Raw genomic sequence first — 46566 nt, forward strand, 5'->3', positions numbered from 1 at the left:
GGTCCGGCGATCATCGCGCAGGACGACACGACAACAGTCGTTCCTCCCGGCTTTGAGCTTGTGGTCGATCGCTTCGGCAATCTCGTCATCACCAAGTCGGAGTCCTGATCGTGACGATAGACAGACGCAACATCAAGGTCCTCGCCAACTTCTGCGCAGCCGCAGCCGACGCCATGGCGTTCACGCTGATGCGCACCGCCCATTCGGCCTTCGTCAAAGAGACGGAGGACTTCTCTTGCCAGGTGGTGACCCGAGAAGGGCTAGCATTTGCCAATCCGCGCCAATTCGGCGCACCGTGGTATTCCGGCATCGATTATGCACCGCTACTACAGGCATTCGACAGCTATGCCGAGAACGATATCTGCATCACCAACGACCCCTATAGCGGCTTCGTCGCAACACACTCGCCCGACATCCATATCTGGAAGCCGGTCTTCTTCGAAGGCAAGATCGCTTGCTTTGTCGTCGGCCATATCCACAACACGGATGTCGGCGGCGCGGTGCCGGCTTCCCTGTCGCGGTCGCTGTCGGAAATCGAACAGGAAGGATTGCGGATCCCGCCGGTTAAGCTTGTCGAAGCTGGAACGGTAAATCCGGTAATGCTAGCGCTGATCGGCGCCAATGTCCGCATGCCGGAACAGAACCTCGGCGATCTTCACGCGCAGATCGCCTCCGTCAATATCGGCGAACGCAAGATGCACGACATCATACGCCGTTTCGGCTTCGACACTTTCATTGAAGGGGTCGGGCAGATACTCAACCTTGCTGAGGCACAGACCAGGCAAATCATTGCTGGTGTGCCGGACGGTGACTATTTCTTTGCCGACTATGCCGACGAGGACTCCGTCGGCGGCAAACCCTGCCGGATTGCGCTCACCCTCAAGGTGCGCGGCGACGAGGTGATCCTCGACTATACCGGCAGCGATCCGCAGCTCGGCTCCTCGCTGAACATGCCGACCGGTGGCCGCGAACGCCATCCGCTTGTCATGGTCGGGCTCACCTATGTGCTTTATACACTGGACAATAACCTACTTCTGAATGCCGGCACACTGCGCCCGACGAAAGCGGTCTTGCCGGAAGGCACGGTGGTCAACTGCAATCGGCCGGCCGCAGTCGGCATGCGCTCGCTCACATGTGCCATGACCCAGATCGTCACGCTCGGTGCCTTCGCTCAGGCACTTCCCGACTTGATGCCGGCTGCCTCGCCGGGTGGCAATGCCATCATGAACATCAAAACCACCGGCCGAAACGGCAGACCCGTCATGGCCTCCATCGGCCCGGTCGGCGGCGGCGGTGGCGGAACGCCCTTTTGCGACGGCGGCGACGGCGCCGGGGGCGCCACCGGCTTCTTGCGCAATACCCCGATCGAAATCAGCGAGGCCGAGGTTCCCATTCGCTTCCATCGCTATGGGCTCCAGCCAGACACAGGAGGCCCTGGCCGCCATCGCGGCGGACTGTCGGCCATCATGGAGTTCGAGGTTTCGTCTCCCGAGACAGTGGTGACGGCGCGCAACCGAAACCGCTCGATCATGCCGTCCTGGGGGGTAGTGGGAGCAAAGGCCGGCGCAATTTCGCTGTTCGTGCGCAATCCCGACCGTCCGGATGCCCTCTCGCTTGGAAATACGGATGTGGTCCATTGCGGCCCCGGCGACATCATTCGGATCATTGGTCCCGGCGCTGGCGGCTATGGCGATCCCTTTGACCGCCCCTTGGAAGAAGTGCTCGCGGACGTAAGCAAAGGCGCCGTCAGCATTGAGCGGGCGCAGTTCGATTACGGCGTCGTGATCCGCAAAGGTCGGATCGAAGAGAAGGCGACTAACGAACTCCGAACGAGAAACGCCCAAGCTCCGACCGGCATCATCACCTATGGTGCAGAACGCATAGCCTTTGAATCCACGTGGACACGCGAACGCTATGATCTTCTCACTGAGTTCCTGGCAAAGGCTCCGGTGGGCTGGCGCTTTTTCCTCAAACACCGCGCATTCGAGCAAGTCGAGGTCATGCGGGGCGACCTGCGCCCCGTCGCCGAACAAATGGAGGGGCTGTTTGCGCAGATGCGAATCCGCTACGCTTTCTAAAACCCGTGTGACCGGATGAAGATGAATCTGCGCCAATTCGAAGTCTTCCGTGCCATCATGCGCGATGGAACGATAACGGCTGCCGCCAATTCGCTCGGCATCTCGCAGCCGGCGGTCAGCAAGCTCCTCGCCCATCTTGAAGATGAGCTTGGCTACGCCTTGTTTGACCGCATTGCCGGCCGGCTGGTGGCAACGATGGAAGCGCAGCTTATCTATGCCGATGTGGATCGTGCCTTTCGGCAATTCGACAAGCTTTCGGCCCTCACGCGAGACGTCGGCGCAGCCCGTATCGGCTTGCTGAGGATAGGCTCTAGCCTGCCAATCGCCTATTCGCTGCTGCCGGAAGCACTCGCCTTGTTTCAACATCAAAGAAGTGAGGTGAAGATCCATCTTCACACGCTGCCCAAGCGCGAAATCGCCGACGCTCTGCTGCTCGGCGATATCGACGTTGCAATCACACTCAGCCCGATCCTGGCGCCTACCGTCCGCGTCGAAACCCTGTGCGATATCCCGATCGTCGTCGTCTGCACCGCAGACGATTCGTTGCAGGCATTGGAACTCGTCCGGCCGGCGGATCTATCGGGTCGACGATTGATCTCCTACGGCTCGCATGCCGAGATTGGCACCGCGCTCGACAGGGCTTTCGAAGCCGAGGGCGAGAAGCGTGACGTTTCCATCCAGATCGCATCGTCGATCGGTGCCTTGCCTCTCGTACGCCGAGGGCTCGGCGTGGCGCTCGTGGACACCCTGTCCATCTGGCGGGCCGATGATGTTATTGCCCGGCGCTTCCTGCCCGAAGTCACCATGCAGCTTAGCGTTTCAGTCAACCAATCCCGGCCTGAGGCGCGCTTCGCACCGCCGTTTCTCCGCTGCCTGCGCGAAGCGCTGGCATCCGCAAAAGAAATCACTGTCCGCTCCCGCTAAAACGCAAGAATCGTCGGCAACCGTACCGTCAACGACGCATGCTGCTCGCGGGGCCGCGCTAGGCTTCGGTAAATTCCCCTGGGAGAGCTTAGCATGAGCTTGAGTTTCGATCCTGATACGTTGCCATTGCCAATCGGCCATTTCATCGACGGCGAGCTCGTAAGGGCCTCTGGTGAGATCGGCATGAACAGGCCTTCCGACGGCAAGTCCTATGCTGACTGCCCGATCGCCGCTCCGGAAATGGTGGATCGGGCCGTTGAATCTGCCAAGGCCGCATTGAAGGCCAGCAACTGGAGCGGCCTGCGGCCGCGAGAACGCGTCCGAGTGCTGCATGCCTGGGCTGACCTGATCGAGGCTGAGGCGGAAAATTTGGCCCGGATCGAAGCTCTGTCGTCCACCCGCCTGATCAATCAATTGGTGGCAGGTGACATAGCGGTCACGGCTGAGCAGATCCGCTTCTTTGCCGAATTCGCCGACAAGGAAGGCAGCGATGTCGTGCCTACCGATGACAAGACCTTCGGCATGATCCTCAGCGAGCCCTACGGCGTCGTCGGTGCAATCACGCCCTGGAACTTCCCAGTCTCGATGGCCGGCTGGAAACTCGGCCCTGCGCTTGCAGCCGGCAATGCCGTCGTCCTCAAACCGTCCGAAATGACACCGTTTTCGACGGTCTATCTGGCTGAACTTGCCGTAAGGGCGGGATTGCCGGCCGGTCTCTTCAACGTCGTCCTCGGAGATGGGCTCGCCACCGGCACTGCGCTGACCGGTCATCCCGATGTCGCCAAGGTCAGCTTCACCGGCTCGACGCGTGCCGGATCGGCGATCATGGAGAATATCGCCCGCTCGGGCATCAAGCCGGTGACCCTGGAGCTCGGTGGCAAGAGCCCACAGATCGTTTTCAGCGATGCCGACCTCTCGAAGGCAGCCGATGCGATCGTCGGCAGCCTTCTCTTCAATGCCGGCCAGGCTTGCGTCGCCGCGACGCGCGTGATCGTGGAGGCAAGCGTGGCCGAAGAGTTCACCGACGCGCTTGTCGCGCGGATGGCCGATGTCGGGCACGGCCCGACCTGGGATGAAGCGACCCGCTATTCGCCGATCATCTCCGAGCGTCAACGCGACCGGATCGACGCGATCGTCGGCGCTGCGATCGACGCCGGCAGCCGCTGCGTCGCCGGCGGCAAGCCCATCGATAGACAGGGCTACTTCTACGAGCCGACGCTTCTGACCGACCTCGACCCGTCTTCTCCGGCCATCCTTGAGGAAATTTTCGGGCCGGTCTTAACGCTGCAGACCTTCGTAGACGAGGAGGACGCGATGAGGCTTGCCGATCATCCGACCTACGGACTTGCCGCGGGCCTGTTTACATCGGACTTGTCGCGGACCATCCGCCTGAGCAGGCTGATCCAGGCAGGCACGGTCTGGGTCAATCGCTACAGCCGCTCGCGGGATCACATCCTGCCGACCGGTGGCTACAAGCGCTCCGGTATCGGCAAGGACTTGGGGCGAGAGGCCTACCTTGCCAACCGCAAGACGAAGAGCGTGCTCATCAGCCTTTGAGGATTTAAAGCCATGAAGACCTATTCCATTGCCGTGATCCCTGGCGACGGCATCGGCGCGGACGTGACAGACGCTGCCTGGTCAGTCCTACAAGTCGCCGCCAGAACCTGCGGCTTCGCATTGAACGGCACTGAATTCCCCTGGTCATGCGCATTCTACAAGGAAACCGGGCGGATGATGCCTGAAGACGGCATCGAGACGCTGAGAGCGTTCGACGCCATCCTGCTCGGCGCCGTCGGCTGGCCGGCCGAAGTGCCGGATTCGGTCTCCCTGCACGGCCTGTTGCTGCCGATCCGCAAGGCTTTCGTGCAATATGCCAATATCCGGCCACACAGGTTGCTGCCGGGGGTACAGGGACCGCTGCGGGCGGAGAAATTCGACATCCTCTGCATCCGTGAAAACACCGAGGGCGAGTATTCAGGTGCCGGCGGTCGCGTCCATCAGGGTACAGTCGATGAAGTCGCGGTGGAGACATCGATCTTTACCCGCACCGGTGTCGAGCGGATCCTGCGCTTCGGCTTCGAACAGGCGCGCGCCCGGCGCGGCAGGCTCGCCTCGGTCACGAAGTCCAATGCCCAGAAATATTCCATGGTATTCTGGGATGAGATCACGGCTGAGCTCTCTGCCGAATATCCAGATGTCGAGGTTTCGAGCTATCACATCGACGCCATGGCAGCCCGTATGGTGATGGCGCCGGAAAGCCTGGATGTCGTCGTCGCCTCCAACCTGTTCGGCGATATACTGACCGATCTTGGAGCCGCCATTCAGGGTGGGCTCGGATTTGCGGCATCGGCCAATATCAATCCGCAGCGCAGCGCCCCCTCGATGTTCGAGCCGGTTCATGGCTCGGCCCCGGATATTGCCGCACTCGGCATCGCCAATCCGATAGCCGCCATCTGGTCCGGCGCAATGATGCTGGATCATCTAGGCGAAAAGGATGTAGCCGTGCGCATCATCGCGGCCATAGAGGCAGCAACGGCGCGTGGCATCGGCATCTTTCCGGGCAGGGATCGGACAGAAACCATCACCAACGGCATCATCGCCGCACTCTCCTGACTGCAGAGGACATCATGTTGGATTTGAAAGACAAGCAGCTTTTCCGTGACAAGGGATTGATTGACGGGCTCTGGGTCGCGGCAGCGTCAGGCGCGACAGTGGATGTTCACGACCCGGCGAAACAAGCTGTGATCGCCACGGTGCCCGATATGGGCTCCGCTGAGACGCGCAATGCAATCGCGGCGGCCGAGGGCGCGCAACGAAGCTGGAAGCGCAAGACCAATGCAGAGCGTGCCGCCCTTCTCGAGGCCTGGCACGATCTCATGCTTGAAAACATCGACGATCTTGCCCTCATTCTGACAACGGAACAGGGCAAGCCGCTCGACGAAGCTCGTGGTGAAATCCGTTACGGCGCCTCTTTCGTAAAATGGTTCGCCGAGGAGGCGCGCCGAATTAACGGTCACACGATACCGGCTCCCACACCCGATCGCCGTATCATCGTGCTCAAGGAACCGGTTGGTGTCTGCGGCATCATCACACCCTGGAATTTTCCCAATGCGATGATCACCCGCAAGGTCGCGCCGGCCCTTGCCGCCGGTTGCACGGTCGTCATCAAGCCTTCGGAATTCACTCCCTATTCTGCCTTGGCGCTCGGGGTTCTGGCCGAGCGCGCCGGCATCCCGGCCGGCGTCATCAATATCGTCACCGGCATGCCGACCGAGATCGGCAATGAGATCATGCGCAACGAAACCGTGCGCAAGATCTCCTTTACCGGCTCGACCCGAGTGGGTGCGCTGTTGATGCGCGGCGCTGCCGACAGCATCAAGCGGCTCAGCCTCGAGCTCGGCGGCAACGCGCCCTTCATCGTCTTCGACGACGCCGACCTCGACCTTGCCGTCGATGGCGCGCTTGCCTCAAAGTTCCGCAATGGCGGCCAGACCTGCGTCTGCGCCAACCGGCTTCTGGTTCAATCGAGCGTTTACGATGCCTTCGCGGCAAAGCTGAAGGCGAAGGTCGATGCCATGAAGGTCGGCCCGGGCACCGAAGCCGGCGTGTCGATTGGCCCGATGATAAACCAGGCGGCAATCGAGAAGATCGACCGGCATGTCCGCGACGCCTTGGCGAAAGGCGCAACGATCATAACTGCCGCTCGACAGCTACCCGATGGCGGGCAATATACCGCTCCAACCATCTTGACCGGGGCGACGACGGACATGGAGCTTGCCAGCGAAGAGACCTTCGGGCCGGTGGCGCCGCTCTTCCGCTTCGAGACCGAAGAGGAGGCCATCGCGATCGCCAACGGCACGCCCTTTGGATTGGCGTCCTATTTCTATACCGATAATCTGAAGCGCGCCTGGCGCGTAGGCGAAGTTCTGGAATTCGGCATGGTCGGGCTCAATACCGGATCCGTTTCGATGGAAGTCGCACCTTTCGGCGGCATCAAGCAATCGGGCATCGGCCGCGAGGGCGCACAGGCCGGCATCGAGGAATATCTCGAAATGAAGAGCTTTCACATTGGCGGACTTAGCTAGGTCGGCAGCCAAAGCAACAGCGGGCCAATCGGTTCTTGATCGGCCCGCTGTAAAGTTGATAGCTGTCGTTACTGGAACCTGTCCTTCATCTTGTAATAAAGGCCCACGAGCGGCAGGAACCACGGCTTGCCGAAATGGCCGGGCACTGCGGGCCAATCGACGTCCTTCATGGGATTGCGATCTTCGCGGCCAAGCATGGCATCAGCCATGATCATGCCGAGATGCGTCGACAGCTGCGCACCGTGGCCAGAATAGCCCATCGCATACCAGGCTCCATCGTGATAACCAGCGCGCGGATAGCGATCCTTGGTCATGTCGACGAGACCGCCCCAGCAATAATCAACGTCGATGCCAGAGAGCTGGGGGAAGATTTCAGCCAGGCCCGCCGTCAAGATTGCACCGCTCTTGGCATCTGAGCGATGATCGGACGCAGCGGAAAATCGCGCCCGACCGCCAAACAGCAGCCGATTGTCGGGCGACAGGCGGAAGTAGTTGCCGATATTCATCGAGGTGACGCAGGTGCGGTTTCCCGGCATGACTGCAGCCACCTCATCCGCTGTCAGCGGCCGGGTCGCGATCAGGAAGCTGCCGACGGAGATGATCCGCCGACGGAAGTAGCCGAAATTCGGGGTCGTGTAGGCGCCAGTCGCCACCAGTACATTGTCGGCGGTGATCTCGCCACGTGGCGTCATCAACCGATGCCGGCCGTTGTCCTGGATCTTGTTCGTCACCGGCGCCGCTTCATAGATCACTGCCCCATGGCGGACCGCAGCATCCGCAAGACCGACGGCATAGCGGCCCATATGCATCATCGCACTTTTCTTGAAGAGCATCGCTCCATGGAAGGGTGAGCCGATCTCTTGTTTGAGATCGTTTGGCGTAAGCAGCGCCGTATCCGGATCGACCTCGGCATGAACAGCTTCGAAATTGCGGGCGATCGGCCCGAAATGTTGCGGCTTCGATGCCAGCTTCAGCTTTCCGGCCCGGCGAAAATTGCAATCGATCCCTTCCTCGGCAACGAGCGTCTCGATCGTATCGATGGAAGCATCAATCGCCTTATAGAGCGCAATCGCCCTCTCCTTGCCGAGTTCAGCCTTGGCGGCGGGATAGCTGTGGGCGAGACCGTTGTTCAGATGACCACCATTGCGGCCCGAAGCGCCCCAGCCGACGCGCTCAGCTTCAAGAACGACGACGCTCGCACCGGCCTTCGCCAATTGCCGCGCTGCGGACAATCCGGTGAAGCCGCCTCCTATGACACAAGCGTCGTATTGCCCTTCGACCGGACCTTGCCGGCCTCCGGCAAAGGCAGGCGCAGTATCGTGCCAATAAGAGACGAGTTTCATAGAGCGATCCTCCCCTTATAACCCAACGACGCCGGGCAAGCCGGATATGTCTGCTATCTCGACATATCCATAATAGGGATTTGCGGGCTCATGGCCGCGATTGACCCAGACCTTGTTCTTGATGCCGAGATCATGCGCCGACATCAAGTCATAGCGGAATGACGACGAGCAGTGCAGAATATCCTCCGGCCCGCAACCCAGCATGTCGAACATATATTCGAATGCCTTGAAGCGCGGTTTGTAGGCATTAGCTTGCTCTGCCGTGTAGACGGCATGGAAGGGCGCGCCGAGTTTCTCCACATTCGACATGATCTGGCTGTTCATTGCGTTGGAAAGGATCACCAAAGGTATCTCCCTGGCAACCTTCGCAAGCCCGGCCGGCACGTCGGGATGCGGCCCCCAGCCGGGTACACGCTCATAGATCGTCTTGGCGTCTTCTGGGTGAAACTTGACGCCGTTCGCGCGGCAGGTTCGTTCGACGGCGTTATGAACCACATCAGCGTAGGGCTTCCAATCACCGAGAATCTCGTCCAGCCGATAAGCAGCAAAGTTCCTGGTGAACTGCTGCATCTTCGCTTCATCGAGCTCAGAGCCATAGATGTCGCGCGCTGCCTCGGCCATCTCGAAATTGGTGAGCGTGCCGTAGCAGTCAAAGGTGATGTATTTCGGCCGGAAAGGCGCCATGTCCGTTCGTCCTCTATCTAAAGGGCATTTGCGTTCTTTGCTGAAACGATCATAGGCTCAAGTCTTGCGACGGACATGATCGAATTGGCGTCTCCTCAAAGCATATTGTTTCGTATGCACGGCGTCCTTTGGCACAGTGTTGCAGCGGGTTTGCAATGCGATGCTGTTTTTGGACCGTTGGAGGGCGACCGAAAGATTGTCGACAGCATAAGATGCGGCGAATCGCATCCGCTACGGCGAAAGATATCACGATGAACCACGCCTTCAGATGATCTCCCCCGCAAGGATCACCGAGACTTGAGGCAAGGAAAGGATACCTCATGCGAACCGACGACATAAATTTGGTCAGCTTCACATCAGAGCATATAGACGGCGCGGTCGCCCTTTCACGCCAGGCCAACTGGCCCCATCGCGCCGAAGACTGGCATCTGGTCTTGCGGTTGAGCCACGGCGTAGCGGCGGTCGACGAGGCCGGCCGTGTCGTGGGGACCATTTTCATGACCCCCTATGGAGGCGATTGTGCGACGATCAGCATGGTGATCGTGGATGAGGGGATGCGCGGCCGCGGCCTTGGTCGCAAGCTCATGGATGAGGCCATCACGCTTGCAGGCGATCGATCACTGAGGCTCATTGCGACGGCAGAGGGGCTGCCACTTTATTGCAAGCTCGGCTTTGTCGTTGAAGGCGAGATTTTTCAACATCAGGGTCACCTCGTCCACCTTGCTCAGGGCGGGGAAGTCGAGACTGCGACTGCAGGTGATTTTTCCGCAATCAAAGCGCTCGATCGTGCAGCCTTTGGCGCCGACCGCAGCGCTTTGATCGATTTCCTTGCGGACGTCGCACAAGCGGTTGTCATTCGGCGGAACGGCCGCATCGAAGCCTATGGCGCGCTTCGCGCCTTTGGCCGCGGCGATGTGATCGGACCTGTGATCGCACCGAGTGCCGAGGACGCGAAGTCGTTGATAACAGCGCTCGCATTTCGCAGGTCGAGTGATTTCCTGCGTGTCGATACGAACGACGGCTCGGGGCTGGGCGATTGGCTGGCTGAGATCGGCCTCAACCTTGTGGGTGGTGGGATCGCGATGCGGCGGCCGGCCGGCGGAGTGGCGGTCAGCCAAGACGCAAGAATATTTGCATTGGCCAATCAGGCCCTCGGATAATCTGGAGATCACTATGCTCGCCAACTCTCTCATCGAACTCGACCGCGCACATCTCATCCATCCGGTTTCATCCTATCGCGGCCATGAAAAGCTGGGCGTGCGGGTATTGAGATCCGCAAAGGGCGCGACCGTCACCGATGCATCCGGTCACCAGCTCGTCGATGGATTTGCCGGGCTCTGGTGCGTCAATGCCGGCTATGGGCATGAGAGCATCGTCGAGGCGGCCGCCCGCCAGATGCGCGAACTGCCCTATGCGACCGGCTATTTCGATCTCGGCTGCGAAGTCGCCATTCGTCTCGCTGCCGAGCTTGCCGACCGCGCCCCTGGCGATCTCAATCATGTCTTCTTCACGCTCGGTGGATCAGATGCGGTCGACAGCACAGTGCGTTTTGTACGCTACTACTGGCATGCCAAGGGCAAGCCGGAGCGCGACCAGTTCATTTCGATCGAGCAAGGCTATCACGGCTCCTCGACCGTCGGGGCCGGCCTCACTGCGTTGCCCGGATTTCATGCAGGCTTCGGCGTCCCCTTCGATTGGCAGCATAAGATCCCCTCGCCTTACCCATATCGAAACCCAGTTGGTACCGATGCGGATGCGATTATTGCCGCATCCGTCGCCGATCTAAAAGCGAAGATCGAGGCTATTGGCGCGGACCGAGTGGCGGCATTTTATGCCGAGCCGATCCAGGGATCCGGCGGTGTGATCGTGCCGCCGAAAGGCTGGATCAAGGCGATCCGCAATCTCTGCAGCCAATATGACATTCTCTTCATCGCCGACGAAGTGATAACGGGCTTTGGGCGGACGGGACCGCTATTTGCCTGCACGCATGACGAAATCGTGCCGGATTTCATGACTACCGCCAAGGGCCTGACCTCCGGCTATGTGCCTATGGGCGCTGTGTTCATGTCCGATCGCGTCTATGATGTCATCGCCGACGGCGCCGGAAATGCAGCGGTCGGCCATGGCTACACCTATTCTGCCCATCCCGTCAGTGCAGCGGTCGGGCTCGAGGTGCTGAAGCTCTATGAGGGCGGTCTATTGCAAAACGGCATCAAGGCAGGCACGCGTCTGATGGCGGGGTTGGAAAGCCTGCGTGATCACCCACTGGTCGGCGACGTCCGTGGTCGGGGACTGCTGGCCGCAGTGGAACTCGTCGTCGACAAAGCCAAGAAGACACCACTGCCAAGTAACGCCGCACCGGCACGCCGGATTTTCGACCGGGCCTGGGACAACGGCCTTGTCATCCGCGCATTCGCCCAAGGCGTGCTTGGATATGCGCCGCCGCTTTGCTGCACGGACGACGACATCGACGCCATCCTGGAGCGCACTCGCAAGACCCTCGACCAGACCCTGGAGGATCCGGACGTTCGAGAAGCCATGCGTTGATGTGATAATTGCCATTCTCCATCGGCGAAATGTCGGACAGACCCGGAAATTCGAAATTTTGTGCCGCAGCATACCATTGATTCGGCGACTCCGCCGCTCAGGAACTGCCAAACTGCCTCCCAGAACGGCTGAAACCGGCTTTTCCGGGCCTTGGCAGGAAGAATTCCGCCCCTTGGGCCAGAATTTTATGCTGCAAGCGATTTGTCCGCGAGCAGATCATGAAGGAGAGCATGACTTGGCCAGAGACTTTCAAGATTTCAAGTATCTTACCTTCGACGTCGTCGGTACGCTCATCGACTTCGAGGGTGGCATAAAGGCCTGCCTTGCCGAGATTGCGACAGAGAGCGGTATCGCCATCGATGGCGAGGAAGCGCTGAGGCTCTATCGCCAGGCGCGCTACAGCGAAGATGCGGATCTCTTTCCGGACGATCTCGCACGGGTCTATATGGTCATCGCGCCCGCACTTGGCCTGCCGCCGGAAGATCGATACGCACAGCGGCTGCGCGATTCCGTGGCAAGCTGGAAAGCGTTTGACGACAGTGCGGCAGCACTCGCCGAGCTTGCCAAGACTCATCGCCTCGTTGCGATGACCAATGCCCGCCGCTGGGCGCTCGATCATTTCGAAAAGAAACTGGGCTCGCCGTTCTTTGCGACCTTTACCGCCGACGATACCGGCACGGAAAAGCCGGATCCCGCCTTCTTCGAACAGGTATTCGAATTCGTTGCCGGCGAAGGGGCGAGCAAGAACGATATTCTTCATGTTGCTCAAAGCCAGTATCACGATATCGGTATTTCGCGAAAGCTTGGCCTGACCAATTGCTGGATCGAGCGCCGTCATGCCCAGAACGGTTATGGCGGGACGATAGAACCCGACACATTCACTCAACCCGACTACCACTTTAAGTCGATGGCGGCCTTCGCTTGCGCCGTCAGGGAAAGGCCAACCGAAAGACAGTGACCCAACCCGGGAAAGCTCGCGGTCAAGACGGGCATCCCATCAATCAATCAACAGAAAAAGGGGAATGAGATGACTGACAAAATTGCAAACTGGACCGCTGCTGACGATGCGATGGTGGAGAACGCCATCAGGCGCGGCGCAACGCGGCGCGATCTCCTGAAGCTGATGCTGGCAGGAGGCGTGGCGGTATCATCGGCGGGCATTATTCTCGGCCGGGCTTCCCAGGCCGTTGCGGCCACGCCGGTCTCAGGCGGAGCTTTCAAGGCGGCCGGCTGGTCGTCCTCGACGGCTGACACACTGGACCCCGCAAAAGCGTCGCTGTCCACCGACTATGTGCGCTGCTGTTCGCTCTACAATCGCCTGACCTTCATCGACAAGGCCGGCGTGACACAAATGGAGCTTGCCGAGAGCATCGAGAGCAAGGATGCCAAGACCTGGACGGTCAAGCTGCGCAAGGGCGTGACATTCCATGACGGCAAGGCGCTGACAGCCGACGACGTGGTCTTTTCCCTTAAACGCCATCTCGATCCAGGGGTCGGCTCGAAAGTCGCCAAGATTGCAGCACAGATGACCGGCTTCAAGGCTGTCGACAAGTCGACGGTCGAGATCACCCTGGCCGACCCGAATGCCGACCTGCCGACCATTCTGGCCCTACATCACTTCATGATCGTTGCCAACGGCACGACGGACTTCTCGAAGGGCAACGGGACCGGAGCTTTCGTTCTTGAGACCTTCGACCCCGGCAATCGCTCGATCGTAGTGAAGAACAAGAACTACTGGAAGTCTGGCCAACCCTATCTCGACTCCTTCGAGTTCTTTGCGATCAGCGATGACAATGCCCGCGTGAATGCCTTGCTTTCCGGCGACATTCATCTTGCTGCGGCGATCAATCCGCGTGCCATGAAGCTCATCGACGGTCAGTCGGGCTTTGCATTGTCGAAGACGACGAGCGGCAATTATACCAATCTCAACATGCGCCTCGACATGGCTCCGGGGAACAAGAAAGATTTCGTCGACGGGATGAAGTCACTTGTCAATCGCGAGCAGATCGTCAAGTCAGCCTTGCGTGGCCTTGGCGAAGTCGCCAATGATCAGCCCGTTTCTCCGGCCAACATCTATCACAACAACGATCTGAAGCCGAAAACCTTCGACCCCGACAAGGCGAAATTCCACTTCCAGAAGGCGGGCGTGCTCGGGCAGTCTATTCCGGTCATAGCGTCCGACGCAGCGACCTCGTCGATCGACATGGCCATGATCATCCAAGCCGCCGGCGCCGACATCGGCATGAAGCTCGATGTCCAGCGTGTTCCCTCCGATGGCTATTGGGATAATTACTGGCTGAAGGCGCCGATCCATTTCGGTAACATCAATCCGCGCCCGACGCCCGACATTCTGTTTTCGCTGCTTTACGCCTCGAACGCTCCGTGGAACGAGAGCCAGTACAAATCCGAAAAATTCGACAGGATGCTTGTCGAGGCCCGTGGCTTGCTGGATCAAGCCAAGCGCAAGCAAATCTATGGCGAAATGCAGACGATGATTGCCGAAGAGGCAGGTACTATCATCCCTGCCTACATCTCGAATGTGGATGCCATTTCGAGCAAGGTGAACGGATTGGAAGCCAACCCGCTCGGTGGCATGATGGGTTATGCAATGGCGGAGTATCTCTGGCTCCAGGCCTGACGGCTGTGGAACCTCCCCGGGCGGCACAAGCCGCTCGGGGACTTCCGTCCCGCGAACGCCATTCGTTTCGTAGACCGCCGCAGGAGTATTCGTTTGAGATCCGAGGTTTCCATTCTTGTCCTAAACCGGCTCTTCATCGCGATCATCACCTTGCTGATCGTGTCGTTCGCCGTCTTTTTTGCAACGAGTATGCTGCCAGGAGACACCGCCTCCATTCTGCTCGGTCAGGCGGCCACGCCCGAGGCGGTTGCAGGCCTGCGCAAGGCCATGCATCTCGACGAGCCTGCGATTCTGCGGTTCATGGCTTGGCTTTTGGGACTGGTGAAGGGTGACCTTGGAACATCCTATGCCAACAACATGCCCGTTGCGCAGCTGATCGGTGGTCGCCTGGTGGCGACGCTGGAGCTTGCCGCCATCACGACGCTCGTTTCGGTCCCACTTGCACTGCTACTCGGCATTACCTCAGCCATGCTCCGTGGCTCCTACTACGATCGCATTGTCACGATCATTTCGATCGGCGTCATATCGGTGCCCGAGTTCATGGTTGCAACGCTTGCCGTGCTCGTGTTCGCCGTCTATCTGCGCTGGCTGCCTGCACTCTCCTCCATTAATGAAGCGCATACATTCTTCGACCTCCTGAAGATCTATGCCATGCCGGTCATTACGCTCACCTTCGTCATCTCGGCGCAGATGATCCGCATGACCCGAGCGGCCTTGATCGAAACGCTAAAGACGCCCTATGTGGAAATGGCCCTGCTCAAGGGCGCCTCGCGCGGCCGAATGGTGTTTATGCATGCATTGCCCAACGCCCTTGGTCCGATCGTCAATGCGATCGCGCTTTCGCTCTCCTACCTCGTCGGCGGCGTCATCATCGTCGAGACTATCTTCAACTACCCGGGTGTCGCCAAGCTGATGGTCGACGCCGTCGCAACCCGAGACCTGCCACTCATCCAAAGCTGTGCGATGATTTTTTGCCTTGGTTATCTCTTGCTGATCACCGCTGCCGACATCGTTGCTATCCTGTCAAATCCGAGGCTGCGATGACCACGAAAAGCCTGCTTCGCCACGCTCCGTCCATGTTCGGCTACAACGTCAGCCCTGTTGGCGTCTTTGCCTTTGCCATCATCCTCGGCTGGACGATCGTCGCCCTGTTCGCACCCTATATGATCCCCTATTCCGTCGGTGAAATCGTCGATACGGACTATTTCGGCCCCATGAGCCATCAATTGTGGCTCGGCTCGGACTATCTCGGCCGCGACATGCTTTCGCGCGTGATGATGGGTGCCCGCTACACCGTGGGCATTTCGCTTGCAGCTGTCGCACTTTGCTGCTTTTGCGGCGTGACGCTCGGCATGATCGCTGCGGTTATCGGCGGATGGTTTGACATAATCCTGAGCCGGTTTCTCGACGCCCTGAACTCGATCCCGAGCAAGCTTTTTGGCCTCGTGGTCGTTGCTGCCGTCGGATCGTCCATTCCGGTGCTGATCATCACCCTCGCCGTCATCTACACGCCGGGTGCTTACCGCTTTGCCCGCGCGCTCGCCGTCAACATCAATACGATGGATTTCATCACAGTTGCGCGCACCCGCGGTGAGCGGGTCGGCTATATTATCTCCTCTGAAATCCTGCCGAACATTATCCGACCGGTCCTGGCCGACTTTGGGCTGCGCTTCGTGTTTGTTGTGCTCCTGCTATCAGGCCTTTCCTTCCTCGGCCTTGGCCTGCAGCCGCCCTATGCCGACTGGGGCGCTCTGGTTCGCGAAAATATCGGCGGACTGCCCTTCGCAGCACCTGCCGTGATCGCACCCTCCTTTGCCATCGCCAGCCTCACCATCAGCGTCAACCTGCTGATCGACAACCTGCCGCGCAGGATCAGAGACAGGAGCGCGTGACAATGGCCAACCTCGTTGAAATCAAAAATCTGAAGGTCGAAGCCACGACTGACTCCGGCCGCGTGGTGGAAATCATCAAGGACGTCAGTTTCGATATCGCCAAGGGAGAAATCGTCGCGCTGATCGGCGAAAGCGGCTCGGGCAAGACGACGATAGCGTTGACTCTCATGGGGCATGCGCGAGAGGGTTGCCGCATATCCGGCGGCAAGGTCCATGTCGACGGGCAGGACATGGCCGCTCTGTCGGAAAGCGAACGCTCAAAGGTCCGCGGCACCACAGTTGCCTATATTCCGCAAAGCGCGGCTGCGGCCTTTAATCCGGCCTCGAAGATCATGGAGCAGGTCATCGAGGTCACCCGCATTCACAGACTGATGTCGCCGGAGCAAGCACGCCGGCGCGCGATCGAACTTTTCCGGGCGCTGTCGCTGCCGAGCCCGGAAACGATCGGCGAACGATATCCACATCAGGTCTCCGGCGGCCAGCTGCAGCGATTGGCTGCCGCCATGGCCCTGATCGGCGAACCAAAGCTGATTATTTTTGACGAACCGACCACCGCGCTCGACGTGACGACGCAGATCGACGTACTGAAGGCGTTCAAGTCCGTCATCCGCGCTGGCGATATTGCCGGTGTTTACGTTTCGCACGATCTAGCGGTCGTGGCGCAGATCGCCGACCGCATTGCCGTGCTTAAGGGCGGCGAAATCCAGGAATTGGCGTCCACCGAAGCGATCCTTACGCGACCGAGCCATCCCTATACGCGCGAGCTACTGGCGGCCTTCGAACCGAAACAAGCGTTCCGTAGAGGGAGTATCGCAGGGTCGATCGCACCCATGCTGAGGATCGACGGCCTGGTTGCGGGCTATGGTGATATGCAGGCCAATGGCCTGCCGGCAGTCTGTGCAGTTCAATCCGTCAGCCTTGAAGTGGAGAAGGGCAGGAATCTCGGCATCATCGGCGAATCCGGATGCGGAAAGTCGACGCTGGCTCGTGCAATCGCAGGCATTCTGCCCGCCGTATCAGGCACCATCGGCTTCAATGGCAGCGACATGAATCGCGCCGCAAAGTTGCGCTCGCGCGACCAACTGCGTGAGATGCAGATTGTCTTTCAATATGCCGACACGGCGCTCAACCCGGCAAAGTCCGTCGGCGATATTCTCGAGCGGCCGCTGGTCTTCTACCATGGCATGGGCAGCAAGGCTCGAGAGGCCAGGGTCGACGAACTGCTTGACATGGTGCGATTGCCGCGCGCGCTTCGCTATCGCTATCCGTCGGAACTGTCCGGCGGACAGAAGCAGCGCGTGAATTTTGCCCGCGCGCTGGCAGCAGAACCGCGCCTGATCATCTGTGATGAAATCACCTCTGCTCTCGACACCGTTGTCGCAGCGGCAATCATCGAGCTCTTGAAGGAACTGCAGCGTGAGCTGCATTTGTCTTACATCTTCATCAGCCATGATCTCTCGGTCGTCGAGGCAATTTGCGACGAAATCGTCGTGATGTATGGCGGCCGGAAGGTGGAGCAAATCACACGCGAATCCGCCAATGCGCCCCGCCACCCCTATTCGCAACTGCTGTTCCAGTCCGTTCCGAAACTCGATCCGAAATGGCTCGACAGTCTTGTTCAGGACCCGGAACTCAAGCGTGAATACGGCCATGGCTAACCGATGACATGACCTCGGATGCCGATCACATGGGAAACAGGCTGGTCAACGGCATGTGCGCCTTGACGATCGGCGACTTGAGCACGACGAAGCTGAAGTACTTGTCGATCCCAATATCCATATCGGTCAGCCGTTCCATAATGGTCTGATACTCACCGATCCCGGCGGTGACAAATTTGATGAGATAGTCGTAGCCGCCGGAAACGAGATGGCACTCGATCACTTGATCAATTTTCTCGACCACGTTTAGGAAGCGAGCAAAATCGATCTGCCTGTGGTTCTTGAGGGTGATCTCGGTAAAGACGGTTAGTGTTTGACCGAGTTTTGCGAGGTTGATCTGGGCGGAATAGCCTTCGATGTATCCTTCAGCCTGGAGGCGCTTGACGCGCATGAGGCATGGACTAGGAGAAAGAGCCACAAGCTCGGCCAGCTCGACATTGGTGATGCGGCCATTTCTCTGAAGCTCGTAGAGGATTTTGATATCGATCCGATCCAGTTTCATGAGTGAGGTCCGCCGTTGAGAAAGTGCCGGGAAAAGGCGGCACAAAATGCTGTTACCAAGTGGCGTTGAGGGTAGCACATCGCCTGAACATGTCTATGCGGAAGACAAATCTCCATTGAAGCACAATAGTTTATAGACCGTATCGGGTACGGCATAAAATTCGGCGGTCCGGTGATCTCCAGCAACGTTTGGCCGAACAATGGGTTAGGGTTGGGTAGAATTTGGAGGTCACGCATGCCTGCACCGCTTTGTCTCATCGAAAGCTCGCCGATATTGCCGAAGTCAGCCGACACGGTGGTGATCGGCGGCGGTATTGTCGGTGTTTTCGCAGCATATTATCTCGCAAGATCGGGCCTACGCGTTGCCCTTGTCGAGAAAGGCCTGATCGGTGCGGAACAATCCAGCCGCAACTGGGGTTGGTGCCGGCAGCAAAATCGCGATGCCCGAGAACTGCCGATGGCGACGAAGAGCCTCGATCTGTGGGAGAGATTTGCCGGCGATACCGGCGAAAACGCGGGCTTCCGGCGTTGCGGGTTATTCTATCTCAGCAATGACGAACAGGAGATCGCCGGTTGGGCGCGCTGGCACGACTTTGCCCAGACGGTTGATGTCACCACCCATATGCTCGACGGCGCCACCGCAACCGAGCGCGGCCGAGCAACGGGGCGTGTGTGGAAGGGAGGCGTCTTCTCGCCAACCGATGGAATAGCCGATCCGGCCAATGCGGCGCCTGCGGTGGCGCGCGCGATTGTGAAGCTCGGCAGCACCGTTCATCAGAATTGTGCCGCCCGCGGCCTGGAAACAGAGGGCGGGCGCGTCAGCGGTGTGGTCACCGAGAGCGGCGTGATCCGCACCAAGACGGTGATCCTTGCCGGTGGCGCTTGGGCATCATCTTTCTGCCGGCAATTGGGGATCCGCTTTCCCCAGGCTTCCATTCGCTCCTCGATCCTGGCGGTCTCCTCTGGCGCCGAGGGGCTGCCGGATACATTGCACACCAGCGGTGTATCGATTACCCGCCGCGGCGACGGTGGGTATACGCTCGCCATCAGCGGCCGCGGTCGGGTCGACCTGACAGCCCAACAATTGCGGTTCTCGTCGCAATTCATTCCGATGTTCCTCAAGCGACGAAAAAGCCTATCGCCCGGTGGGCTCGAAGGCTTCCGCTCCGGACATGAATCGTTGAAACATTGGCGGCTCGACCGGCCGACGCCAATGGAACATATGCGCATTCTCGATCCGAGGCCGGATCGCGCTACGATCGAACTGACGCACGCAAGGGCAGTTGAACTTCTGCCGGAGCTTCGCAAGACCGAGATCACGGCCGCTTGGGCAGGCTATATCGACAGCACACCGGATGGTGTTCCCGGCATTGGCGAAATCCCGACGCTCCCTGGCTTTATTCTCGCCGCCGGATTTTCCGGTCACGGTTTTGGGATCGGACCCGGGGCCGGCCATTTAATTGCCGATATGGTGACCGGCGCGGAACCCATCGTCGATCCGCTGCCTTATCATCCAAGTCGGTTTGCGTCATCCGTTTGGGGGAAAGTCGCGGATTTCTGATGGGAAAGAAGAGCCCCATTTCCTGAGTCCCTCACTATGCATGCACTGCAAGCTCAGCGCTGTGCAAAGCAAACAGATCCCCCAGCGAAAGCACCAATAGCCGGTTCGGAAATGGGTTTCGAAAGAGGTTGACCCGTTATTCTTCCCAGATACCGGCCTATCGAGGTCAACAATTGGCTCAGTGCGATACGAAGCCGACGATACCCTTGATCTCGGTAAATTCATGCAGGCCAAACTTCCCATACTCCCGACCATTGCCGGATTGCTTGTATCCTCCAAATGGCGCGGCGCCATCCCATGCCGATTGATTAAGACGAACAGTGCCGGCTCGAAGCCTGCAAGCGACCGACCGCGCCTCCAGGGGGTCGCCCTGAATGTAAGCGGCGAGTCCATAGGGCGTATCGTTGGCAATTGCCACCGCCTCGTCCTCGTTTTGATAGCCGATAATCGACAGCACGGGACCGAAGATTTCTTCGCGCGCAACCGTCATCGAATTTGTCACGCGAGCAAAAACGGTTGGGCGCACGTAGTAACCTATGTTGAGATGTGAGGGGCGCCCGATACCGCCGGCGACAAGTTCAGCTCCTTCCGCGATACCTGCCGCGATCAGCGCCTGGATTTTTGCGAATTGGGCCGCGCTTGCCACCGGCCCCAGGTCGGTGTGAGTATCCGAAGGGGGACCGACAACAAGCATGGCCGCTTCTCTCGCGGCTATTGAACTTGCTTCATCCATTCGCTCGGCTGGCACGAGCATTCGCGTCGGCGCATTGCACGACTGCCCGGAATTGCCAAAGCACCGGCGCACGCCTGCGCTGATGGATGCGGCGAAATCGGCGCTCCGTAAGATGATGTTTGGCGACTTGCCGCCGAGTTCCTGATGCACCCGCTTGACCGTCGGTGCAGCTGCCTGCGCGACGGCGATGCCGGCACGCGTTGAGCCCGTGAAGGACACCATGTCAACATCCGGATGGCTGGCGAGTATCGTTCCGACGGTTGGACCGTCACCTTGGACCAGATTGAAGACTCCTGCCGGTACGCCAGCTTCAGCCATGATCTCAGCAAAGACGATTGCGTTGAACGGAGCGATCTCTGAGGGTTTGAGCACCATCGTGCAGCCGGTCGCGAGTGCCGCTGCGACCTTGCACGCGATCTGGTTGATCGGCCAGTTCCAAGGCGTGATCATTGCTACCACGCCAACCGGTTCGTGCACGATGCGAGTCGAGCCTTGCATGTATTCGAAGGCGAATGTTTCGCAGGCCTTGATCGTTTGCTCGAAATGAATAGCGCCGAGGGCAGCTTGTTCAGCCCGGGCCATGGCAAGCGGCGCTCCCATTTCGTGAGATATGACGTCGCCAATCTCGTCGTTACGACGCTTGAGGATTGCCAGAATTCGCTTCAAAAGCGCCAAGCGTTCTTCCTTCGTCGTCTGAGAGAAAGAAACAAAGGCGCTACGCGCAGCTGCGATTGCCTTATGGGCGTCTGCGGCACAGCCCATCGCAATCGCTCCTATCGGCTGCTCGGTGGACGGGTCGATGACCTCGCGAGTGGTTGAGAGCGTAGGGTCGATCCAGTTTCCACCGATATAGAACTTATGCGCATGTTTCACAGCTTTCTCCGTCGGTTGGCCGCGCTGTTTACCGTTTCGGTGATGCTCTCGGCGAGGTTCCCCAATCCTATTGCCCGGACGGTTCTCCAATGCGGGGGCGCTGACGTCGGTTCTGGCCTATCGATCTACCGCAAGATAGCTCATAGGGATCGTCCTCTGATTTCGTCTGCCTGCCGATGGTACGCGGCTCCATTCAGCGCAATCTGCCTATGTTGTACCGTAAGGCAGAACTTCATTGCGAATGTCCACCGTGTTGTGAAGGTCCGAAGTCGTTCAAAGCGAGCAGGCTCAATGACCGTCGGCGCCGTGTCACTACGTGGTCAACGGCAACTCATAGATTCGTTTCAGGGTTCCCATCGGGACGTCAGTCTTCATGTTCAATGCGCTCGGGATATGCGTGAAATGGTCGGCCGTGACAATGCGCGCGACAGCATCATGCTCTCTCGTTGTCAGATAACATTCCATGGCTTCGGAAAACCGCCCTACAGCCTCAGCAAATTGCAGAGTGATTTGTGCATCCTGTGTCTTGAACCAGACGCGAGCAAACACCGTGAGGCCTGCGCCCACAGCGCAACAATATGAACGCCGTCGTTGCAGCCCCGCAGCATTCGGCCTGGCCGTCGGGAATTTAGAGCAAAACGCAGCTTCCCGGCCTAGACGTTCGCCGTCGCGCCGAGATCAGCAGCGACATTTTTGAAGATCTTTGCGGGCTGGCCAAATTGCCGCCCGTCGCCTTGATCAGATGTCGAAAGCGCTCGGCAATATTACGACGTCGCGGATCGTCACATTGCGCGGCCGCGTCAACATGAAGATGACCGCATCCGCGACCTCTTTAGGCTCAATCAACGCTCCCGCCTCCTTTGCCTTTCGCAGGTTCTCTTCGGGCCAGTCTGCAAGGAGGGCACTGACAACAGGTCCAGGGGATACAGAACCAACCCTGATGCCGTTCTTGAGAAGCTGGCGCCGCATCGTCTGTACGAAGCAGTGCATCGCCCATTTGGAAGGGGAATAGACCGGCTCCCAAGGAACCGGGGAATGGCCCGCTACCGAGCTCGTCACGACAATGTCGCCAGTGCCCCGCTCGATCATATGGGGGATTACCGTTCGGACGTTTTTTATCACGACGTTGACATTTAGATTGAGCATTCGATCGATCGCATCGAGATCTGCGTCGACAAGATCCCCACCGATGTAGGTGCCGGCATTTGCGTGGAAGATATCGAGGTGGCCCACCTTTGAGAGCACTCCTTCGAGCAGAGAAGCGCAGCTTGCCGGATCCAGCAAATCGATGACGAGCGGGATCGCGCCTTGTCCAAGACGCTCACGAGCGATGTCCAGCGCCTTCTGATCCCGATCGATCATTACAACTTTCGCGCCTGCTGCGATCAACGCTTCGGTCGACGCCAGGCCAATCCCAGATGCCGCCCCCGTAACGGCAGCGATTTTACCTTCGAGCTCGTGCATGCGGTCTCCTTCCCAGATCCGAACCTATCCAAGGTCGCATACGGGCAGATATTTTACGAGTGTTTCGACGGCTTTCTTCGATATTCCCTGCCAACGGTCAGCTACCCCGCGCCCCGGAATGCCGCGGATTTCGATCGTGTCGGATCACAAAGTCGTATCTTGCGAAAAAGGTGTGAGAGCCTATCTTCCGCTCAATTTCATGCGGAGGAAATTTCATGAAGAAACGTATTTTATTTACCGGCGGAAGCGGCAAGGCGGGACGTCATGCTGTGCCCTGGCTGGTCAACGCCGGCTATGAGGTTCACAACATCGACTTGGTGCCGCTGAACAGCCCTGGCGTCACCAATCTGCAGGCCGATGTCACCGATGCCGGGCAAGTCTATAATGTCCTGACTATGCATCGCGACTTTCCGGATCTCGATCACGGCAAAGGCACGCAGCCTTTCGACGCCGTCGTGCATTTCGCCGCCATACCGCGCATTTTGATCAAACCTGACAACGAGACATTTCGCATCAATACGATGAGTACCTATAATGTCATCGAGGCGGCTGCGAAGCTTGGCGTGAAAAAGATCATTATCGCCTCCAGCGAGACGACTTATGGCGTCTGCTTCGCCGAGGGCCATCGTGATTTTCATCAGTTCCCACTCGAAGAGGACTACGACGTTAATCCGATGGATTCCTATGGCCTGTCGAAGGTCGTGAACGAGAAGACGGCGCGCGCCTTTGCAGAACGCTTCGGCATCGATATCTATGCGCTACGCATCGGCAACGTCATAGAGCCACATGAGTATGAGCGCTTCCCCGAATATTTCGCCAATAGCGAAATCCGCAAGCGGATTGCCTGGAGTTATATCGACGCTCGCGACCTTGGCCAGATCGTCTACCTCTGCATCGAAAAGAGCGGCCTGGGCTTTCAGGTGTTCAATGCTGCGAATGACACCGTGTCAGCCAATACGCCATCGCGCGAGCTTGCCGCCAGGCATTTTCCCAACGTCCCGTTCACGCGCGAGATCGGGGAGTATGAAGGCCTCTTGTCCAACCGCAAGATTCGCGGGGTGCTGGATTTCAAGGAAGAGCACAATTGGCGGCGCTATGTGAACGTCTAATAAGGATGCCTCAATAAGATTGCCGGACGAGGCAGCAAGCGGCTCCTAATAGGTCGCTCCTGGAAGACTCGCTTTCTCTCGTCACCTGAATCCAAAGTTCGGTTCATTGGTTTCTGACAGAAGCGAGGATTTCATCGGCGGATTGAAAGATCAGATCAATCCTTCAGTGAAGGCCGAGGAACTGCTTGAGTTCCGGCGTCTGCGGATTGGCAAAGACTTCGCCGGGTGGGCCGATTTCGTGCACCCGGCCCTGATGCATAAAGACGACACGGGAGCAGACGTCGCGGGCGAATTTCATCTCATGCGTTACCATCAGCAGCGTCATGCCTTCGCTTGCCAGTTCGCGGACAACGGCGAGAACCTCTGCCACCAGTTCCGGGTCAAGGGCCGAGGTGATCTCGTCGCAGAGAAGCGCGATTGGCTGCATGGCGAGCGCTCTTGCGATGGCGACGCGTTGCTGCTGACCGCCGGAGAGCTCATCCGGATAGGCGTCGAACTTGTGCCCAAGGCCGACGCGGTCGAGCATTCGCCGCGCCATGGCCTCGGCTTCGGCCCTGGCTATCTTCTTGACGACCATCTGCGAGAGCATGACGTTGCGTCCCGCGCTCAAATGCGGGAAGAGATTGAATTGCTGGAAGATCATGCCGACCTTCAGCCGGAGCGCCTTCAGGTGCAGGTCGTCAGGCAGGAGTTGCGCGCCTGCGACCGAGATCGAGCCGTCATTTATCGTCTCCAGCCCGTTGATGCAGCGCAGAAGCGTCGACTTTCCCGAGCCGCTCTTGCCGATAATCGCGATCACTTCGCCTGGTTCGACATCGAGGTTGATGCCTTTCAGCACCTCGTTGGTGCCAAAGCTCTTGCGGACTTCAGTGACCTCGATGAGCGACATTGAGCTTCCTTTCCAGAATCTGGCTGCTTTTCGACAGCGGCCAGCACAGGGCAAAATAGATGAGCGCGACGAAGCCATAGACGGTAAATGGCTGGAAGGTCGCATTGGTGATGATGGTGCCGGCCTTCGACAGCTCCACGAAGCCGATGATGGACGTGAGCGCGGTGCCTTTGACGACCTGCACGGAGAAGCCGACCGTCGGCGGCACCGCGATGCGCAGTGCCTGCGGCAGGATGACGTAGCGCATCTGCTGGATATAGCCCATGCCGAGGCTGGCTGAGGCCTCCCACTGGCCCTTGGCGACGGCCTCGACGCAGCCGCGCCAGATTTCGGTGAGGAAGGCGGCCGACCAGAGGGTGAGCGCGACACCGGCGGCCAGCCACGCCGGCACGTCGATGCCGAACAAGCCCAGCCCGAAGAATGCGAGGAAAAGCTGCATCAGCAGCGGCGTGCCCTGAAACAGCTCGACGAAATATCTGACGGCGACGCGGCCGGCCTTGCGTTTGCCGATGCGCAGGAACAGCAGGATGGCGCCGGCGATCGCGCCGCCTGCAAAGGAGACCAGCGACAGAAGTATCGTCCAGCGCGTGGCCAGCAGCAGGCCGCGGAGAACATCCCATGTGGTGAATTGGATCATCGGCGGGCCCTGCGTGGAAAGATCAATGCGCCCACGCCCGCAAGCGTCTGCCGGAGCAGGATCGCGAGCACCAGATAGATCGCCGTGGACACGAAATAGGCTTCGAAGGCACGGAACGAGCGGGACTGGATGAAGTTTGCCGCGAAGGTGAGATCCTCTGCGGCGATCTGCGAGACAACCGAGGAGCCGAGCATGACGATGACGACCTGCGACGACAGCGCCGGCCAGATGCGTTGCAGGGATGGGATGAGGACGACATGGCGGAAGGTCTCGAATGGCGTCATCGCGAGGCTCGCGCCGGCCTCGAACTGGCCGCGCGGCGTTGCCTGTATGCCGGCGCGGATGATCTCGCAGCTATAGGCGCCGAGATTGATGATCATGGCGAGATTGGCCGCCGTCATCTCATTCATCTGGACGCCGATGCCGGGCAGGCCGAAGAAGATGAAGAAGAGCTGGATCAGGAACGGCGTGTTGCGGATCAGCTCGACATAGGTGGCGACAAGGGGCTTGAGCCTGCGCGGGCCGAGCGCACGCACCCAGGCGCAGGCGATGCCGAGGATAATGCCGAGCACGGCGCCGATCAGGGTCAGCTCGAGCGTGACGAGGACGCCCTTGATCAGGACCGGGTAATATTCGGCGAGCCAGCCGAAGTCGAAATGATAGCGCATGGGAAGATGCCTCGCTCGGACAGACTGCGCCGCCAAGCTGGCGGTGCGTCCGTCGTGCGTTGATCAGAAGCCGGCAGGAAGGTCGGCGCCGAGCCACTTCTGCGAGATCTTGTTCAGCGTCCCATCGGCCTTGGCGGCGGCGATGATCTCATCGACCTTCTTCTGCAAGGCCGGCTCGCTCTTGTTGAGGCCGATATAGCAGGGCGAGTTGGTGATGAGGAATTTCATCTCGGGCTTTTTCGGCGGGTTCTTGGCAAGGATCGCCGCGGCGACGACGTTGCCGGTGGCGATCAGCTGCACCTGGCCCGAGAGGAAGGCCGAAATGGTGCCGTTATTATCTTCGTAGCGCTTGATCGTCGCGTCCTGCGGTGCGACCTTCGTCAGAGCGAGGTCCTCGATCGCACCGCGGGTGACGCCGATCGTCTTGCCGGAAAGATCCTCCGGCTTGGCAGCGGCAGCGTCGGCAGGACCGAAGATCCCGTTGAAGAAGGGTGCATAGGCGTCGGAGAAATCGATAACGGCCTGGCGCTCGGCGTTCTTGCCGAGGCTCGAAATCACCAGATCGACCTTGTTCGTCTGCAGGTAGGGAATTCGGTTGGCGCTGGTGACCGGCACAAGCTCCGTCTTCACGCCAAGCTTTTCGCCGATCAGATTGGCCATGTCGATGTCATAGCCCATTGGTGCCATATCCGTACCGACGCTGCCGAAGGGCGGAAAATCCTGCGGAACGGCGACGCGGAGCGTACCGCGCGATGCTATATCGCTCAGGGCATCCGCCCTTACTGCTTGCGGGGCGGAAAGCGATCCCATCGCGAATATCGCGATGCCGAGTGCCATGAGCAATTGTCTGCGCTTCATCAAATGTCCTTCCAATCAGGCTATGTACGCTGAAGGACAAAGCAAGACCTGGGCCAATCGACTGAATGCCGCCGTCAACCGTACTGTGATCCGGACAGATCGCTCATCTCCGGCCGATCGGTGATTGAATATTGCTCAAGAATTGGGCGCGGTGCTGTCACATAAACCAGGTGTCAGTGAATTGTGTCGATTTAGGCCCGGAGCAATGCGCTGAGCCGGATGCTGCGCCGCACGAATTCCTATGTCGTTTCCGGCACGAATAGGTCAGTCATACTGTACTGTTTTGTTGCCCGCGCGAAGTTGCGATGCGGCGTCGGTTAATTGCCTCCAAGCTAGACCAACGCTACGCCCTGTAGATCACAGTCGATGGCACCGGCGCCGGCCATGCTCATTCTAACTTTTATGCCACCCAGATCGGCGGTGGGCACTTTATGGTCTCCCGCACCGCGACATCGAAATCGCGGCTGGACTTCCTGTCGTTGCTACACGGCAATTATCGGGATTACGTTCTCAACGACGCGGCGTGCGATTATTTGGAGGGCCTCAATGCCGACTGAGGTCTTACTGCCACACTGCGCGCATTCGAGCCGCAAGGCTTCTGTAATGAGGTGCCGTTTTGGGAGCATCTCTCCGGCAAGGGTATTGCGCCGTCGCCCCACGCGGCGGAAACCAACTCGCCCGTCTGCCGGTCAACGCTAACGGTGATATCATTGCCGTCGTTGTCCGTTCCGTCGACAATGAACCGGTCTCTCTTGCGGTCGATATTTTCGACCTCCTGCAAGCCCTCATGCCGGGCTATTCGAACAGCCTGGCGCTGGCTGAGCCTATGTCCATGTCCGCAGGAGGTCGTGGTGGCAGATCCCTATTCGGATCCACAAGACGCACGCCGCCAGGTCCTATTTCGATGGCCTGTGAAAACGATGGCGTCGCATATACAGCCATAACAGCTGCCATGGCCACAACAGTAAGGCTTTCAACAAGTCGACCGTCCAAGCGCTATTGACGCCTCCGGTCACATTTTTCGTTGTGACCAGAGGCAAATTGGCCCGATCCCTATGCAGCTTTCAGCATGCGCCGCTCAGTAGCGATAGTAGCGGTGATGAGGGTGGTGGCGATGGTGCTTGTACCAGCCGTAGTGATGGCCGCGCCAGTAATGGCTCCGGTAGCTGCGATGCGATCTCCAGTGGTGATGCCGGTGATGTCGATAGCCATGCCAATGGCGGCGGTGATGATAACGGACCGTCTGAACGGATGACTGGACCTCCGGCTTGGCCATATTCATCATCGGCGCAGCGGATGCAGAACCCGCACCGATCAACAGACCGATACCGAGTAGCGCGGCAAGCAGATTTCTAAAGATTTTCATAGTGAACCTCCGTCATTGTCATCATCCTGAAACCGGACGGCTGAACAGGGGATGAATAATTTTCAGTCGGCCGCGCAACTTGTGGGCAGTTCAATCGCCTCGGTCGCCGACCACCTCGACATAACAGGCGAGGAATTCGAGAGCACCAACACCAAGGCGCCCGTCTATGCCTTTTCGCCAAGAGCCCACGCGGCGGGCATATCGAGATCGGCGGCATCTGGAAAAAGCGGAACCAGAATAGCGGCGACTATTTCACCCTCAGCGTCAACACAGGCCACGCCAGGCTCAACGCCAATCTCGGCCGCGATCCTGGCCAGGACGACGATGACCTGATGGCCATCATCCCCTGGGACTGATCCCAACAAGCGCAGTATCCCGGCCCTCGGCTGAGGTACCGCGGGCAACAGTAGCCTTCGGCTTGACCCTTGGGCCGACCGGAACTTAATGAGAATCCCTAAGAGACATGCAGGAACTGTCTCCGAACGGAAACCGTCATAGTGTGGGAGATGACAACTTGCCGCAAAATCCCATTAATCTCAGATGAATTACTACAGCCGATAAAAACAAAGCAGTTTTGTGAGTTTATCCCGTCGGATATCCTTCAGCACACCGAACCCTCGTCGCCGGATTTTGTTGCATGGCGAAACTCAGCGGCGAGACTAACCTATGTCCAGACACATGTATTTTAGCTCAACATAATCTTCCATGCCGTATTTGGAGCCTTCGCGGCCCTGGCCGGACTGCTTGATCCCGCCGAAGGGGGCGACTTCGGTGGAAATCAAGCCGGTATTGATACCGACCATGCCATATTCGAGCGCTTCAGCTACGCGGAAGACTTTCGACAGATCCCGGGAATAGAAGTAGGATGCAAGGCCAAACTCGGTGTTGTTGGCCATGGAGATAACCTCGTCCTCCGTCTCGAACCTGAAGAGCGGTGCGACGGGACCGAACGTCTCCACGCCCGCTACTTTCATCTCCGTTGTGACCCCGGTCAGGATCGTCGGCTGGAAGAACAGGCCGCCGCGTTCGCTTGGTTTGCCGCCAAGTATCACGGTAGCCCCCTTCGACAAGGCGTCTTCGATGTGCTCCTCAACCTTGACTAGCGCTTTTTGCGAGATCAGCGGCCCGGCTGCGACACCCTCCTCAAATCCATCGCCGATCTTGAGGGCGCGAACCTTCTCGGCAAGCTTTTCGGCGAAGGCATCATAGACGCCGGCCTGAACATAAAGCCGGTTGGCGCAGACGCAGGTTTGGCCATTGTTGCGGTATTTCGAGACCATGGCACCTTCGACGGCAGCATCAAGATCGGCATCATCGAAAACGATAAACGGAGCGTTGCCACCGAGCTCCAGGCCCAGTTTCATGATCTGCTCAGCACCTTGGCGCATGAGGATCTTTCCGACATTGGTCGAGCCGGTAAAGGTCAGCTTGCGTACTTTGTCATTCTCAGTGAACGCCTTGCCGACCGCGGAGGGCTCTGTCGAAGTAATAATGCTGAAGACGCCCGCGGGAATGCCGGCGCGTTCGGCAAGTAGCGCAAACGACAAGGCCGAAAGCGGTGTCTCCGCCGCCGGTTTTGCCACCATCGCACAGCCAGCGGCAATCGCTGGGGCGAACTTACGCGCCAACATGGCGTTTGGGAAATTCCAGGGCGTAATGGCAGCAACGACGCCGACCGGCTGCTTGATGACGATGATGCGTTTGTCGGCCTGATGGCCGGGAATGGTATCGCCGTAGACTCGCTTCGCCTCCTCGCCGAACCATTCGACATAGGATGCACCATAAAGAATTTCGCCCCTCGCTTCGGCAAGCGGCTTGCCCATTTCCGTCGTCAGGATCGTCGCCAGATCGTCGGCATTGGCAATCATCAGCTCGAACAGATTGCGCAGGATGGCGGCGCGCTCCTTGCCAGTCTTCTTCGCCCATTGCTTCTGCGCTCCATGGGCTGCTTCGATGGCGCGATCGACCTCGACCCTGTTCATGTCGGGCAAAACGGCGATCGTCTCCCCGGTCGAAGGGTTAAATACGTCGAAGGTCTTGGCTGCCTCGCTTGCCGCGACCCACTTGCCGCCGATAAGCGCTTTGTCGATGAGCAGCGAAGGGTCCTTCAGCCGACCACGGAGGGATTCAGAAAGGGTCATTGGTAACATCCTCACGGATTCAAAAAGGCGCGATCGACGGAGGCGACCGCCCGGCCGCCTAAGGTTGCCCGTTCAGGCGAAAGCGTGTGCCGAATTGGCTTCGAAGCCGAGCCAGGCTTGATCACCGCGAGCAAGGTGCGAAATCGCTTCATGTCCAAACGGCAACCGAACGGACAAGCTGTCGCCGCTTGCAGTCCGCGTGCTGACCTCGACGTTGTTGCCCAGAAAGGTGATGTCGCTGATCGTAACGACGAGGCCGGCGTCGATCTGAGCCCGCGACAAAGACAGTCTTTCGGGTCGGAGCAACAACGATGCCTTCGTGCCGCCAGCGCCGCCGCTACGCATTGGCACGCCATCGATTATGGCACCGCCCGGAAGCGCCAGACGCGCCTTGCCGTCGCTGCGTCCAACAACCTCAGCATCGATGAAGTTGCTGTCGCCGATGAAGCCGGCGACGAAATGGGTCGCCGGGTTCGCATAAAGCTCTTGGCCGGAGCCGATCTGATCAATCTCGCCGTGACTGAAGACCGCAATGCGATCTGAAAGGCGCAAGGCCTCCTCCTGGTCGTGCGTGACATAGAGAATGGTGACGCCGGTTTCCTGATGAATGCGTCGGATCTCGAATTGGATTTCCTCGCGAAGCTTTTTATCGAGCGCCGACAGCGGCTCGTCCATCAAGAGCACGGGCGGATTGTAGACGAGCGAGCGAGCGAGCGCGACGCGCTGTTGCTGACCACCCGACATCAGAGCGGGCTTTCGATCTTCAAATCCTTCGAGGCGCACCAACCGCAAAGCCGCCTTCACGCGTTCGGCTATCTCGGCTTGCGGGGTACGGCGCACCCGCAATGGAAAGGCAACGTTCTCGCCGACTGTCAGATGCGGGAAAAGCGTGTAACGCTGGAACACCATTCCGATACTACGCTTGTGCGAGGGCGTCGAAAGAAGGCTTTGGCCCCTTAGAAGAATGTCCCCTTCCGTTGGATCTTGAAACCCAGCGAGAATGTAGAGCGTTGTCGACTTTCCCGACCCGGAGGGGCCAAGGAATGTCATGAACTCGCCTTCGGCAATGTCCAACGTCACGTTCTTGACTGCCGTAACTTGGCCATAGACCTTGCGAATGCCGCGGATAGAGAGAAATGCGTCGGTCATGCTTTGTGTCCCTTGCGGAAGATGGCTGCCAGGACCATGAGGACGATGGTGAAGGCGATGAGTATAGTGGAAGCTGCGGCGATCACGGGCGTCAGGTCCTGACGCAAGGTCGACCAGATCTTGACCGGGAGCGTCTGAAGCGTCGGGCTGGCCATGAATATCGCCAGGACCACCTCATCCCAGGAGGCCAGGAAGGAAAAAATGGCGGCGGCAAAGATTCCGTGGCTGATCGCCGGCACGGTGACCCGAAGGCGCGCTTCCCAAGGGCTGGCGCCGCATAGAACCGCAGCATCCTCGATGGACTTGTCGAAACCTTCCAGGGCGTTTCCGATTGAAATAATGGAGAACGGCAGCGCGATCAGTAGATGTGCGATGATGAAGGCGATCGTCGTTCCGGCCAGGCCGAGCTGCAGGAACAAGGCATAAAGCGCAACAGCGAGAACCACCACCGGCAGGATCATCGGCGTCAGGAAGAGAGCCCGCAGTGCCTCACGTCCAAAGAAGGTACTGCGGTTCAGGCCGAATGCGGCCAGGAAACCAATGATGACGGATAGAGCCGTAACGACGGCCGCGATCTCAAGACTTGTCAACGCGGAATAGAGCCAGCGCGGGTCGGCAAATAATTCCTGATACCATTTGAATGTCCAGGACGGTGGCGGAAAGATCAGCCATTGCGACGAACCGAACGAGAGTGCAGCGATGAACGCAATCGGAAGGATCAGGAAAAGACAGACGATAACCGTCAATCCGATCAGAAAAAGCTTGAGCCCGCCGAGCTTTTCGAAATCGAGCAACATGACTTACCTCGCCCGATTGGTGTTGAAAAATTTAAGCTGGATCGCATAAAGTGCCAGCGTTACCAGCAACAAGACGAAGGCGGCGGCTCCGCCCATACCCCAGTCAACAAGTGACTGAACAAACTGGGCGACAAGCTCGGCGAGCATCATGTTGGAGGTTCCGCCTAGCAATGCAGGTGTCACGTAGTAGCCAAGCGACATCACGAAGACCATCAGCGCCCCGGCGGCTACGCCAGGCAAAGACAACGGCAGCAGGACGTGCATGAAACATTGGCGCTTGTTGGCCCCACACAGCGCTGCCGCTCGCAAGATGCCGGGATCGATCGAGCGCAGAACGCCCATAAGCGGCAGGATGACGAAGGGCAGCATGATGTAAGTCATGCCGATAGTCACACCAACGAGATTGTTGACGAGAGCAAGCGGCTTGTCGATCAATCCGAGCCCAATCAGCAGCTTGTTGACGACGCCCGTCCGCTGCAGCAGAACCATCCAGGCGTAGGTTCTCGCCAGGAGGTTGGTCCACATGGACAGGATGATGATTGCCAGCACCAACCGCGACCAGCGTTCCGGCATGATGGCCAGGAGCCATGCGATCGGGTAGCCAATGACGATCGACACGATCGTAACCAAGCCCGCTACCAGGAAGGTATTGAGGAAAACCCGCAGATATGTTGTCGAGCCAAGCAGTGTGGCGTAGTTCTGCAGTCCGAGTTGGGGCTCGAGCAGACTCCGCATCAGGAGCATGCAGACTGGGACGATAAAGAACAACGCGATGATGAGAAGCGCCGGCAGAAGATAACCGAAGCTACCTTGCCGTGGCGATCTGCGTAAAGCGCTGCCGATCGTTGCCGTTAGAGCCATTTGCATCTCCCGAGATTCTGGCGATCTCGACGGCCCGGCGGTGCCGGCCCGTCGACAGATGAGCCATGAGCGACTTACTTCGCCTGCCAGGCATACCAGCGTGTACCGATCTCATCTCGGTGCTGTGCCCAGTAGTTCATGTCCGCGTTGACCTGCGTTGCCGCCTGTTGGTCTGGCAGCGAGTTGCGCAAGGCGGGATCCATCATTTCAGGCGAGCCAAGATTGATCGGCGCATAGCTGGTTTTCGCAGCGAACTTGGCCTGAGCCTCCGCACTTGTCGCGTTGGCAATGAACTTCATCGCCGCCTCCTTGTTCTTCGCACCCTTTGGAACGACGAGCGCGTCTGCAGCCGTGATATTGTTCGTCCAGGATGTTTCGACTTTCACCCCGGTCTGCGCAAGCGCTGTCAAGCGGCCGTTCCAGAAGGATCCAAACGGTGTCTCCGCAGATGCCAGCAACTGCTGCGATTGCGCGCCGCTATCCCACCAGACGATATCCGACTTGATCGTGTCGAGCTTCTTGAAGGCGCGGTCGAGATCGAGCGGATAAAGCTTGTCGGCCGGCACGCCGTCGGCCAGAAGTGCCGCCTCGATCACGCCTGGTGCCGACCATTTGTAGAAGGTGCGCTTACCGGGGAACTTCTTGGCGTCGAACAGATCTGCCCAGCTTTTCGGACATGCATCGACTGCATCCTTGTTGCAGCCGATGACGAAGGAATAGTAGAAGCTGCCGACGGAATAGTCAGTCACGAACCGCGGGTCGAGCTTGCTCTTGTCGATGACTGAAAAGTCCAGCTTCTCCAAGAGGCCCTTGCTACCCGCCTGAACCGCGTAGTCTCCTTCGACGTCGACAACGTCCCAGCCGACTGCTTTCGCCTCAACCATGGCTTTCAGCTTGCCGTAGTCGGTCGGACCGTCCTGCGTTACGTTCACCTTCGCGGCTTTGCTGAAGGTTTCTGCCCAATATTCCTTTTGGGCATCCTGGGTGGTGCCACCCCAGCTGGTAAACACCATGTCCTGCGCCACAGCGGCTCCGGCAAAGCCGAGACCGGCGGTAAGAACTGCAATTGCGAATGTCTTAGTCATGTTCCCTCTTTCTTTTTCTGTTGGATAGTTACTTGCTTCAGATCGGATCTTTTCCGCCGAGCGGCGAAAACGACGCCGGCGACATGATCTTGCTTTCCGCGGTGACGATCAGATCGCGGATTTTTGGCAGGAAAGCCTGCCATTCGGAATCGGCTGCCAGCTGAGCGCGCCGTGTCTGGCGATCATCCAATGTCGCGTAGCCCCAGATGTGGACGATCTCGTTGATCGGACCGATCTCCGAGGAGAAATAGCCGATGAGATGGCCGAGATGCTTTTTCTGGATTGCGATCCCAATTTCCCCGACGACCCGCAGGTATTCGGGAGTGCCGCCGTTCTTCAAACGATATGTCCTGATCTCGTAATACATGAGCTCACCGCATGACGAAGGGATCGGGGAATGGATCGTCCGAGGTTCTAAGCCAGACGGTCTTGGTCCGCGTGAAATCGAGAGCCGCGGCGAGGCCTCCCTCCCGGCCATGGCCGGACGAGCCAAATCCGCCAAATGGAGCGATCGGCGAGACGGCACGGTAGGTGTTTACCCAGACGATGCCGGCGCGGATCCTCCTGATCATCCGGTGGGCTCGCGTAAGGTTCTGGGTAAAAACGCCGGAAGCCAGGCCGTAGGGAGTATCGTTTGCCAGGGCAACCGCCTCCTCCTCATTGGTGAAGGAGACGACCGACAGGACAGGGCCGAACAATTCGGCTTCGAACGACGGCGCCTTGACGCCGTCGCAATCAATGATCGTCGGAAGGTAGTAGAAGCCCTCACCTGCTCGCGCCTTGCCGCCAGTCACGATCCTGGCGCCGGCATTGACCGACGCGGCCACCACGTTCTCGATGTGCGCCCGCTGACGCGCAGTGCAAAGGGGTCCGACCTCGGTGGCCATATCGAGGGGCGTTCCAATCCGGATCGCTTCGGCCTTTGCCTTCAGCACGGCTATGAACTTGTCCTTGATGGAGGCTTCCACCAGCAGGCGGGAACCAGCGACGCAGCTCTGGCCCGTCGCTGCGAAGATGCCAGCGACCTGGGCGTTGGCAGCACTTTCGAGGTCGGCATCGGCAAACACGATGAAGGGAGACTTGCCGCCAAGCTCCAGCGACGTGCTTGCGAGGTTTTCAGCGGAGTTGCGAACGACATGTGCCGCGGTCGCAGGGCCGCCGGTAAACGCGATGTGTGCGATGCCCGGATGACGCGTGAGTGCACTGCCGCAGGACGGTCCAAAACCGGTAATGATGTTGACGACCCCTTTGGGAAACCCCGCCTCATGCACGAGACGTGCGAATTCCAGCATCGGCGCCGGTCCGTCCTCGGATGCTTTGATCACGAGCGTGCAACCGGCGGCAAGCGCAGGTCCGATCTTGACGGCGGAAAGGAAAAGCTGGCTGTTCCATGGCACGATAGCGGCGACGACGCCGACCGGTTCGCGACGGGTCCAGACCTCCATGTCAGCCTTGTCGATCGGCAAGGTCGATCCCTCGATCTTGTCGGCGAGCCCAGCATAATAACGATAGTAGTCGGCGACATAGGCAATCTGTGCCGAGGTCTCACGGATGATCTTGCCGGTATCGAGAGTCTCGAGTTCGGCAAGACGCGCGGCATTCGCCTGGACCAAGTCAGCAAGCTTGAGCAGGAGCTTGCCCCTTACGCTCGCCGTCATGGCCGGCCATGCACCTGTCCAGAGCGCCTGCTCCGCAGCCTTGACCGCGCGATCGACATCGTCCTCCCGCGCCTCCGGCATGGACACCCAGACATGGCCCGTTGCCGGATCGATACTGTCGAAACGCGCCGAGCCGTCATCAAAAACGCCATCGATATACTGCTGGAACCTTTGCATCTTAGTCCTCACTGGAATGCGGGCATGACGTTGGCTATGAAGCGCTCGAGCGATGCCTTCTTGCGCTCAAAGCTCATGCCGGTGTCGATCCAAAAGGAATATTCGTTCCAACCCTGGTTCTCGTAGACCTTGAGACGATCGATCACCGTTGCAGCGTTTCCGATCGGCATGTTCGCGATCATCTTGTCCGGAGACAGGTTCGCATTCGCGACGAGTTCGTCCTCGGTCAATCGCTGAATAAGCCCCTGTTGAATGGGCCGCTCATTCTTGAACCAGGCAAAGAAGTAGTTGTAGTAGATGCTGATTTCTTTGGCCGCCTGCGCGATATCGGCTTCGTCGGAGCCGACATAAGTATGCTGCAGCAGCATGATCTTGGGACGCTTCACATTCGAAGCCTTTTCGCAGGCCGCATTGAAGCGATCCATCAGGCTTGCAATTTCAGTTTCACCGTTCGCCAGCGGCGTGCACTGCACATTGCAGCCATTGGCCACTGCAAATTCATGACTGTTTGGATCTCGCGCAGCCACCCAGATCGGCGGATGCGGCGCCTGAACCGGCTTAGGGGCTGATGTCGTTGCAGGAAACTTCCAGAATTCGCCGTCATGAGTATAGTCGCCCGCCCAGAGCCCCTTGATCGCCGGGATCAGCTCGCGCATCCTCTGTCCCGCGCCCCAGGCGTCAAGCCCCGGCAGCAGCCGCTCATATTCGAAGCCATAGGCTCCACGGGCAATACCGAGATCCAGGCGACCATCGCTTATGATGTCGGTCATGGCGGCTTCACCAGCAAGCTTGATCGGATGCCAGAATGGGGCGATTACAGTGCCGGTGCCCAGTCGAACGTTTTTCGTACGGCGCGCGAGATCGGCAAGGTTGACGAATGGGTTCGGCGCGATCGTGAAATCCATACCATGGTGTTCGCCGGTCCAGATTGCGTGCATCCCGCCCTTGTCGGCGATTTCGCAGAGCTGAATGAATTCTTCGTATAGTTCCTGATGATTTTGGCTGGCGTTCAGCCGCTCCATGTGAACGAAAAGCGAGAATTTCATGCGTCACCTTTTTTGGCCACGGCGTGAACCCGGCCCTTTTCGTGGTTGCCAAAATAAATGCCGAAGTTGCCCAGCATGCTTTCCTGCGCGTAACGCTTCACGGTCTCGCGCACGGCGCTGTCGGATATTTCAGCGAACGGAAGATCGTGGAGCGGAAAAAGCCGGCCGACTTTCGCTGTCCCGGCGCCCAAGCTTGCGCGATAAACGATATGTTGGCAGCCGGTCTTCGTATCCTCGTAGATAGAGTATAGAAGGCCAGTCTGGATTTGCAGGCCGATCTCGTCGGCGAATTGTCGTTCGAGAACGTCCATCCCTTCGCTTTCGGCCCTGTCGACAAAGGGGAGTGTCCAGCCGCTCGACGCTGCCGGGACAAGAAGCATCTCTCCAGCTCGTTCGGCGACTGCGCCGATAGACAGGCTTCCCTCAACATTGGAGAGAAGATCTTTTTCGGTCGCCGCCGGTGTAAAATAGCCGCCGCGGGCGTAACCCAGCCCGGTTTTGCCCGTATTCTCCAGGGCCTCGATACGGCCGACCAATATGACATGGTCGCCAGCATCAATGCGCTCATGCATGGAGCAGTCGAACCATGCGGCAACGTCGGAAAACACGGGTGAGCCGAATGGTCCAGGCGTCCATGCCACGGCTGCAAAGCGATCTTCGACAGGGCGGGCAAACGTATTCGACACATCCTTTTGATCTTCGGACAGGATGTTGACCGCAAAACCGCGGGCAGTGGTCAGTGTCTGGTAGTTTCGCGAGGTCTTGGCCAAACACACGAGCAGCAACGGCGGGTCGAGCGATACGCTCGTGAAACTATTTGCGGTGAAACCTATCGGAGCTCCGGCCTCATTCGTCGTCGTCACGACGGTCACGCCAGTGAGAAATGCGCCGAATGCGTCTCTCAGAGCCCTTGCTTCAAGCATTTCTTCCTCCTCGTTAGGCTGTCCAGGTCAACCAATTAGCCAAGGCCGCGGTCACCTCCTCCGGTGCCGTCAGATTGACCATATGACGGTGACCCTTGATGACCACCGCTCTGCCATTCCGTGCGGCTTTTGCCATGTCCTTAGCCATCTCCGGCGTCGAATTCGGGTCGCCATCACCGGTCAGAAACAGGGCGGGACTGGCGACGGCCGGCCAGCAATCGCAGTAAAGCGTGTCCCCCGTCGCAAAGGCACGATAGGCAGCAGCATACCCTCCAGCATCGACCTGCTGGAGAAGCTCCCGCACCAATCGGTAGGCATCGCTATTCGTCTCATTCGGAGCGAACCATCGGCCCAAAGGCGCTTCCCGATCGAACGCGCCGGTAACTATTTCGTTCGCGCGAGCTTCGACGGCCTGCCGGGCTTCGATTGTCCGCTTGTAGACCCCGTTCAGCAACGCGATCCGGTGAAGCCGCTCGGGCGCCGTTGCAGCCATCCCGGTCGCGATCAGAGCGCCCATGGAGTGGCCGACAACATTGACCACGCCAAGCTCCAGTTCATCGATGACAGCGCCAAACCAGGTCACGAAGTCCGACAGATCCGGCTTGCCCATAAGCGGCGCCGAAGACCCGTGACCTGGAAGATCGACCGCGATGATGCGGTGGCGTATCGACAACTGCTCGATTTGCGGCCTCCAAGCCTCGATCCTCATTCCAACACCGTGGATGAGGACGAGGACTTCGCCCCCGCTGCCGCGGTCGACATAGGCCGAGCCGGACGGTGTCTTAGACCGCTGCAGGGTTTGCGACATCGTGACCCAGCTCCTTGAGATCCTGATAGCGATCACCGATGCGATGGTGCGGGCGACCGCCGATCGAAGCGCCCAGCGCTACGACAATCTCGTCCGCAGCGGGTGCGTCCGGAACTGCGCATTGGATCGTCAGGTAGTGCGAGCGGCGTCCTTCGTCGTTCTTGTCCATGAGCGGGATCATGATCGGAGCATTTGCCGGCCCGCGCGTGTTGCAGAAGGCGAGATAGGATTTGGCGCCGACGGCGGTGCGATAGTGGTTGCCGAAGCGCAGCGTATGGATCAGCGCCGAGGCGTGTTCGATTTCGCCATTGAGGCCGACGATTGCCGATTTTCCGTAGGCTTCGACGGCCTCTCCCGAACCGGCGGTGTCGATGATCATCTTCGTGAGCAGCTCGCCGAGAACGGGGGCGACCGCGTGGATCTCGGGCTTGAGATCTTCCACAAAGCCGCGGCCGGCCCAAGGGTTCTTTATGACGGCGATGGCGGCAATCAGCTTAAGGGGAACGGCGGCTTCCTTCCCCCCTTCGATATGGGTTGCCTCAACCTGCAACAATGTCTTGCGAATAAGTGACGCCATCTGCCTCTCCAGTCCGTTTATCTGCTCATATGTTGGTATACCATAATACAACGCGTCAAGAGCTTGTGCGAAATTTCTTTTCGTTCTAAAAAGCTGTCATGAGCCAGAACGCAAACGACCTCGCCGCGCTTCGCATCGATTCTCCGCCGGCAACCTTGAGAGAAATTGCCCTCGATCGGATGCGACGGGCGATCATCAACGGGTTGTTCGAACCGGGTGCTCGCCTTGTTGAGCGGACCCTTTGTGAACAGCTTGGCGTCTCGCGCTCCGTCATCCGAGAAGTACTGCGGCATCTGGAAGCCGAGGGACTCGTCGAAATGCTGGCCAAACAAGGGCCGATCGTCGCGCGGCTCGAATGGGATGACGCTCGCCAGATCTACGAGATCCGGGCCTCATTGGAATCCACTGCTGTTGCGGACTGCGCGCGAACGGCCGCTGATGGTGTGAAGAGCAGATTGCGGCAGGCGCTGGACGAATTGGATCGCACTTCCCGCCAGCAGTCCCCGCAGGGCATTCTCGATGCGACCACCGAGTTTTACCGGATCATTTTTGAATCAGGCGGCCATAACATTGCCTGGGACATCGTCAGCCGCCTGAACAGTCGAATTTCACGACTGCGCGTGATGACGTTGTCTACGACGAACAGAACGACCACAGGTCCTGCTCAGATCCGGAAAATCTTTGCGGCGATCGAACGGAATGAGCCGGATATTGCGGCTGAAGCGTGTCGAACGCACGTTCAGGCTGCCGCAGCAATTGCAAAAGAGCTGCTGGCAAACGGACGCTGAACGCTATCAAGCCTTGGCATCCGGTCACCGCCAGCGACTTGCCCTTCAATGAGCAGTTCCATTGCCTGGATGCGGATGCGCCTCAAAATAGGTAGCGGCGGCTGTCGCGCATCCTGGACCGACAGACGTTTTTGTGTGAGTTCTGACCGTTGGGCGCAGCACCGATACTCGGTTGATTGGTGGTCGGTGCCGATCCGGCCGCGGAGACGGATTGTGCGTTGGCAATCGCTGGCTGCAGGAACAGGAGAGCGCTAAGGGTGACAGCAAGCGACTGGCGTCCGAGGCGCACAATCCTTGCCACGAGGCCGCCAGCATCCTCCCTGCCCTCAGTTGCAAGCTTCGATCCAACCAATGCGATCTTCCTGCTCATTGTACGCCTTCACTCGCATTTGCGCGGTAAATTAGTCTCGCCGCAGTTGTGAGTAGCCAGCTGAAAGCGACATCACAGCCACAAGACCGGCGTCAATTTCAGCTTCTAGTTGAGGCAAATCTATTCCAAACAAAATATGTCGCTTACGGTACTGGTTCGGCCGATGCGGATGTCGCTCACCGCGGATGACAAACAAACGCTGATCGAACCACCTCAACTGCCTCTTTTGGCCGGCGTCGTCGTCACGCCGCCGTCGAGCTTCTTATAGAGATCACCTAACTGTGACTTCGGTGCCGGGCACTTTCTTGAGCGGGCAAGGTCCGCAAGCACCTGATTGCGATTCCGCAACGCGTCGATCTCGATCTTTTCCGGTGATTTCGGATCCATAAAGAAGAGAGCCGGAAGGAACAGAAGCACACCCGTGGCGCCAAGAATGACATTCTTGCCCTGTGCCTGCGAACGCTCCTTAACAGTTGCAGTGATCTGTCGCTCATTGGCGGCAAATTCGCGCGATATCCCGCTGCACTCAATTCCCCTGTCGCCAACATTGGTCGATGCGATGGGATGCGCTTCACGCCCCCCGCAGCTGGATAGTATGATTGCACAGCTAACAAGCGCGACAGAGGGAAACGATACGAGAGAGACGGTATTGTTAGCCTTTTTTCCAATGGAATGCATAATTCTCTCCTGAATATTCAATCATCACTTTAGGGATGTACCGGGGACTAGAAGCTCTGACTCGCACCGATTAACTTCGGAGCCTAAGACGTCCGAACATCCGCGCGGTTATGTGCCAGAGCCAGTTTGTTGCGGCATATTGAGTTAGCGGCAGCCCGACCTTTCTTTTTCGCAACCGATCCGGTTCATCGTCACGTACACGGGCGGGTAGCTGAATTCGTGCTTCTTCTTGTCCGTAGCAGCGTCGATCAATGCAACAACAACCACACCGGCAAGACCATTGTTGCTTGCGGCTCCCAGTCGCTCTGAAGAGGTCTTGTCAAACGGCTGCACAGTCGCATAGCCAGCCCTGTAACCGGGCGACTGACAGCGAACGGCAACTGGGCGTGAGGCGTAACCATAGTCAGGCACCCGGATTTCGGCCGGTGTCTTCACCGACGCCCGATAGCCCTCGCTTTCCAATGCGCAATCGACACCTTCCATTTCCTCTCTGGTGGAAAATTGTGCGTCTTTCTTGCGAACATCCTCATAGGTCCGCACGGTGACGACACGCTGCCCCTTGAGCGAAGGAATGTCCTGTCCGGCTGCGCGCTGTGGCGCCAGGACATCACCGTATTGCACGCCCTTGGCAGTCGGTAGGGCGTTAACGCTCATCGCGATCGGCTTTGCGGATTGGCATCCAGTCAATGCCAAGGAGACGAGAAGGGAAAGAATACAAACACGAAATTGGGCGTTCATCGGGTGACCTGACGTTCAGAGAGGCGGTTTGGTTGAATGCGTGTGTTCATGAGAAATCATCCGTGACCTTCAATTCATGACCTTCCCCCTGTTCCATGATCACCAACGCAGTGAAGCGCTGACAAAAAGCAGCCCCGAATTCTTTTTCTCGATCGTCCCGCCAAGAACGTCCGAATAGCCGATATCGAAATTCACATTGCCGCCGGCGAGCTTGGCGCCCGCGGTCCAGCCGAGCATGTCACCGCCTTCAATGCGGTAGCGCGCCTGAGATGCGATCCGTCCGTAATCGAGGCCGACATAGGGGCGGAATTCGCCGAAGATCTTGGCAAGTGCGGCATTGTCGGCGAAAGGCTGTGTGCGCCAAACAAGATCGTTGCGGACGAAGAAGCCGTTATTGCCGAAGAGCATAGTCTCGCGCGTCCCGCGCACGGAGGAATAGCCGCCGATCGAGATCTGCTCGGCCCCGAACATATTGTCGGGAGAATATTGCCCGGTGACGACGGAATTGATCTCCAGGCGCTGGTCGGCGAATTCGAACGGCCGCGTCACGGTGATCGTGCCGGTGAACTTGGAAAAACGAGGATCCGCGTCTCCTGCCCCGGCATCGCCAGGAGCAACCGCATCGAAGAGACTGAGCCCCTGGCGGTAGGAAAGGTCGAAAACCCAAAGACCGCCGAGCATGCGGCGTGAATGCGAGATACCGAGATCGCCGACCGTATATTTGCGGCTGCCAACCTCGATCCTGCTGCCGAGCAGAAAGTTGTTGGATTCCTTGTAGGTCAGGCTGCTGTTGAAGGTTGTGATCGAATCCTTGTCGCGGAAAATCACGCGATTGGCGCCGATCCCTGCCTGCTTGGAGTTGCCTGAAGTATCCAGCGGCCCGAAATTCCCGGGAACGGAGCTGGTATATTCGTACCAGGAGCCGTTGAGCGAGAACGTCCAATAGCCGTAGGGAGCGCTGACATTGCCGGAATAGCTGTTGCTCTTGCCTTGGCCATCATCGCGCCACGGGTAGTCCGGGCCGGTATGTTCGTAAGCAAAGTTCCATTGGTCGTTGAGATGCAGGAGATTGTCGTAGCCGACCGAGGCGGAGGATTTGGAATATCCGGTCTGCCATTGGCCAAGATTGCTGTTGCCGACGGAAAGGTGCCAGGGATGATCCGGCTTGCTCTCGATATTGAGGATCGACGTGCCATCCGTCTTCCCGGGCAACATTGCCGTTTTGGCATTGTTGGAGGCGAGACGGTTGATCTGATCGAGACCTTGCTCGATGTCGCGCAGATTGGTGATCTCACCCTTCATGCCGGGAAAGGCGGTGGCAATCATACCAGAGCCTGGCGCCGGCTTGCCGTTGATATAAATGTCCGCAAGCGTGCCTTCGACAGCTACCAGCCGAAGGGCCTTGGTTTTGGCAATGTCCTGCGCCGGCACGTAGACGCGAGAGCTCACATATCCCTTGTCGAGATAGAGATGCGTCAGGTCGCGCAGCAGCGCATTGATCTCGCCGACGCCGACGCAACGGTTCGCATAAGGGGCGGTGATCCTGCCGATAGTGGCCGGCGAAAACTGCTTCACCCCCTCCACCGTGACATGGGCGATCGCAAAGCAGGAGCCGCCATTCTGCGAGGCCGGCGCCTGCTTCTGATCGATCGGAGCTGCTAAAGGTTTCGGCGTTGCGTCGCGCAGCGCATCAAGGCGCTGCTGCTCTGCCTGCTGCACCTGGCGCCGCGCGAAATCATCGCTCGGCGATTGCTGTGCAGCAACCTGAGAGGAAACTAGAGTTGCCGACAGCAACGCGACCGCAAGCGGAGCATTGAGACACGACTTCGAAAAGCCTTGGCCGAACCGTAGACGGATCGGCCCCAAAGCCAAGATCATGGGCTATCCTACCGCCGGTTACCTGGAGGCAGGCTTCTGCAATGCATCCAGGGCGGCTGACAGGCCCTTGAGCGAGAATTTGATGTTGACCTTCTGGCCATTCATCATCTGTACGTGACCGGTGCCGTCTGTCGCCTTGGCTAGGGCTGCAATCATCTTTGCATCCAGCTTTTGCTGCGCCCAGCAGCCCGCCTGATTGCAGTTGCGGTAAGCAAGTTGCACGACCTGCTTGTCGCTGGCATCGATGCTGATGCCGCCGGGCAGATACATGTTGAGCGGCACGAGCGTCGTCAAGATGAGCTCGCTTGCGGGCTGCTTGCTGCCTTTTTGATTTGGGTTCGATGCTGGAACTGGCGTTTTGGCAACCGCCAGGGTGAGGATGTTGACATCCTGATCACCTTGCTTGACCGTCGCGATCTGCGCCACTTCACAGCTCGCTGTTGCCGAGCCGTCCTGAGCTTTTCCATCGATGCAGCGGTAATACCAATCGTCAAATTTCTGAACACGCGCTTGGGGTGCGGGTTGCTGTTCGCTTGCTGCGGGAGTTTTGCTCTCAGCGGCGGTGCCGGAAGTCGTATTCGCAGCCGGTCCCGGCTGCTCTTGCGCCATTGCGGAGAATGCAAGCAACGTCGACGAAAGAAGCGCGACGGATGTCAGAGTCTTGATGGAAAGTGTCTTATTTGCGGGGGACATACAAAACTACCCAAAGTCAAAGCCATTCGCTTGCGCAAGGCGTGCCTTGCTCAAGCGGCATGTCGGTCAAAAATCATGAAGATGCACCTGAAAGCGGTGTAGCCGATCATGGGCCTAATCCACCAATAGCAGGTTTCTAAGAAAATACAGCGGAAAGTGGCGCTTATGAAGGGCTTCGCACGCTCGTTTTTAGATAGCCGTGCGGAATGTGCAACACCCGCGTTTATTGATTAAAATTGTCGCTCTCGATGGAAACTGAACCGCCAACGTCGATTTCCACGGGAGGCTTGGAGGTTGCCCCATAGGCTGTGGCAGACACTTTATAAAGGCTCACGGCGCTTTGCGGGCGCGCCGTGAGTGCTTCTTCTCGTTCTTGCTGGAGCGGCGGCTAAGCGTGGGCGTGTGGATGATGAACGTTCCAGACTCCCCATAGCGATGCAGCCACAACGAGCACACCGAGAACGATATCCGTCCACCTTGCGCTAGCGTTGGCAACAAAACCAAGGAGCCAGGGAGATGCAATCAACCAGACACCGAGCGCCATACTAGCCCATTCCTCCCATTCAGCGAATGCGGAAAGCGCTGCTGACGCCAGCACGATCAGCAAAACGGCAACTATCCATGCGTTCCAGCTTGGCATCATCTCCCCTGTGAACCCGAAGATCCACGGCGAGACAAACAAGCATGCGCCCAAAAGCATACATGCCCAATCCTGGTATCCTTTTCCTTCCCTCATACTGATTGCCATGGCAACCTCCTCACACCAAGAAGCCTGACGGTGGCTTCGTCCGACGTGAATTTCACGTATAAGTATATAAGTAATATCTATAATACCCAATTCAAGATCACTTACAAACCATGCTTCCCTTTGATTTTGGATCGACTCCTCTTCCTTCAATGACCGGACATCATACTCGATGTCCTCGAAAGGGCGGGCCATCAGATAGACGACACTGATCGCGAATCGACTCGGCGGAAATTCGGGCATGAGGTTCATCAGCCTTCCTTCCTTGATGTCATATCCGACAAGAATGTGGGACAGGACGGCAACCGAATTGCTGGCGATGAGGCGCAGCGCGATGCGCACCGTCGCGTCCTCGGCGCCATTGGAAAACGACCATGACCGGCGGTTTCCGGCACGACCGTGTTAGGTGCAATCATGGGCGCTAATATCGTTAGGCGACCCAGGTGCGGCTCTCGTTTGCAGATGGGAGGATGCCTGCGACGGGAAAGGTCGTCGTCCACCCAATTCTGCGACACATCAGACTATACAGTCTGCAACCGCCTCGAGACGCACTTCGAGATCGATCCCCTCTCCGACCAGGTCGGATGGCTCCTCGCGAAGGAGCAAGTCGACGGAAAGTCCCTGATGGCGTTCGTGTGGTATTCCGTCATATGTCTGCGGATCGCAAGACAAAAGAAAAGGCCCCCCGGCGGGGGCCCAGATTGCTGACAAACCCCTGGCCTTGGCTGGGGGTTTATGATTCACTGGGACATGTTGAAGAAACCCGCTCCCGAACAGACGGCTCTCGAGATGGTGACGCTCGACAGTCTGGTGCCCCGGGATCACCTGCTTCGCAAGATCGACGCGGTGATCGACTTCTCGTTCATCCATGATCGCGTCGCCGGCCTGTACTGCGCCGACAACGGGCGGCCGCCGCTGGATCCGACCTTGATGTTCAAGGCGCTGT

At 58.5% G+C, this 46566-nt stretch carries 43 protein-coding genes and 2 pseudogenes (1 of these 45 running past the window's edge); 17 read left to right on the forward strand and 28 right to left on the reverse strand.

What is annotated here, in order from left to right; all coding sequences use genetic code 11:
- The 6 genes from QD409_RS14190 to QD409_RS14215 all read left to right on the forward strand — a co-directional run.
- Positions 1–108 carry the 3' portion of a hydantoinase/oxoprolinase family protein gene (locus QD409_RS14190; protein ID WP_092854607.1) on the forward strand. The gene continues 1935 nt to the left of window position 1, outside the view, so 108 of the gene's 2043 nt are visible here — the last part of the coding sequence; its start codon lies off the left edge, out of view; it ends in the stop codon at positions 106–108.
- Positions 109–110: 2 nt separating this feature from the next.
- Positions 111–2078: a hydantoinase B/oxoprolinase family protein gene (locus QD409_RS14195; protein WP_092854605.1), complete on the forward strand. Its 1968-nt coding sequence runs from the start codon at positions 111–113 to the stop codon at positions 2076–2078.
- Positions 2079–2099: 21 nt separating this feature from the next.
- Positions 2100–3002 (forward strand): LysR family transcriptional regulator, encoded by a 903-nt coding sequence (locus QD409_RS14200; RefSeq protein ID WP_430762945.1) that lies wholly within the window; start codon positions 2100–2102, stop codon positions 3000–3002.
- 93 nt (positions 3003–3095) lie between these two features.
- On the forward strand, positions 3096–4559 hold the full coding sequence (locus QD409_RS14205; RefSeq protein ID WP_092854603.1) for an aldehyde dehydrogenase family protein: 1464 nt from the start codon (positions 3096–3098) through the stop codon (positions 4557–4559).
- Positions 4560–4571: 12 nt separating this feature from the next.
- Positions 4572–5615, forward strand: coding sequence for a tartrate dehydrogenase (locus QD409_RS14210; protein ID WP_092854601.1), 1044 nt, complete (start codon positions 4572–4574; stop codon positions 5613–5615).
- 14 nt (positions 5616–5629) lie between these two features.
- The gene (locus QD409_RS14215; RefSeq protein ID WP_092854599.1) at positions 5630–7087 is read left to right on the forward strand and encodes an NAD-dependent succinate-semialdehyde dehydrogenase; all 1458 of its coding nucleotides are present in this window, start codon (positions 5630–5632) and stop codon (positions 7085–7087) included.
- A gap of 68 nt (positions 7088–7155) precedes the next feature.
- Here the strand turns inward: QD409_RS14215 and QD409_RS14220 are convergent, their stop codons facing one another.
- Together QD409_RS14220 and QD409_RS14225 are read right to left on the reverse strand one after the other, a co-directional pair.
- Entirely contained in the window at positions 7156–8430 is a 1275-nt protein-coding gene (locus tag QD409_RS14220; RefSeq protein ID WP_092854597.1) for an NAD(P)/FAD-dependent oxidoreductase, read from the reverse strand.
- Positions 8431–8445: 15 nt separating this feature from the next.
- Positions 8446–9114, reverse strand: a complete 669-nt coding sequence (locus tag QD409_RS14225; RefSeq protein ID WP_092854595.1) for a haloacid dehalogenase type II — start codon at positions 9112–9114, stop codon at positions 8446–8448.
- Positions 9115–9434: 320 nt separating this feature from the next.
- Between QD409_RS14225 and QD409_RS14230 the strand changes: the two genes are divergently transcribed.
- The 7 genes from QD409_RS14230 (at position 9435) to QD409_RS14260 (ending at position 17849) form a co-directional block, all read left to right on the forward strand.
- Positions 9435–10274 (forward strand): GNAT family N-acetyltransferase, encoded by an 840-nt coding sequence (locus QD409_RS14230; RefSeq protein WP_092854593.1) that lies wholly within the window; start codon positions 9435–9437, stop codon positions 10272–10274.
- Positions 10275–10287: 13 nt separating this feature from the next.
- Positions 10288–11661, forward strand: a complete 1374-nt coding sequence (locus QD409_RS14235) for an aspartate aminotransferase family protein (protein ID WP_092854591.1) — start codon at positions 10288–10290, stop codon at positions 11659–11661.
- 235 nt (positions 11662–11896) lie between these two features.
- Positions 11897–12619 (forward strand): HAD-IA family hydrolase, encoded by a 723-nt coding sequence (locus tag QD409_RS14240; protein ID WP_092854589.1) that lies wholly within the window; start codon positions 11897–11899, stop codon positions 12617–12619.
- A gap of 69 nt (positions 12620–12688) precedes the next feature.
- Positions 12689–14299, forward strand: coding sequence for an ABC transporter substrate-binding protein (locus QD409_RS14245; protein WP_092854587.1), 1611 nt, complete (start codon positions 12689–12691; stop codon positions 14297–14299).
- 93 nt (positions 14300–14392) lie between these two features.
- On the forward strand, positions 14393–15343 hold the full coding sequence (locus QD409_RS14250) for an ABC transporter permease (RefSeq protein WP_092854585.1): 951 nt from the start codon (positions 14393–14395) through the stop codon (positions 15341–15343).
- Positions 15340–16191: an ABC transporter permease gene (locus QD409_RS14255; protein ID WP_430762946.1), complete on the forward strand. Its 852-nt coding sequence runs from the start codon at positions 15340–15342 to the stop codon at positions 16189–16191. The genes QD409_RS14250 and QD409_RS14255 overlap by 4 nt, the downstream gene beginning before the upstream one ends.
- 2 nt (positions 16192–16193) lie before the next feature.
- Entirely contained in the window at positions 16194–17849 is a 1656-nt protein-coding gene (locus QD409_RS14260; RefSeq protein WP_092854581.1) for an ABC transporter ATP-binding protein, read from the forward strand.
- Positions 17850–17874: 25 nt separating this feature from the next.
- Here QD409_RS14260 and QD409_RS14265 read toward each other — a convergent pair whose 3' ends face one another.
- Positions 17875–18351: an Lrp/AsnC family transcriptional regulator gene (locus QD409_RS14265; protein ID WP_092854579.1), complete on the reverse strand. Its 477-nt coding sequence runs from the start codon at positions 18349–18351 to the stop codon at positions 17875–17877.
- Between the two features lie 234 nt (positions 18352–18585).
- Here QD409_RS14265 and QD409_RS14270 point away from each other — a divergent pair, with 234 nt between their 5' ends.
- On the forward strand, positions 18586–19911 hold the full coding sequence (locus QD409_RS14270; protein ID WP_092854577.1) for an NAD(P)/FAD-dependent oxidoreductase: 1326 nt from the start codon (positions 18586–18588) through the stop codon (positions 19909–19911).
- A 178-nt stretch (positions 19912–20089) separates the two neighbouring features.
- Here the strand turns inward: QD409_RS14270 and QD409_RS14275 are convergent, their stop codons facing one another.
- The 3 genes and pseudogenes from QD409_RS14275 to QD409_RS14285 all read right to left on the reverse strand — a co-directional run bounded on the left by QD409_RS14275 (position 20090) and on the right by QD409_RS14285 (position 22981).
- The gene (locus QD409_RS14275; RefSeq protein WP_092854575.1) at positions 20090–21517 is read right to left on the reverse strand and encodes an aldehyde dehydrogenase family protein; all 1428 of its coding nucleotides are present in this window, start codon (positions 21515–21517) and stop codon (positions 20090–20092) included.
- Between the two features lie 312 nt (positions 21518–21829).
- Positions 21830–22084: pseudogene (locus QD409_RS14280) on the reverse strand (Lrp/AsnC family transcriptional regulator); the annotation flags it as partial.
- Positions 22085–22255: 171 nt separating this feature from the next.
- Positions 22256–22981 (reverse strand): SDR family oxidoreductase, encoded by a 726-nt coding sequence (locus tag QD409_RS14285; protein WP_092854573.1) that lies wholly within the window; start codon positions 22979–22981, stop codon positions 22256–22258.
- Between the two features lie 215 nt (positions 22982–23196).
- Between QD409_RS14285 and QD409_RS14290 the strand changes: the two genes are divergently transcribed.
- The gene (locus tag QD409_RS14290) at positions 23197–24090 is read left to right on the forward strand and encodes an NAD-dependent epimerase/dehydratase family protein (protein ID WP_092854571.1); all 894 of its coding nucleotides are present in this window, start codon (positions 23197–23199) and stop codon (positions 24088–24090) included.
- A gap of 163 nt (positions 24091–24253) precedes the next feature.
- Here QD409_RS14290 and QD409_RS14295 read toward each other — a convergent pair whose 3' ends face one another.
- The 17 genes from QD409_RS14295 to QD409_RS14375 all read right to left on the reverse strand — a co-directional run bounded on the left by QD409_RS14295 (position 24254) and on the right by QD409_RS14375 (position 39730).
- Positions 24254–24979 (reverse strand): amino acid ABC transporter ATP-binding protein, encoded by a 726-nt coding sequence (locus QD409_RS14295; protein ID WP_092854569.1) that lies wholly within the window; start codon positions 24977–24979, stop codon positions 24254–24256.
- Positions 24957–25616 carry an amino acid ABC transporter permease gene (locus QD409_RS14300; RefSeq protein WP_092854567.1) on the reverse strand — a complete coding sequence of 220 codons (660 nt, stop codon included), beginning with the start codon at positions 25614–25616 and terminating at the stop codon, positions 24957–24959. The genes QD409_RS14295 and QD409_RS14300 overlap by 23 nt, the downstream gene beginning before the upstream one ends.
- Complete coding sequence (locus QD409_RS14305) at positions 25613–26284, reverse strand: amino acid ABC transporter permease (protein ID WP_092854565.1); 672 nt, start codon at positions 26282–26284, stop codon at positions 25613–25615. The genes QD409_RS14300 and QD409_RS14305 overlap by 4 nt, the downstream gene beginning before the upstream one ends.
- Positions 26285–26347: 63 nt before the next feature.
- Positions 26348–27121, reverse strand: a complete 774-nt coding sequence (locus QD409_RS14310; protein WP_245298142.1) for a transporter substrate-binding domain-containing protein — start codon at positions 27119–27121, stop codon at positions 26348–26350.
- Positions 27122–28220: 1099 nt separating this feature from the next.
- Positions 28221–28508: a hypothetical protein gene (locus QD409_RS14315; RefSeq protein WP_092854561.1), complete on the reverse strand. Its 288-nt coding sequence runs from the start codon at positions 28506–28508 to the stop codon at positions 28221–28223.
- Positions 28509–28672: 164 nt separating this feature from the next.
- On the reverse strand, positions 28673–28873 hold the full coding sequence (locus tag QD409_RS14320; protein WP_159432211.1) for a hypothetical protein: 201 nt from the start codon (positions 28871–28873) through the stop codon (positions 28673–28675).
- 294 nt (positions 28874–29167) lie between these two features.
- Positions 29168–30649 carry an NAD-dependent succinate-semialdehyde dehydrogenase gene (locus QD409_RS14325; RefSeq protein ID WP_430762947.1) on the reverse strand — a complete coding sequence of 494 codons (1482 nt, stop codon included), beginning with the start codon at positions 30647–30649 and terminating at the stop codon, positions 29168–29170.
- A gap of 72 nt (positions 30650–30721) precedes the next feature.
- The gene (locus QD409_RS14330; protein WP_092854557.1) at positions 30722–31798 is read right to left on the reverse strand and encodes an ABC transporter ATP-binding protein; all 1077 of its coding nucleotides are present in this window, start codon (positions 31796–31798) and stop codon (positions 30722–30724) included.
- Complete coding sequence (locus tag QD409_RS14335; protein WP_092854555.1) at positions 31795–32595, reverse strand: ABC transporter permease; 801 nt, start codon at positions 32593–32595, stop codon at positions 31795–31797. The genes QD409_RS14330 and QD409_RS14335 overlap by 4 nt, the downstream gene beginning before the upstream one ends.
- Before the next feature lie 3 nt (positions 32596–32598).
- The gene (locus QD409_RS14340; RefSeq protein WP_430762948.1) at positions 32599–33456 is read right to left on the reverse strand and encodes an ABC transporter permease; all 858 of its coding nucleotides are present in this window, start codon (positions 33454–33456) and stop codon (positions 32599–32601) included.
- Between the two features lie 74 nt (positions 33457–33530).
- Complete coding sequence (locus QD409_RS14345) at positions 33531–34541, reverse strand: ABC transporter substrate-binding protein (RefSeq protein ID WP_092854551.1); 1011 nt, start codon at positions 34539–34541, stop codon at positions 33531–33533.
- A gap of 37 nt (positions 34542–34578) precedes the next feature.
- Positions 34579–34908, reverse strand: a complete 330-nt coding sequence (locus QD409_RS14350; RefSeq protein ID WP_092854549.1) for an NIPSNAP family protein — start codon at positions 34906–34908, stop codon at positions 34579–34581.
- A gap of 4 nt (positions 34909–34912) precedes the next feature.
- Positions 34913–36376 carry an aldehyde dehydrogenase gene (locus QD409_RS14355; protein ID WP_092854547.1) on the reverse strand — a complete coding sequence of 488 codons (1464 nt, stop codon included), beginning with the start codon at positions 36374–36376 and terminating at the stop codon, positions 34913–34915.
- Positions 36377–36384: 8 nt separating this feature from the next.
- Complete coding sequence (locus QD409_RS14360) at positions 36385–37422, reverse strand: LLM class flavin-dependent oxidoreductase (RefSeq protein ID WP_092854545.1); 1038 nt, start codon at positions 37420–37422, stop codon at positions 36385–36387.
- Entirely contained in the window at positions 37419–38345 is a 927-nt protein-coding gene (locus QD409_RS14365) for a flavin reductase (RefSeq protein ID WP_092854544.1), read from the reverse strand. Before QD409_RS14365 ends, QD409_RS14360 begins: the two co-directional genes overlap by 4 nt.
- A gap of 13 nt (positions 38346–38358) precedes the next feature.
- Positions 38359–39153 (reverse strand): alpha/beta fold hydrolase, encoded by a 795-nt coding sequence (locus QD409_RS14370; RefSeq protein WP_092854542.1) that lies wholly within the window; start codon positions 39151–39153, stop codon positions 38359–38361.
- The gene (locus tag QD409_RS14375; protein ID WP_092854540.1) at positions 39128–39730 is read right to left on the reverse strand and encodes an amino acid synthesis family protein; all 603 of its coding nucleotides are present in this window, start codon (positions 39728–39730) and stop codon (positions 39128–39130) included. Before QD409_RS14375 ends, QD409_RS14370 begins: the two co-directional genes overlap by 26 nt.
- A 98-nt stretch (positions 39731–39828) precedes the next feature.
- Between QD409_RS14375 and QD409_RS14380 the strand changes: the two genes are divergently transcribed.
- A complete protein-coding gene (locus tag QD409_RS14380; RefSeq protein ID WP_092854538.1) occupies positions 39829–40518 on the forward strand; it encodes a GntR family transcriptional regulator in 690 nt (229 codons plus the stop codon).
- A gap of 583 nt (positions 40519–41101) precedes the next feature.
- Here QD409_RS14380 and QD409_RS14385 read toward each other — a convergent pair.
- From QD409_RS14385 to QD409_RS14405, 5 genes are all read right to left on the reverse strand, one after another.
- The gene (locus QD409_RS14385; protein WP_092854534.1) at positions 41102–41566 is read right to left on the reverse strand and encodes a hypothetical protein; all 465 of its coding nucleotides are present in this window, start codon (positions 41564–41566) and stop codon (positions 41102–41104) included.
- Positions 41567–41710: 144 nt separating this feature from the next.
- On the reverse strand, positions 41711–42220 hold the full coding sequence (locus tag QD409_RS14390) for a hypothetical protein (protein ID WP_092854532.1): 510 nt from the start codon (positions 42218–42220) through the stop codon (positions 41711–41713).
- Positions 42221–42403: 183 nt separating this feature from the next.
- Entirely contained in the window at positions 42404–44182 is a 1779-nt protein-coding gene (locus QD409_RS14395) for a ShlB/FhaC/HecB family hemolysin secretion/activation protein (RefSeq protein WP_092854530.1), read from the reverse strand.
- Between the two features lie 18 nt (positions 44183–44200).
- Entirely contained in the window at positions 44201–44791 is a 591-nt protein-coding gene (locus QD409_RS14400) for an invasion associated locus B family protein (protein WP_245298141.1), read from the reverse strand.
- Between the two features lie 472 nt (positions 44792–45263).
- Complete coding sequence (locus QD409_RS14405; protein ID WP_092854617.1) at positions 45264–45623, reverse strand: SPW repeat protein; 360 nt, start codon at positions 45621–45623, stop codon at positions 45264–45266.
- 747 nt (positions 45624–46370) lie between these two features.
- On the opposite strand from QD409_RS14405, the pseudogene QD409_RS14410 reads away from it, so the two are divergent.
- A pseudogene (locus tag QD409_RS14410) lies at positions 46371–46566 on the forward strand (IS5/IS1182 family transposase); the annotation flags it as partial.

The organism is Rhizobium sp. BR 315, from assembly GCF_050577975.1.
In the GTDB taxonomy this organism is placed as follows: Bacteria; Pseudomonadota; Alphaproteobacteria; order Rhizobiales; family Rhizobiaceae; genus Rhizobium; species Rhizobium miluonense.

Excerpts from the sequence above, each read along its gene's own strand:
- QD409_RS14230 (WP_092854593.1), top strand. The coding sequence starts at position 9,435 with ATGCGAACCGACGACATAAATTTGGTCAGCTTCACATCAGAGCATATA.
- QD409_RS14260 (WP_092854581.1), top strand. The coding sequence starts at position 16,194 with ATGGCCAACCTCGTTGAAATCAAAAATCTGAAGGTCGAAGCCACGACT.
- QD409_RS14375 (WP_092854540.1), bottom strand. The coding sequence starts at position 39,730 with ATGGCGTCACTTATTCGCAAGACATTGTTGCAGGTTGAGGCAACCCAT.
- QD409_RS14335 (WP_092854555.1), bottom strand. The coding sequence starts at position 32,595 with ATGTTGCTCGATTTCGAAAAGCTCGGCGGGCTCAAGCTTTTTCTGATC.
- QD409_RS14265 (WP_092854579.1), bottom strand. The coding sequence starts at position 18,351 with ATGAAACTGGATCGGATCGATATCAAAATCCTCTACGAGCTTCAGAGA.
- QD409_RS14200 (WP_430762945.1), top strand. The coding sequence starts at position 2,100 with ATGAATCTGCGCCAATTCGAAGTCTTCCGTGCCATCATGCGCGATGGA.
- QD409_RS14395 (WP_092854530.1), bottom strand. The coding sequence starts at position 44,182 with ATGATCTTGGCTTTGGGGCCGATCCGTCTACGGTTCGGCCAAGGCTTT.
- QD409_RS14405 (WP_092854617.1), bottom strand. The coding sequence starts at position 45,623 with ATGGCAATCAGTATGAGGGAAGGAAAAGGATACCAGGATTGGGCATGT.
- QD409_RS14300 (WP_092854567.1), bottom strand. The coding sequence starts at position 25,616 with ATGATCCAATTCACCACATGGGATGTTCTCCGCGGCCTGCTGCTGGCC.
- QD409_RS14365 (WP_092854544.1), bottom strand. The coding sequence starts at position 38,345 with ATGCTTGAAGCAAGGGCTCTGAGAGACGCATTCGGCGCATTTCTCACT.
- QD409_RS14355 (WP_092854547.1), bottom strand. The coding sequence starts at position 36,376 with ATGCAAAGGTTCCAGCAGTATATCGATGGCGTTTTTGATGACGGCTCG.
- QD409_RS14315 (WP_092854561.1), bottom strand. The coding sequence starts at position 28,508 with ATGAAAATCTTTAGAAATCTGCTTGCCGCGCTACTCGGTATCGGTCTG.
- QD409_RS14295 (WP_092854569.1), bottom strand. The coding sequence starts at position 24,979 with ATGTCGCTCATCGAGGTCACTGAAGTCCGCAAGAGCTTTGGCACCAAC.
- QD409_RS14270 (WP_092854577.1), top strand. The coding sequence starts at position 18,586 with ATGCCTGCACCGCTTTGTCTCATCGAAAGCTCGCCGATATTGCCGAAG.
- QD409_RS14210 (WP_092854601.1), top strand. The coding sequence starts at position 4,572 with ATGAAGACCTATTCCATTGCCGTGATCCCTGGCGACGGCATCGGCGCG.
- QD409_RS14220 (WP_092854597.1), bottom strand. The coding sequence starts at position 8,430 with ATGAAACTCGTCTCTTATTGGCACGATACTGCGCCTGCCTTTGCCGGA.
- QD409_RS14390 (WP_092854532.1), bottom strand. The coding sequence starts at position 42,220 with ATGAGCGTTAACGCCCTACCGACTGCCAAGGGCGTGCAATACGGTGAT.
- QD409_RS14350 (WP_092854549.1), bottom strand. The coding sequence starts at position 34,908 with ATGTATTACGAGATCAGGACATATCGTTTGAAGAACGGCGGCACTCCC.
- QD409_RS14215 (WP_092854599.1), top strand. The coding sequence starts at position 5,630 with ATGTTGGATTTGAAAGACAAGCAGCTTTTCCGTGACAAGGGATTGATT.
- QD409_RS14325 (WP_430762947.1), bottom strand. The coding sequence starts at position 30,649 with ATGACCCTTTCTGAATCCCTCCGTGGTCGGCTGAAGGACCCTTCGCTG.
- QD409_RS14345 (WP_092854551.1), bottom strand. The coding sequence starts at position 34,541 with ATGACTAAGACATTCGCAATTGCAGTTCTTACCGCCGGTCTCGGCTTT.
- QD409_RS14340 (WP_430762948.1), bottom strand. The coding sequence starts at position 33,456 with ATGGCTCTAACGGCAACGATCGGCAGCGCTTTACGCAGATCGCCACGG.
- QD409_RS14255 (WP_430762946.1), top strand. The coding sequence starts at position 15,340 with ATGACCACGAAAAGCCTGCTTCGCCACGCTCCGTCCATGTTCGGCTAC.
- QD409_RS14370 (WP_092854542.1), bottom strand. The coding sequence starts at position 39,153 with ATGTCGCAAACCCTGCAGCGGTCTAAGACACCGTCCGGCTCGGCCTAT.
- QD409_RS14385 (WP_092854534.1), bottom strand. The coding sequence starts at position 41,566 with ATGCATTCCATTGGAAAAAAGGCTAACAATACCGTCTCTCTCGTATCG.
- QD409_RS14235 (WP_092854591.1), top strand. The coding sequence starts at position 10,288 with ATGCTCGCCAACTCTCTCATCGAACTCGACCGCGCACATCTCATCCAT.
- QD409_RS14205 (WP_092854603.1), top strand. The coding sequence starts at position 3,096 with ATGAGCTTGAGTTTCGATCCTGATACGTTGCCATTGCCAATCGGCCAT.
- QD409_RS14245 (WP_092854587.1), top strand. The coding sequence starts at position 12,689 with ATGACTGACAAAATTGCAAACTGGACCGCTGCTGACGATGCGATGGTG.
- QD409_RS14330 (WP_092854557.1), bottom strand. The coding sequence starts at position 31,798 with ATGACCGACGCATTTCTCTCTATCCGCGGCATTCGCAAGGTCTATGGC.
- QD409_RS14285 (WP_092854573.1), bottom strand. The coding sequence starts at position 22,981 with ATGCACGAGCTCGAAGGTAAAATCGCTGCCGTTACGGGGGCGGCATCT.
- QD409_RS14225 (WP_092854595.1), bottom strand. The coding sequence starts at position 9,114 with ATGGCGCCTTTCCGGCCGAAATACATCACCTTTGACTGCTACGGCACG.
- QD409_RS14305 (WP_092854565.1), bottom strand. The coding sequence starts at position 26,284 with ATGCGCTATCATTTCGACTTCGGCTGGCTCGCCGAATATTACCCGGTC.
- QD409_RS14400 (WP_245298141.1), bottom strand. The coding sequence starts at position 44,791 with ATGGCGCAAGAGCAGCCGGGACCGGCTGCGAATACGACTTCCGGCACC.
- QD409_RS14380 (WP_092854538.1), top strand. The coding sequence starts at position 39,829 with ATGAGCCAGAACGCAAACGACCTCGCCGCGCTTCGCATCGATTCTCCG.
- QD409_RS14290 (WP_092854571.1), top strand. The coding sequence starts at position 23,197 with ATGAAGAAACGTATTTTATTTACCGGCGGAAGCGGCAAGGCGGGACGT.
- QD409_RS14310 (WP_245298142.1), bottom strand. The coding sequence starts at position 27,121 with ATGGCACTCGGCATCGCGATATTCGCGATGGGATCGCTTTCCGCCCCG.
- QD409_RS14360 (WP_092854545.1), bottom strand. The coding sequence starts at position 37,422 with ATGAAATTCTCGCTTTTCGTTCACATGGAGCGGCTGAACGCCAGCCAA.